The 57,671-nt window shown below is 41.9% G+C and carries 44 protein-coding genes and 1 pseudogene (1 of these 45 only partly in view); 29 read left to right on the plus strand and 16 right to left on the minus strand.

The window, feature by feature from the left end; genetic code table 11:
- The 24 genes and pseudogenes from ACEQ81_RS05485 to ACEQ81_RS05600 all read left to right on the plus strand — a co-directional run.
- Positions 1-685 (plus strand): annotated as a pseudogene (locus ACEQ81_RS05485) (hypothetical protein); the annotation flags it as partial.
- 97 nt (positions 686-782) lie between these two features.
- Complete coding sequence (locus tag ACEQ81_RS05490) at positions 783-1,190, plus strand: hypothetical protein (RefSeq protein WP_411029841.1); 408 nt, start codon at positions 783-785, stop codon at positions 1,188-1,190.
- Between the two features lie 96 nt (positions 1,191-1,286).
- Entirely contained in the window at positions 1,287-2,624 is a 1,338-nt protein-coding gene (locus ACEQ81_RS05495; protein WP_411029842.1) for a hypothetical protein, read from the plus strand.
- Positions 2,625-2,658: 34 nt separating this feature from the next.
- Complete coding sequence (locus ACEQ81_RS05500) at positions 2,659-4,023, plus strand: hypothetical protein (protein ID WP_411029843.1); 1,365 nt, start codon at positions 2,659-2,661, stop codon at positions 4,021-4,023.
- A gap of 30 nt (positions 4,024-4,053) precedes the next feature.
- A complete protein-coding gene (locus tag ACEQ81_RS05505; RefSeq protein WP_411029844.1) occupies positions 4,054-5,430 on the plus strand; it encodes a hypothetical protein in 1,377 nt (458 codons plus the stop codon).
- Positions 5,411-11,302 carry a beta strand repeat-containing protein gene (locus tag ACEQ81_RS05510; protein ID WP_411029845.1) on the plus strand — a complete coding sequence of 1,964 codons (5,892 nt, stop codon included), beginning with the start codon at positions 5,411-5,413 and terminating at the stop codon, positions 11,300-11,302. Before ACEQ81_RS05505 ends, ACEQ81_RS05510 begins: the two co-directional genes overlap by 20 nt.
- Before the next feature lie 116 nt (positions 11,303-11,418).
- Positions 11,419-11,586 carry a hypothetical protein gene (locus ACEQ81_RS05515; RefSeq protein ID WP_411029846.1) on the plus strand — a complete coding sequence of 56 codons (168 nt, stop codon included), beginning with the start codon at positions 11,419-11,421 and terminating at the stop codon, positions 11,584-11,586.
- 46 nt (positions 11,587-11,632) lie between these two features.
- The gene (locus tag ACEQ81_RS05520; protein ID WP_411029847.1) at positions 11,633-15,433 is read left to right on the plus strand and encodes a beta strand repeat-containing protein; all 3,801 of its coding nucleotides are present in this window, start codon (positions 11,633-11,635) and stop codon (positions 15,431-15,433) included.
- Positions 15,434-15,540: 107 nt separating this feature from the next.
- Positions 15,541-16,845, plus strand: a complete 1,305-nt coding sequence (locus ACEQ81_RS05525) for a BspA family leucine-rich repeat surface protein (protein ID WP_411029848.1) — start codon at positions 15,541-15,543, stop codon at positions 16,843-16,845.
- Positions 16,846-17,217: 372 nt separating this feature from the next.
- The gene (locus ACEQ81_RS05530) at positions 17,218-18,471 is read left to right on the plus strand and encodes a gliding motility-associated C-terminal domain-containing protein (RefSeq protein WP_411029849.1); all 1,254 of its coding nucleotides are present in this window, start codon (positions 17,218-17,220) and stop codon (positions 18,469-18,471) included.
- 16 nt (positions 18,472-18,487) lie between these two features.
- Positions 18,488-19,408 carry a type IX secretion system membrane protein PorP/SprF gene (locus ACEQ81_RS05535; RefSeq protein ID WP_411029850.1) on the plus strand — a complete coding sequence of 307 codons (921 nt, stop codon included), beginning with the start codon at positions 18,488-18,490 and terminating at the stop codon, positions 19,406-19,408.
- An 18-nt stretch (positions 19,409-19,426) separates the two neighbouring features.
- Positions 19,427-21,343, plus strand: a complete 1,917-nt coding sequence (locus ACEQ81_RS05540; RefSeq protein WP_411029851.1) for an OmpA family protein — start codon at positions 19,427-19,429, stop codon at positions 21,341-21,343.
- A 206-nt stretch (positions 21,344-21,549) separates the two neighbouring features.
- Positions 21,550-21,765, plus strand: coding sequence for a hypothetical protein (locus tag ACEQ81_RS05545; protein ID WP_411029852.1), 216 nt, complete (start codon positions 21,550-21,552; stop codon positions 21,763-21,765).
- Between the two features lie 757 nt (positions 21,766-22,522).
- The gene (locus ACEQ81_RS05550; protein WP_411029853.1) at positions 22,523-23,422 is read left to right on the plus strand and encodes a hypothetical protein; all 900 of its coding nucleotides are present in this window, start codon (positions 22,523-22,525) and stop codon (positions 23,420-23,422) included.
- A 261-nt stretch (positions 23,423-23,683) separates the two neighbouring features.
- Positions 23,684-28,471, plus strand: a complete 4,788-nt coding sequence (locus ACEQ81_RS05555; RefSeq protein ID WP_411029854.1) for a hypothetical protein — start codon at positions 23,684-23,686, stop codon at positions 28,469-28,471.
- A 164-nt stretch (positions 28,472-28,635) separates the two neighbouring features.
- Positions 28,636-29,040, plus strand: coding sequence for a lipocalin family protein (locus ACEQ81_RS05560; protein ID WP_411029855.1), 405 nt, complete (start codon positions 28,636-28,638; stop codon positions 29,038-29,040).
- Positions 29,041-29,130: 90 nt separating this feature from the next.
- Positions 29,131-31,218, plus strand: coding sequence for a fibronectin type III domain-containing protein (locus ACEQ81_RS05565; RefSeq protein WP_411029856.1), 2,088 nt, complete (start codon positions 29,131-29,133; stop codon positions 31,216-31,218).
- A 3-nt stretch (positions 31,219-31,221) separates the two neighbouring features.
- Entirely contained in the window at positions 31,222-34,560 is a 3,339-nt protein-coding gene (locus ACEQ81_RS05570; RefSeq protein ID WP_411029857.1) for a T9SS type A sorting domain-containing protein, read from the plus strand.
- On the plus strand, positions 34,557-35,939 hold the full coding sequence (locus tag ACEQ81_RS05575; protein ID WP_411029858.1) for a PKD domain-containing protein: 1,383 nt from the start codon (positions 34,557-34,559) through the stop codon (positions 35,937-35,939). The genes ACEQ81_RS05570 and ACEQ81_RS05575 overlap by 4 nt, the downstream gene beginning before the upstream one ends.
- Positions 35,940-36,313: 374 nt before the next feature.
- Positions 36,314-39,307: an RES domain-containing protein gene (locus ACEQ81_RS05580; protein ID WP_411029859.1), complete on the plus strand. Its 2,994-nt coding sequence runs from the start codon at positions 36,314-36,316 to the stop codon at positions 39,305-39,307.
- A 2-nt stretch (positions 39,308-39,309) separates the two neighbouring features.
- Positions 39,310-39,804 (plus strand): hypothetical protein, encoded by a 495-nt coding sequence (locus tag ACEQ81_RS05585; protein ID WP_411029860.1) that lies wholly within the window; start codon positions 39,310-39,312, stop codon positions 39,802-39,804.
- A gap of 188 nt (positions 39,805-39,992) precedes the next feature.
- On the plus strand, positions 39,993-40,196 hold the full coding sequence (locus ACEQ81_RS05590; RefSeq protein WP_411029861.1) for a hypothetical protein: 204 nt from the start codon (positions 39,993-39,995) through the stop codon (positions 40,194-40,196).
- A 75-nt stretch (positions 40,197-40,271) separates the two neighbouring features.
- Complete coding sequence (locus tag ACEQ81_RS05595; RefSeq protein ID WP_411029862.1) at positions 40,272-40,613, plus strand: hypothetical protein; 342 nt, start codon at positions 40,272-40,274, stop codon at positions 40,611-40,613.
- Between the two features lie 291 nt (positions 40,614-40,904).
- Positions 40,905-42,674 (plus strand): hypothetical protein, encoded by a 1,770-nt coding sequence (locus ACEQ81_RS05600; protein ID WP_411029863.1) that lies wholly within the window; start codon positions 40,905-40,907, stop codon positions 42,672-42,674.
- A gap of 13 nt (positions 42,675-42,687) precedes the next feature.
- Here the strand turns inward: ACEQ81_RS05600 and ACEQ81_RS05605 are convergent, their stop codons facing one another.
- The 5 genes from ACEQ81_RS05605 to aqpZ form a co-directional block, all read right to left on the minus strand.
- Positions 42,688-43,362 (minus strand): DUF2461 domain-containing protein, encoded by a 675-nt coding sequence (locus ACEQ81_RS05605; protein WP_411029864.1) that lies wholly within the window; start codon positions 43,360-43,362, stop codon positions 42,688-42,690.
- Positions 43,363-43,372: 10 nt separating this feature from the next.
- On the minus strand, positions 43,373-43,741 hold the full coding sequence (locus ACEQ81_RS05610; protein WP_411029865.1) for a DoxX family protein: 369 nt from the start codon (positions 43,739-43,741) through the stop codon (positions 43,373-43,375).
- A gap of 52 nt (positions 43,742-43,793) precedes the next feature.
- Entirely contained in the window at positions 43,794-44,165 is a 372-nt protein-coding gene (locus ACEQ81_RS05615) for a VOC family protein (protein ID WP_411029866.1), read from the minus strand.
- Positions 44,166-44,245: 80 nt separating this feature from the next.
- Entirely contained in the window at positions 44,246-45,058 is an 813-nt protein-coding gene (locus ACEQ81_RS05620; protein ID WP_411029867.1) for a sigma-70 family RNA polymerase sigma factor, read from the minus strand.
- 126 nt (positions 45,059-45,184) lie between these two features.
- Positions 45,185-45,871 carry an aquaporin Z gene (gene aqpZ, locus ACEQ81_RS05625; protein ID WP_411029868.1) on the minus strand — a complete coding sequence of 229 codons (687 nt, stop codon included), beginning with the start codon at positions 45,869-45,871 and terminating at the stop codon, positions 45,185-45,187.
- Positions 45,872-46,133: 262 nt separating this feature from the next.
- On the opposite strand from aqpZ, the gene ACEQ81_RS05630 reads away from it, so the two are divergent.
- Positions 46,134-47,522: a hypothetical protein gene (locus ACEQ81_RS05630; protein ID WP_411029869.1), complete on the plus strand. Its 1,389-nt coding sequence runs from the start codon at positions 46,134-46,136 to the stop codon at positions 47,520-47,522.
- A gap of 7 nt (positions 47,523-47,529) precedes the next feature.
- Positions 47,530-47,895, plus strand: coding sequence for a helix-turn-helix domain-containing protein (locus tag ACEQ81_RS05635; RefSeq protein WP_411029870.1), 366 nt, complete (start codon positions 47,530-47,532; stop codon positions 47,893-47,895).
- A gap of 15 nt (positions 47,896-47,910) precedes the next feature.
- Here ACEQ81_RS05635 and ACEQ81_RS05640 read toward each other — a convergent pair whose 3' ends face one another.
- Positions 47,911-48,507 (minus strand): hypothetical protein, encoded by a 597-nt coding sequence (locus tag ACEQ81_RS05640; RefSeq protein WP_411029871.1) that lies wholly within the window; start codon positions 48,505-48,507, stop codon positions 47,911-47,913.
- Between the two features lie 132 nt (positions 48,508-48,639).
- Here ACEQ81_RS05640 and ACEQ81_RS05645 point away from each other — a divergent pair, with 132 nt between their 5' ends.
- Together ACEQ81_RS05645 and ACEQ81_RS05650 are read left to right on the plus strand one after the other, a co-directional pair.
- A complete protein-coding gene (locus tag ACEQ81_RS05645) occupies positions 48,640-49,197 on the plus strand; it encodes a hypothetical protein (RefSeq protein WP_411029872.1) in 558 nt (185 codons plus the stop codon).
- 253 nt (positions 49,198-49,450) lie between these two features.
- Positions 49,451-50,059, plus strand: coding sequence for a hypothetical protein (locus ACEQ81_RS05650; protein ID WP_411029873.1), 609 nt, complete (start codon positions 49,451-49,453; stop codon positions 50,057-50,059).
- 75 nt (positions 50,060-50,134) lie between these two features.
- Here ACEQ81_RS05650 and ACEQ81_RS05655 read toward each other — a convergent pair whose 3' ends face one another.
- The 5 genes from ACEQ81_RS05655 to ACEQ81_RS05675 all read right to left on the minus strand — a co-directional run bounded on the left by ACEQ81_RS05655 (position 50,135) and on the right by ACEQ81_RS05675 (position 53,660).
- Positions 50,135-50,524 (minus strand): hypothetical protein, encoded by a 390-nt coding sequence (locus ACEQ81_RS05655; protein ID WP_411029874.1) that lies wholly within the window; start codon positions 50,522-50,524, stop codon positions 50,135-50,137.
- Positions 50,525-50,757: 233 nt separating this feature from the next.
- Positions 50,758-51,243: a GDYXXLXY domain-containing protein gene (locus ACEQ81_RS05660; protein WP_411029875.1), complete on the minus strand. Its 486-nt coding sequence runs from the start codon at positions 51,241-51,243 to the stop codon at positions 50,758-50,760.
- Positions 51,230-52,300: a DUF4401 domain-containing protein gene (locus ACEQ81_RS05665; RefSeq protein ID WP_411029876.1), complete on the minus strand. Its 1,071-nt coding sequence runs from the start codon at positions 52,298-52,300 to the stop codon at positions 51,230-51,232. The genes ACEQ81_RS05660 and ACEQ81_RS05665 overlap by 14 nt, the downstream gene beginning before the upstream one ends.
- On the minus strand, positions 52,293-53,291 hold the full coding sequence (locus ACEQ81_RS05670) for a DUF2157 domain-containing protein (protein WP_411029877.1): 999 nt from the start codon (positions 53,289-53,291) through the stop codon (positions 52,293-52,295). The genes ACEQ81_RS05665 and ACEQ81_RS05670 overlap by 8 nt, the downstream gene beginning before the upstream one ends.
- Positions 53,292-53,444: 153 nt before the next feature.
- Positions 53,445-53,660, minus strand: a complete 216-nt coding sequence (locus ACEQ81_RS05675; RefSeq protein ID WP_411029878.1) for a hypothetical protein — start codon at positions 53,658-53,660, stop codon at positions 53,445-53,447.
- A gap of 209 nt (positions 53,661-53,869) precedes the next feature.
- On the opposite strand from ACEQ81_RS05675, the gene ACEQ81_RS05680 reads away from it, so the two are divergent.
- The gene (locus ACEQ81_RS05680) at positions 53,870-54,829 is read left to right on the plus strand and encodes a helix-turn-helix transcriptional regulator (RefSeq protein ID WP_411029879.1); all 960 of its coding nucleotides are present in this window, start codon (positions 53,870-53,872) and stop codon (positions 54,827-54,829) included.
- Between the two features lie 35 nt (positions 54,830-54,864).
- Here the strand turns inward: ACEQ81_RS05680 and ACEQ81_RS05685 are convergent, their stop codons facing one another.
- The 5 genes from ACEQ81_RS05685 to ACEQ81_RS05705 all read right to left on the minus strand — a co-directional run.
- Positions 54,865-55,470 (minus strand): alpha-ketoglutarate-dependent dioxygenase AlkB family protein, encoded by a 606-nt coding sequence (locus ACEQ81_RS05685; RefSeq protein WP_411029880.1) that lies wholly within the window; start codon positions 55,468-55,470, stop codon positions 54,865-54,867.
- On the minus strand, positions 55,457-55,720 hold the full coding sequence (locus tag ACEQ81_RS05690) for an Ada metal-binding domain-containing protein (protein ID WP_411029881.1): 264 nt from the start codon (positions 55,718-55,720) through the stop codon (positions 55,457-55,459). Before ACEQ81_RS05690 ends, ACEQ81_RS05685 begins: the two co-directional genes overlap by 14 nt.
- The gene (locus ACEQ81_RS05695; RefSeq protein WP_411029882.1) at positions 55,704-56,417 is read right to left on the minus strand and encodes a 2OG-Fe(II) oxygenase; all 714 of its coding nucleotides are present in this window, start codon (positions 56,415-56,417) and stop codon (positions 55,704-55,706) included. The genes ACEQ81_RS05690 and ACEQ81_RS05695 overlap by 17 nt, the downstream gene beginning before the upstream one ends.
- A 27-nt stretch (positions 56,418-56,444) precedes the next feature.
- Complete coding sequence (locus ACEQ81_RS05700) at positions 56,445-57,290, minus strand: bifunctional helix-turn-helix domain-containing protein/methylated-DNA--[protein]-cysteine S-methyltransferase (protein WP_411029883.1); 846 nt, start codon at positions 57,288-57,290, stop codon at positions 56,445-56,447.
- A gap of 119 nt (positions 57,291-57,409) precedes the next feature.
- On the minus strand, positions 57,410-57,671 hold the 3' portion of the coding sequence (locus ACEQ81_RS05705; RefSeq protein WP_411029884.1) for a DUF7009 family protein. Its footprint extends 104 nt past the window's final position; 262 of the gene's 366 nt are visible here — the last part of the coding sequence; the start codon falls outside the window, past its right edge — the gene reads right to left on this strand; it ends in the stop codon at positions 57,410-57,412.

A 57,671-nucleotide genomic window follows, 5' to 3' on the forward strand; every position in this document is an offset into this window, starting at 1 on the left:
CCTGACGGAGGACGGCACGGATTTGATCCTTACCGACAGCGACGGCAATACGGTGACCCTGGCATTGGCCGATCTTGCGGGCACAGCGGCGGACACCAATACCACAAATACAAGCCTTACCGAAGATGGAACCAACCTTATCCTTACAGATAGTGATAGTAACACGGTAACCTTGCCTTTAGCAGATATAGCCGCTGTAAACGAACCATGGTTCGGTATGGATGATGATGCAGGTGCTACCCTTAATACCGAAGACATATACACCATGGGTAAAGTGGCAATTGGTCGTGCAACCATGTACGGGACACCTGCAGCAGAACGATTGGCAGTGGACGGAACTATACGTACAGCCGGTAGTTCATATGCGGATTATGTGTTTGAGGATTATTTGGATGGCTTTTCCACGATAAAAGATGATTACAAATTTAAAAGCTTGGATGAGGTAGAAACCTTTATCAGGGCCAATAAACATTTACCGGGAGTAACCTCCATTAAGGATTTGCCAAGAACAGAGGATGGTGATTACTCCTTCAATATTACCGAACTATCTATCCAAAGTCTTGAAAAAATAGAGGAACTCTACTTGCATACCATTGAACAACAAAAACTGATCAAGGAGCAAAAGGAAGATATACAAATGCTTAAAACACGCTTGGCAGAACTTGAAAGACTGGTGAGAAAATAAGTAAGTACCTATTAAAGAGTGGTTTTTGGAACCCACGGCAGCTTAGAAGTTGTACGGTCGTAAAGATCACTCTTCAATAGACCCTAATAAAATACCCATGCAAAGCATAAGTACAACAACATTTTTGATCGCAACGGCCCATATAGGCTTCACCAGAACAGGGATGGAAGTTGTAACCCCTTCTTACGTTTTTGAACACAACGTAGTAAGGAAAAAAATAATCAATAGGGACTATACCCAAAGGTCCTTGGATGTAGGCCAGTTTATAAGCACCTACAACTACTTACCTAGTGTAACCGGCATTGACGAACTCCAAATAATTGCTACTGGTTACACCACGAACAGAACCGACTTTTCCATGGAGACCTTGGAAAGGGTAGAAGAAAACTACCTATACACTATTGCGAAAGAACGCAATAATGAAGATCTCCACTCGGAAAACAATGAATTAAAGACCAGAATGGCAAATATAGAGGCTCTTCTAAACACAGTGTTAAAAGAGTAACAGTATTTACGGACATGGCTTTTAGTATACAAGCTTGTTCTACCCGAGCAGGAGGATACAGGTACACTAAAAATTATGATAACCAAAAGAAGCGTAATGAAAAAGGTTTTGATTACATCGGTCATACTAATGTTGGGGATGGCCACATATGCACAAACAGGGGTAGGAACAGTTACTCCAGATCCGGATGCCGCTTTGGAGGTGGCAGCGGCCGATAAAGGCTTATTATTGCCTCGCGTAGCGCTTACAGCTACGGTTAATACTGCCCCTTTGAGTGCCCATGTTGCGGGCATGGCGGTATACAATACCGCCACAGTGGCAGATGTTACACCAGGCTACTATTATAATGATGGTGGCCAATGGGTACGTCTTGCCAGCGGTACTGCTGAGACCGTAACCACCTTTACGGCGCAGGCAGACCCAAATAATTACCAATATACAAGTGAAAATGGCACACAGACCACTATTAGCCCAGATTTGAGGCAAATAGGGGATAGTCATATCACCAAAGATGCAGGCCCCGGAAGTAACGGTACATCGGCCGGTGCGGGGACGCGTAACTATTTAATAGGCGAAAACGTTGGGTCATCATTAACCTCGGGAGCCGCCAATGTCTTTATGGGAGCACAAGCGGGCCAAGATGTTACTTCAGGAAACTCAAATGTGTTCTTAGGGGCCCAATCCGGATTTCAAGCTACCATTGGCGATCAAAATACTTATGTAGGTACTTCCGCCGGATCGTTAAATACATCAGGAGAGGAAAATACATTTTTGGGTTACGGAGCGGGTCAAGTGATCACAGGTTCTGATAATAATGTTTTGGTAGGACATTCCGCAGGTTTACGTGCAGGAAATAGAAATGTATTTCTTGGCGCTGGTACGGGGACATTTGCCACGGGTTCGGGTAATATAATAATAGGTGAAAAAGCCAATTTCTCGTCTACAACGGTCAACAATAGCCTTAATATTGGGAATCTTATCTATGGAAACGGACTGGATGGCCCGGAGTTGGGTCTCCCAGCAGTAATAAGTACAGGAAACATAGGTATAGGTATAGAAACTCCCACCGAAAAATTACACGTAGACGGTAATATATTGGCCACTGGGACCATTACCCCAGACTACGTTTTTGAGTCTTTCTACAATGGGGTATCCAATAGTAACCCCAATTACAAAATGCTATCACTAAAGGAAATAGAGGCCTTTACCAAGGTCCATAAGCATTTACCCGGTATCCCTTCGGCTTCGGAAGTGGCCAAAAAAGGCGGTATTGTACTAAACAGGGCCTCGGAGCTTCAGCTAGAAAAAATTGAAGAACTCTATCTCCATACCATAGCACAGCAAAAACAAATTTCGGAAAAAGATAAAATGATCAAGGAGTTACAGGGTCGCCTAGCACGGTTAGAATCCGTAGTGGAAACATTGATCCGATAACAAACTCTTATAAATAAGAATAGAGTACAAGAAAATGAAAAAACTGATTTACAATACATTGTTTTTATTGGGATATGGACTTGCGCATGCCCAAACAGGGATAGGTACAACAACACCAAACCCCGACGCGGCCTTGGAAATAGAAGCGGTAGACAAAGGCTTGCTATTACCACGTGTGGCACTTATAAACACTACCAATGCAGCGCCATTATCGGCACATGTGGCGGGGATGTGCGTTTACAATACAACAAATTCCGTGGTTTTAGATCCCGGATACTACTTTAATGATGGTACCCAATGGGTAAGCTTAGTTTCTAAAGGAGACCTTCAAAGCTTACCAACAGAAACCAATACCACACTAAGTTTTAACGATACAACTGGAGAGTTAATATACACCAACGAAGTTGGAAACAATGCACCAATGTCTATCGCAGCTGCAGAACCCTGGTTTGGCACAGACGATAATACAGGAGCAACCAGCAACACAGAAAATATCTATACGCTTGGTAAAGTAGGAATAGGAGATACAAACCCCATTGCAAAGTTATCGCTAGGCAGTGACGCAAACACAGACAAGATTCATCTTTTTAGAAGCGCCAACGGACAAAGTGCATATGGGCTAGGAATAGGTAGTTACCAGTTACAAATCTATACACCTAATACTGCGAGCGATCGCATAGCATTTGGACTTAGACAAGCTGACGGATCCTTTTTGGAAAGGATGAGGTTAAGAAGTAATGGCAGGTTGGGAATAGGCGATACCAATCCTATTGCAAGATTATCGTTAGGCGCTTCAGTAAGTACAGATAAACTCCATGTTTTCCCACGGTATGGATTCGGGATTAGTAGTTACCAACTGGAAATGTATACGGACGATGGACCTTCTGATCATATCTCCTTTGGTTATAGAGCATCTAACGGAACCTTTGTAGAAAAAATGCGTTTAAACACAGTTACTGGCGGCAGTTTAGGGATAGGCACCACAACTCCCACCGAAAAATTACACGTAAGCGGCAACATAAAAGCAACAGGAAATCTACAATCGGGTACCGCCACTTACCCCGACTATGTGTTTGAAAACTATTTGGAAGGAGAAAGCACCCTTAACAAGGACTACACTTTTAAATCCTTGGATCAGGTAGAGCGGTTTATCAAAACCAATAAACATCTGCCCGGGGTTACCTGCATAAGCGAACTCGAAAAAACCGAGAGCGGTTACAATATCAATATGACGGCACTGTCCGTACAGACCTTGGAAAAGGTAGAGGAACTCTATCTGCATACCATAGCACAGCAAAAACAAATTTCGGCAAAAGATAAAATGATCCAGGAATTACAGGGGCGACTCTCACGGTTAGAGTCTGTTGTGGAAACGTTGGTCTATAACGAAAACAAATAAATAAGAATAACAAGAATAGCGTACAAAAGAATGAAAAAACTGGTTTACAATACATTGTTTTTATTGGGATATGGACTTACACATGCCCAAATAGGGATAGGCACTACAACCCCAAATCCGGATGCGGCCTTGGAAATAGCGGCAGTGGACAAAGGCTTGCTATTGCCGCGTGTGGCACTCACAGGTACTAATAACGCTTCGCCCCTGTCCGCCCATGTAGAAGGGATGGTTGTCTACAACACCACAAATTCCTCGAATCTAGATCCCGGATACTATTTTAATGATGGTAGCAAATGGGTAAAGTTGGCCATAGATTCCGGAAATAGGGTAATCAGCAACCTTATAGATAACGGCAATGGTACGGTAACCTATACCGATGGGACCGGAACGCAAAATGTGGTGACCATCACAGCCCTTTCAGAAAATGTTTTCATCCAAGACGGAACCGTGGATATCAACGGGGACGGCATGCCCAATAACAATGTAACGCTACAGAATTTCATAGATAGCATCGGCACAGTGGTAAAGGCCCAAGAGACCAATACCACACTAACGTTCAACGATGCAACGGGAGAGTTGATATACACCAATGAAAAAGGGGATAATGCACCGGTGTCTATCGCAGCTGCGGAACCTTGGTTTGGTACAGATGATAATTTAGGGGCAACCAGTAACACAGAAAACATCTATACACTTGGTAACGTGGCCATAGGGGAAACAAAGCCCCTTGCTACGGCAACCTTATCATTAGGGTCTGGCACATCTTGGAGCAATTTGGATAAGATTCACCTTTGGAATAATGGCGTGAATGCATTTGGATTGGGTACGTCCCATGGTCAAATGAACATATACACGGGCGATTGGGCGCACGACCGTATCGCATTTGGATATAGGGATCCGTCGGGTAATTTTCATGAAAGCATGCGTTTAAAAACGGTTACGGGACAGTTAGGTATAGGAGTAGGTGACCCCAAAGAAAAACTGGAAGTAGCAGGCAACATCAAAGCATCGGGCAACTTACAGTCAGGTACCAAGGTCTATCCGGATTATGTGTTTGAAAACTATTTGGAAGGAGAAAGCACCCTTAACAAGGACTACACCTTTAAATCCTTGGATCAGGTAGAACGGTTTATCAAAACTAACAAACATCTGCCCGGCGTAACCGGTATAAGCCAACTCCAAAAAACAGAGAACGGCTATAACATTAACATGACGGCACTATCCGTACAGACCTTGGAAAAAGTAGAGGAACTCTATCTGCATACCATTGAACAACAAAAATTACACCAACAAAAAGATACGCTGATCAAGGAATTGCAAGACCGCCTTTCCCAATTAGAATTAGCCATGGCTTCCTTAAAACTTAATCACCAAAATAATGGAAAAGATGAAAAAACTAATCTTTAGCATAGCATTTTTATTTACGGCGTGCCTATTGCACGCACAAGTAGGGATCGGCACCATAATGCCCGATGGATCTACCCAGTTGGATGTGGTTTCCACGGACCGGGGAATACTTATCCCTAGAGTGGAACTTCAAAGTGCAACGGACGCCACTACCATAAACAATGGCAACAAGCTTAGCCTTTTGGTGTTCAATACCAATACCATGGCCACGGACCTGGCAGCAGGTTATTGCTATTGGGACGGTGCCAAATGGCAACGCCTTACCAATGCCGACGACCTTGCCGCATTGGAGACCCTCACTTCTCTGGTAGACAATGGCGATGGTACGCTTACCTATACCGATGAGGCCGGTACGGCCAATGTGGTACCGGTATCCGCCCTTGCGGGCAATGTAGCGGTAACCGATGGCACGGTAGATATAGATAATGACGGTACACCGGACAATGGCGTAAACCTACAGGATGTCATTGACAACCTCAACAATATAGTACAGGGCAATGAGAGCCTTACCACCTTGGGGATGAACGCGGACGGTATTAATCTGGACTACCGGGACGAGGAGGGCAATACCTCACAGATAGACCTATCCACGGTTATAGCCGCTTCTGCGGATATCACCACCGATGCTTGGGTAGACGGCGCGGGCCTTGTAGAACTGGGCACATTAAGCGATGGTGTAACGGCAAGGCCGGTAGGCACCGAGTTTGTAGCCTTGGACAATGGTAATGTAGGGATTGGGACTACTACACCTATTGAACCATTGACTATTTCTGATAATGATGCAGCAGTTAATAATACATTAATAAGACTGTCTAACAATTTAACTTCAATTAATACAGGAGTTTCTATTAAGGCTCAAACTAATGCAGTAGATACAGATGGAGGGTTGCTTAGCTTTATAAATAGTGGACATCAAGGATATGCCGAGTTATCTTATACCTCCCAAGGAACCGCTGGAGATGAGTTATTTTTTAAGCTTCAAGCTACAGGAGTTAGGTTTGGGGGATTATTATTACCTAAATATGTAGGTGCCAACTTCGATGAAACCAATCCCAACTACGTATTATCCACAAACGGTGCCACGGGAGACATCACCAAAACGAGTATTGCAGATTTGGCGGCAGCATCACAAACCAACACCACCTTGGCGTTGGACAACCCAACCGGTGTGCTCACCTATACCAATGAGGATAACGATAACCCAACTGTAAACCTAGCAGCCATAGAACCTTGGTTTGGCACAGATAACAATGCTGGGGCAACTGAGAATACAGAGGATATTTATACACTAGGTAATGTAGGGATTGGTACGGAAACTCCTGCTGTGCCTCTAGACATAGGTGTACAAGGTGATGATTTTCCTGTAGTTCGTTTGACACGAACTGGTGGAATTACAAGAACTGATGGATCGTGGCAATTTAATATTGGATCTGATGGTAGATTTGTACTGGATGATGTTACTAACGGAAGAAGTGTCTTTGGTTTTGATCAAGGAGTCGCAACGAATACATTATACGTTAATTCCAATAGTAATGTTGCAATAGGAATACTTTCTGGAAACGCAACTGAAAAACTAGATGTAAACGGTAAAGTCCGTGTACGTAATTTAACAGAGACAGATTTACCAACAGATGTTATTGTTACCGCAGATGCTACAACCGGTGTACTTAAAGAAGGCGGTACAGTAGCCGATTTGGTAAACAATGCAGAAACCAACACCACCTTGGCGTTGGACAACCCAACAGGGGTATTAACCTACACCAATGAAGACAACGACAACCCAACGGTAGACCTTACCGCCATAGAACCATGGTTTGGTACCGATAACAATGCCGGGGCAACTTTAAACACCGAGGATATTTATACCACAGGGTTTGTAGGGATTGGAGATCCTACTCCAGATTCACAATTAAGTGTAAGTGATGGTGGCACTCAAGGTGTAACAATAGGTCATTTACCAAGAGTGGAGGCACTTGCTTTTAATAGAGATGTTCTAACAGGTCAAATTTTTGATACTTCCAGACCATCATTTCAAATTTCGAATAATGCAAATCTTGGTCCCAATAAACTTGTATATGAAGTTTATAATAATACTACTAATGTAAGAACATTAGGTTTGGTAATTGATCAAGATAGTAATATTGGAATAAATCAAGTAAATCCATCTGCTCGTTTAGACGTATCAGGAGGCGATGTACAGTTTGAAAGCTACCCAAATACCCGTGACGATAGCGGCGCAACAGCCGTAAACAATGTACTGTATACCGATGCTACGGGTAACATCCTTTCGGCACCATTAACAGCAGTAAGCGCACCACAAACCAACACCACCTTGGCGTTGGACAACCCAACAGGGGTACTCACCTATACCAATGAGGATAACGATAACCCAACTGTAAACCTAGCAGCTATAGAACCTTGGTTTGGTACAGATGATAATGCAGGAGCTACAGATAATACGGAAGATATTTATACACTAGGTAATGTGGGTATTGGTAGGACTGCAACACCTACTATTGACTTAGCAATAGAAGACCTTTCTGGAGGTTCAGCTGTTGTTGATGTAGTATCTAACTTAGTTTCTGGTTTTACTTCTGAGGCATATAGAAATAGTCCTAATACGCATATTTTATTTAGAGGTTTTGCGGCAAGAGGAACCAAAGCAGCTCCGTTAGCATTAAATGCAGGGGATGATATGTTATATCTTGATGTAGAAGGGCATAACGGAACAACCTTTAGTGGTTTATCTACTGGTAGAATTGGATTTGAAGCTGCAGAAAACTTCACACCAACTGCTAATGGATTAGACATTTTCTTTATTACCACAGGTTTAGGTACAACAGCTGCGACTGAAAAAATGCGTATCGCCGCCGATGGTCAACTCACCTTTAATACCTATACAGGTACCAATTGGGACGAAGCCAATCCTAACTATGTACTCTCAACAAATGGTACAACTGGTGAGGTTACCAAAACCAGTATTGCAGATTTAGCGGCAGCGTCTCAAACCAACACCACCCTGGCGTTGGACAACCCAACCGGTGTGCTCACCTATACCAATGAGGATAACGATAACCCAACTGTAAACCTAGCAGCTATAGAACCTTGGTTTGGTACAGATGATAATGCAGGAGCTACAGACAACACCGAGGATATTTATACACTAGGTAATGTAGGGATTGGAACAAGTACTATTTTTAATCAAACTAGATTTCAATCTGATGCACCTAACACTGGTTTTGCTGCGCTTTTTAGAACAGACAATGTTGGTAGAGGTTTTGCCTTAACAGATCAATTTACATCTGAAGCACTTCAATTTAATCAACTTCCAGGGTATTCATCAATACAGGCTTTAAATGACTTAGTTAGTGCTACTACTGGTAATAGTTTAGTACTTCAATCGGCAGGAGGCAATGTCGGTATCGGCACCACCACCCCTAACGAAAAATTGGAAGTAAACGGTAAAGTTCGTGTAAGCGACCTTACAGGCGCAGACTTAGCAACCGATGTTATAGTAACCGCAGATGCCACCACAGGCGAGCTTAAAGAGGCAGGCACCATAGCAACACTTATAGCCGCTTCGGCAGATGCCACTACCGATGCATGGGTAGATGCGGCAGGACGTGTAGAACTAGGCACCCAAAGCGATGGTACAACAGCAAGACCTAATGGTACGCAGTTTGTAGCCTTGGATAATGGCGATGTCGGTATCGGCATCACAGCACCAACAGCTAAAACGCATATATCTGGAATTGCTACTCCAACAACAACTAAATTAAGAGTTGATGGATACTTTACAGGTAGTAATGTAGAAAAAACAGTAGTATTTGCCCAAGATTTGGATAATGGCGGGGAAGAAGATCAACTATTAAGATTAGAGAACAGTACATCGGCAGGAGGTACTCCAACAGGTTATTTAATGAAAGCCTTTGGAGATAACCAAAGTGTGGGTACTGCTTCAGATCTGGATGAGATTTTTGCTATAAGAACAAGCGGCGAAGTACGTGTTAACACAGACCAATTGGTAGTGCAACCAGCAGGTAATGTCGGCATCGGCACCACGACCCCCAACGAAAAATTAGATGTAAACGGTAAAGTCCGTGTACGTAATTTAACAGAGACAGATTTACCAACAGATGTTATTGTTACCGCAGATGCTACAACCGGTGTACTTAAAGAGGCAGGCACTATTGCTAGTGTTGCAGCAGCCGCTGCCGATGGCGATGCCTGGGGTGTAACTGGCGAAGACCTAACAAGTGCTATTACAAGAACAGGCGATGTAACCCTAAATGGTGGTGATTTAACATTAAGCAAAGGCAATAATGTATTCCTTAATATGATACGCCCGGGCGCTGGAAACGACTTTAGGTTTAATTCAGAAGGCGGTTTTTTCTATTTAGAGGTAGGAACAGATGATACAAATTTCCCAACAAGAATTCTTAGAACTTTTGGATCGGGGCAATTACAATTTTCGCAATACACCGGCACCAACTTCGATGAAACCAACCCCAACTACGTATTATCCACAAACGGTACCACGGGAGACATCACCAAAACCAGTATCGCAGATATAGCAGCTGCCTCCGCAGACGGCGACGCCTGGGCTGTAACGGGAGAAGACCAAACGAGTAATATAGGCAGAACAGGTAATGTAGGTATTGGTGGAGCCGCAACCACTGCTGCCAAACTAGATGTTAGTAACTCGGGCACCGAAGATATATTAAACTTACGTGATAATGGTACCGAGGTAATGACGGTGCTTGATGGTGGTGATGTGGGCATAGGTACCATAGCACCTACAGCTAAGACGCATATTGTTGATAATGTGCCGTCGTCTACCGCATTATTGGTGGAGGGCTATACGGGGAATAGTAATGCCTCAGTACTGGTAGACCTTAAGCAGAATATACAGGCTGGTGGAGAGAATGATATGGTATTACGTTTGGAAGACACCAATCCAGCTGGCATAGTTCCTACAGGCTACCTAATGAAAGCCTTTGGCGATAACCAAAATGTGGGTACTGCTACAGATTTGGATGAGATTTTTGCTATCAGAACAAGTGGCGAGGTACGTGTTAATACAGACCATTTGGTGGTACAACCAGCAGGTAATGTAGGCATAGGTACTGCTGCACCAACAGCAAAAACACATATATCAGGAAGTACAACGCCATTAACTACTAAATTAAGAGTCGATGGATACTTTTCAGGCAGTACCATAGAAAAAACAGTGGTATTTGCCCAAGATTTGGATAATGGCGGGGAAGAAGACCAACTATTAAGATTAGAGAACAGTACGTCGGCAGGAGGCACCCCAACAGGCTATTTAATGAAAGCCTTTGGCGATAACCATAGTGTGGGTACTGCTACAGATTTGGATGAGATTTTTGCTATCAGAACAAGTGGCGAGGTACGTGTTAATACAGACCATTTGGTGGTACAACCAGCAGGTAATGTCGGTATCGGTACTACTGCACCAACAGAAAGGCTAGACGTATCAGGCAACATCAGAGCCACAGGTAACTTACAAAGTGGCACCACTACCTACCCAGATTATGTGTTTGAAGAATACTTAAAGGGCGAAAATACCCTTAACAAAACCTACACCTTTAAAACCTTGCCGGAAGTAGAGGCCTTTATAAAGGTAAATAAGCACTTACCGGGGGTAACAGGTATAGAGCAGTTAGAAAAAACAGAGAACGGCTATACCGTAAATATGACGGCTTTATCCATGCAAACCTTGGAAAAAGTAGAAGAACTCTACCTACACACCATTGCACAAGAAAAAAAGCTGGAAGCATTACAACAAGAAAACAATACCCTTAAAGCACGCTTGGCAAAAATAGAAGCGGCCTTGGGGTTAGATAAGTAATAAGTAAGCAGAAAGTATGAAGTGGAAAGAGAAAAGTATAAAGAGGAAAGTGAGTAGTAAGAGAGTATTGACTTTAAACTTTTTTCACTTTCAACTAGAGAATAAAAAAGATAAAAATGGTACGGTCACAGCAAATAAACTGGCAACAACGAGTCACAAGGAAAGAGCCAAACATGGTACCGGCAGGTAGTTTTAAGGAAAAACATATCGCTCAGGTACGGAGCTTTAATGCTGAAACTGAGTGCAACGAAAGGGAGTTGGTAGCGAAAGGGAAAGAAAAGTAGCAAAAACGCAAGTGTAAGGACTTTAAGCCAAGAAATGAAACCAAAAATGATGAAAAAACTAATCTTTAGCATAGCATTTTTATTTACAGCGTGCCTGGTACACGCACAAGTAGGGATCGGCACCATAATGCCCGATGGATCTACCCAGTTGGATGTGGTTTCCACGGACCGGGGAATACTTATCCCTAGAGTGGAACTTCAAAGTGCAACGGACGCCACTACCATAAACAATGGCAACAAGCTTAGCCTTTTGGTGTTCAATACCAATACCATGGCCACGGACCTGGCAGCAGGTTATTGCTATTGGGACGGTGCCAAATGGCAACGCCTTACCAATGCCGACGACCTTGCCGCATTGGAGACCCTCACTTCTCTGGTAGACAATGGCGATGGTACGCTTACCTATACCGATGAGGCCGGTACGGCCAATGTGGTACCGGTATCCGCCCTTGCGGGCAATGTAGCGGTAACCGATGGTACGGTGGATATAGATAATGACGGTACACCGGACAATGGCGTAAACCTGCAGGATGTCATTGACAACCTCAACAATATAGTACAGGGCAATGAGAGCCTTACCACCTTGGGGATGAACGCGGACGGTATTAATCTGGACTACCGGGACGAGGAGGGCAATACCTCACAGATAGACCTATCCACGGTAATAGCCGCTTCTGCGGATATCACCACCGATGCATGGGTAGACGGCGCGGGCCTTGTAGAACTGGGCACATTAAGCGATGGTGTAACGGCAAGGCCGGTAGGTACCGAGTTTGTAGCCTTGGACAATGGTAATGTAGGGATTGGTACCGCAACACCAACACAAATCTTAGAAGTTACAGATGAAGCCCTTATAGATGGTATGCGTGTGGGCGTGGGAGGTGTTAATAGTCCAAATGATAATGTTGCCGTAGGGCAAAATGCACTTACGAATAATACCGGTGTAGAAAATGTTGGTGTGGGTAATAACGCACTTGCAAGTACTACCACAGGTGTTTTTAATGTAGCAGTTGGTAGTGGCGCACTAGAAAATAATACCACGGGTCTCTATAATGTAGCTGTGGGCCGTGGCGCATTAGCTTCTAATACAATAGCAGTAAGTAACGTAGCGGTTGGTATGGATGCATTATCCAATAACATGGATGGAGTAAACAATATTGCTATTGGAGAATCTGCTTTATATAGTAACACCGGAGGACATGGAAATATTGCTATAGGGAGATTAGCATTGCAAAACGTAATTACCGGTTCTAATAATATTGCACTAGGTAATATGAGTGTAGGCGGTATAGTACCCAATAACCGTAACGGTAATGTATTTATAGGGCATCGCGATTTTGTTAGTACTCCTGTAACCGAGGATAATACCATGTTTTTTTCATTAGATCATATAGAGCGCATGCGCATAGATGACGCGGGTAATCTAGGCATTGGCACCACAACTCCCAACGAAAGATTGGAAGTAAACGGTAAAGTACGTATCAGCGATCTTACAGGTGCAGACCTCGCAACAGATGTTATCGTAACCGCAGATGCCACCACAGGCGAGCTTAAAGAGGCAGGTACCGTAGCAAGTATAGGAGCTGCTACCGAACCTTGGTTTGGTACAGATGATAATGCAGGAGCCACAGACAACACCGAGGATATCTATACGCTGGGTAGCGTTGGGATTGGTACGTCAACCCCGCTCTCTGGAGCTAGATTAACAATTGAAAACTTGACAGGCGGAGCATTTATAGAAACAACTGCCAATGCTTCCAACGGAATTAATATTAACTCATACAGAAACCATGCTTTTACACATGCTACGTTTAGGGGAAGAGCCGGTAGAGGTACTCAAGCTGCCCCATTAGCGATCAATGCAGGTGATGACCTATTGTATCTAGATGCACAAGGGCATAATGGTACGGCCATGAGTGGTCTTGCAGCAAGTATCACCTATGAAGCTGCTGAAAATTTTACACCAGCAGCAAACGGTTCAAATATACTATTTACTACAACCAATTTAGGTGCAACAAACGGCACAGAGAAAATGAGAATTTCTGCTGATGGCAACGTCGGCATCGGCACCACCACCCCTAATGAAAAATTAGAAGTCAACGGTAAAGTACGTATCAGCGACCTTACAGGGGCAGACCTGGCCACCGATGTTATTGTAACGGCAGATGCCACCACTGGCGAGCTTAAAGAAGGTGGTTTAGTATCAGATTTAGTAACTGCTGCAGAAACCAACACCACCCTGGCGTTGGACAACCCAACAGGCGTACTCACCTATACCAATGAGGATAACGATAACCCAACCATAAACCTAGCAGCAATAGAACCTTGGTTTGGTACCGATGATAATGCAGGAGCTACAGATAATACGGAAGATATTTATACACTAGGTAATGTGGGGATTGGTACGGCAACACCAACGGAAAGATTAGATGTAGCAGGTAATATTAAAATTGGTCCAAATAATTTACGCTTGCAAAACCAAAATCTCTGGTCGAACGATGCGCTTAATAATTCACATACTCCAGCAGAACAAAAGATATTGTTATATCAAACAGCTCCTAATAGTTGGGCTGGGATAGGGAATGACAACGGTGGTAGAATCGTATTAGAGTCTCGTTGGTTAAATGGTGGGTTCGTTGTCAAAACTGGTACAGCGGGTGATGTAAGAATGTATATTAATCCATTAGGTAATATTGGTCTGGGCACCACAGCCCCCAACGAAAAATTGGAGGTAAACGGTAAAGTACGCGTTAGCGACCTCACCGGAGCAGACCTCGCAACCGATGTTATTGTAACCGCAGATGCCACCACAGGCGAGCTTAAAGAAGCGGGTACTTTGGCAGCGGTTATAGCCGCTTCGGCAGATGCTACCACCGATGCATGGGTAGATGCAGCAGGACGTGTAGAACTAGGGACCCAAAGTGATGGTTCAACAGCAAGACCGGCAGGCACCGAGTTTGTGGCCTTGGATAATGGCGATGTAGGCATAGGTACCACAGCACCAACAGCTAAGACGCATATTGTTGATAATGTGCCGTCGTCTACCGCATTATTGGTGGAGGGCTATACGGGGAATAGTAATGCCTCAGTACTGGTAGACCTTAAGCAGAATATACAGGCTGGAGGAGAGAATGATATGGTATTACGTTTGGAAGACACCAATCCAGCTGGTATAGTTCCTACAGGCTACCTAATGAAAGCCTTTGGCGATAACCAAAGTGTGGGTGCTGCTACAGATTTAGATGAGATTTTTGCTATCAGAACAAACGGCGAGGTACGTGTTAATACAGACCATTTGGTGGTACAACCAGCAGGTAATGTCGGTATCGGTACGGCAACGCCTAGCCAACGTTTAGACGTTTCTGGTGGCGATGTTCAGTTTGAAGATTATCCTAATACCAGAGACGATAGTGGTGCCACAGCGGTAAACAATGTGCTATATACAGATGCCACAGGTAATATTTTATCGGCACCCATAGCAGCGGTTAGCACAACCTATACAGCGGGCAACCTTATAGACATTACAGGAACTGTTATTAGCAAGGTAAACAATATACAAGTAGTAACGGTAGCACCTACAGTTACTATAGATGCCGCCAGTGTACCAGAAGGTATTTATAGGTACGATATGGCAGCACAAAACAATATAACTATCAACAATTTTATAAACCCGGTAGATGGAGGGGTGTATAATTTCCACTTTTTAAATGCAACGGCAGGTACGGTAACATTCCCGGCATCTTTTGTAAGAGAAGATGGTACGGCACTGGGCACCATGAATATTGCCACAGCAGAAATTCTAACATTCTATCATTACCAAGGAACCAATTACTCCTTGGAGCAATAATGTATAAACTAAAAACGATGAAACATCCATAACTAAAACTTGATACCCAAAGAAATGATTAAATGGATGTCGCATATGACAATTGAAAAAACAATAAATAATAACAGATGAAAAATTTTGTAACGCTTATCCTGCTCCTGCTTATAGCCCCCTTAGGGCTACAGGCTCAAATGGGTATGAGCTTACAAAACTCGAAGAATACTCCGTTTATTAGCACTTGGAACACCGCTAATCTTTTTGGTGCAGGTCCTACTAACGAAATAATCTTACCCTTAAAAGGGACTGGCGATTATGCCTTTACGGTAGATTGGGGCGATGGCAATACTAGTTTTGTTACCAATGCCAATATGCTCACGGCAGCCACACATACCTATGCCGCTGCGGGTATATATACCCTTACCATTACGGGTAAAATTAATGGCTGGCAGTTTACAGACCCATTAAACCCTGTAACAACAGGGCAACTTAAGATTATAGACGTTAGCCAATGGGGTTGCTTACAAGGTGCAGGAGAGGGAGCCTTTTGGGCTTGCAGTAATTTAGATGTAAGTGCTACCGATAGCTTAAATGTAGAAGGTATTACAAGTTTCCGTTCTCAATTTTTGGGATGTTCAAGTTTAACGAGTTTAAATGTTACTGACTGGGATGTAAGTCAGGGCACAGATTTCGCAAATCAATTCTTGGGGACAAGTTTAACCACTTTAGATGTAAGCAACTGGGATGTAAGCCAAGGGACTATTTTTGGTTCTCAATTCGGGAATTGTTCAAATTTAACCACTCTAGATGTAAGCAACTGGGATGTAAGCCAAGGGGATTATTTTGGTTGGCAATTCTGGGGTTGCTCTTCTTTGGTCAGCTTGGATGTCAGTAACTGGGATGTAAGTCAAGGCGTAGTTTTTGCCTCCCAATTTCAAGATTGTACAAGTCTAACCACCTTAGATGTAAGCAACTGGAATGTAGGTCAGGGGACATTTTTTAAAGAACAATTCGCTAGTTGCGTAAGCTTAACCACTTTAGATGTAAGCAACTGGGATGTAGGGCAAGGAACCAATTTTCAACAACAATTTACCAATTGTATAGGGCTTACCACGCTAGATGTAAGCAACTGGGATGTTGGTCAGGGAACTAATTTCCGAGCGCAATTTCAGGGTTGTACAGGGTTAACAAATCTAGATGTAAGCAACTGGGATGTAAGCCAGGCAACATCTATGACAAGTTTTATGCTGGGTGCCGCCACCACAACCATCCTATACGATCAAACCCTCATAAACTGGGAGGCGTTAACGCTTCAACCCGGTGTTAGCGTGCATTTTGGTAGCTCCCTATACACGGCAGGCGGCGCAGCAGATACAGCAAGAACAAATATAATAACCCTGGATAGCTGGACCATTACGGATGGTGGTAGTATCTAATAATATGAAATAAAAAACAACATGCTAAAAACAAGTTTGGTAAAAAAATAGAAAAAGCCTTGAGGTTAGATGGGTAGTGGGTAAGCAGAAAGTATGAAGTAGAAAGAGGAAAGTATGAAGAGGAAAGTATGAAGTATGAAGTGGAAAGTATGAGGTATGAAGTGGAAAGAGTAGAGTAGAAAGTGAAAAGAGGCGGAGAGGACTTTAAACTTTCCACTAACAACTTTAAGCTAAGAACTGGAAACTAAAAAGAGAAAAGCGAAAAGAAGAGAGTATAAAGAAGAAAAAGTAGAGCAGAAGAGTAGCGACTTTAAACTTCAAACATATAATCGGAATACAAATAAATGATCAATGAAAACAAAAATTAGACAAATGAAAACAAAGGCAAAACAAGGCACGGCCCTATACATTTTGGTGCTGTTGGCCATCCCGTTTTCTTTACGGGCACAGACTGTAAATACTGGCGACGTAATAATCTCCGAAGGCACGGTGGTTAGCATAGTCCCAGAATTCGACAACACGGCCACAGGTACCTTCATAAATCATGGGGATGTATATGCCTATAATAATTGGAACAACGATGGCAGTGTAGATCATACCCTGGATAGCGGAATAACCCGCTTTGTGGGTAACGATGCCCAACTTATTTCGGGGGCCAACTATAATTTCCTCTATGATGTACTGTTCAACAATGCATCCGCACAACCCGCATTTATGCTTACGGGCGGTTTTAGCATTGCAAATGAAAGTAGCTTCGAAAACGGTATTGTGGACAACGATAATTTTGGAGGCGAATTTATTTTTGAGCAGAATTCGGACCAGGTCTTAACCACCAATGACAGTCATGTAGACGGTCCGGTGGTTAAGATGGGAGATAACTCTTTTGAATTTCCGATAGGCGATGCCGGTTTCCACAGATGGGCGGCCATCTCTGCACCCGATACCTCGGCAGACCAGTTTGTGGGTAAATATTTCTTTGAAGATACCAATACCAACTATCCGGTGGCCAACGTAGGCCCTAATCTAGAGCTTATAGATAATGCCGAGCATTGGACCATAGAGCGCACCACGGGAAATAGCGATGTACTCGTTACACTTTCTTGGGATAACGACACTACTCCCGCGGCAATAACACAACTGCCGGCAGAGGGTATAACCATTGCCCGTTGGGATGAGGCCCAAAACCTCTGGATAGACGAAGGCGCAGTAGTAGATGCTACCGCACAAACGGTAACCACGGCAGTAGATGCCTACGGGGTATTTACTTTGGCCCGTGCCAAGACCGATGCCTTGCCTTGTGCACTTACGGTATTTAACCTTATTACCCCCGATGGCGATGGTATAAACGATTTTCTTGATATAAGACAGGCCATAGATGATGTTAGCTGTGCCAACAATGTAAATGTAAAAATATTCAACAGATGGGGTGTAAAGGTTTTTGAGCAAGATGATTATGACGAAAGCGCCAATACCTTCAAAGGCTTTTCCGATGCCAGGGCAACCATAGACAACAGCAACAGACTGCCAACAGGCACCTATTTCTACATACTCACTTTCGATTATCAAGGAACTACCGATGTTCGCGCCTATAAGAAAGCGGGCTATCTATACATAAATGGCAACTAACAAATACAACATAGACATGAAATTTAAACACTGTATAACACTAGCAATACTGTCCATAGTAAGTCTTGCGACCACCTATGGACAACAAGACTCGCAGTACACACAATATATGTATAACACAGAGACCATTAACCCGGCATATGCCGGTAACAGGGGCATGTTTAGCTTATATTCCTTGTACCGGGCTCAATGGGTAGGTTTAGAGGGCGCCCCAAGAACCGTAAATATATCCATGAATACCCCTGTAGGGTTTGGGGGCGTAGGATTGGGATTGTCCTTTTACCAAGACGAGATAGGTCCATCAAAAGAGAACAACTTAACGGCAGATTTCTCTTATACCATACAAACATCCGAGGATTCAAGATTGTCTTTTGGTATCAAAGGAGGGTTTAATTTGCTCGATGTCAACTTTTCCGACCTTGTTTTTAATCCCTTAGATCCCAATGCCGTTAATATAGACAACAGGTTCTCCCCGGTAGTAGGGGCGGGGGTGTACTTTCACTCTAGCGACAAATGGTACGTAGGTCTGTCTACGCCCAACTTTATAAACACGGAACATTACGAGGATGTAACCACGTCTACCGCTACGGAGAAGGCCCATTTTTATCTAATGGCCGGTTACGTTTTTAATTTAAGCGATTCCATAAAATTTAAACCCGCAGCATTGGCCAAGGCCGTTGTGGGCGCACCGTTGGCAGTAGATGCCACGGCAAGTTTTATGTTCAACAATGTCTTTACCCTGGGTGCCGCTTATAGATGGGATGCCGCGGTAAGTGCGTTGGTGGGCTTTCAGCTATCGGATAATCTGATGATAGGTTATGCCTACGATTATGATACTACGGAATTAGGGAACTATAATTCTGGTTCGCACGAAATCTTTTTACGTTTTGACCTGATCAATAAAGTCAGAAGAGCGGTCAACCCAAGATTCTTTTAACCAAATCACCATAAAGTTATGAATAACATAATAAGAACAACGCTGATCATCGCCATGCAGTTTGCCGTAATAGGCAGCGCAATGGCCCAGAACGCTAAAATGAACAGAGCGGACAAGAAGTACGATAGACTGGCCTTTATTTATGCGGCCGATGTCTATGAAGACGTGGCCAAATCCGGGTTTAAATCCGAAGAACTATTTAAAAAGCTGGGAAACACCCACTACTTTAATGCTAACTATGATGCCGCTGCCAAATGGTATGGAGAGTTGTTCGCTTTTAATCCATCCATAAAAGAGGCGGTCTACTACCTAAGGTATGCACAATCCTTAAAGGCCGTTGGAAAGGCAGACGAGTCAAAAAAATGGTTCAACACCTATATACAAAAGGCCGGCCTTCCAGACGGGGCCTATAAAAGCTCTAAGGATTATTTGGATATTATTGCCGAAAATTCGGGGCGATATGTAATGAAGACCATGGACATTAATACGGAGGGCATAGATTTTGGATCGGCCTTCGTAGGAGATAAAGTGGTCTTTGCATCCACAAAAGACACAGGATCCGTTGTTAAAAGACGTAGTTCCTGGGACGGACTGTCCTTCCTAGATCTTTATGAAGCAAGGATGAACGAGGATGGTAGCCTAGATCGCGCAACCAAACTTAAGGGAGATGTTAACACAAAGTTTCATGAGTCCAGTGCCGTGTTTACAAGAGACGGTAATACCGTATATTTTACAAGGAACAATACCTCGCCACGAAACAAACGCGGAAAGGATGAAATTCAGCACCTTAAGATATACAGGGCACATTTAATAGCGGGCAGATGGACCGATGTGGAAGACCTTTCTATCAATGGCGACAACTATTCCACCGCCCACCCCGCCTTAGGGACCAGGGAAAATGAACTCTACTTCGTGTCCGATAGGCCCGGGTCATTGGGCCAGACAGATATTTTTAAAGTACCCATAAGCTCTTCGGGTTCTCTAGGTAAGGTCGTTAACCTTGGGGCTGGAATAAATACACGGGGGCGCGAATCGTTTCCATATATCACAGAAGAAAACGAATTGTATTTCTCTTCCGATGGACATTATGGTCTGGGCGGTTACGATGTTTTCTATACCCAGTTGGGAGGCGATGGAAGCCTTATAAATGTGGGAAAACCCATAAACTCGGATGCGGACGATGTAGCCTTTGTGATAAAGAACAAGAAAGGTTATGTAAGTTCCAATAGACAGGGAGGCCTTGGGCGAGACGATATCTACAGCTTTGTAGAGACCAAGGATATTAAAGACCTCCTAAAAGGCAAACTCAATGGTATAGTTATCGACAAGAACACCAAGGTCCCTCTTGGCAATGCCCTGGTTATAGTATTGGATGAGGACAACAAAGAATTGGCCCGCGTAAACACCAATTCCAAAGGATATTACAGTACAGTGGCCGATATAAACAGAGCCTATGTGCTAAAGGTTACAAAGCAAGGTTATGGGGGAGAAGACGCCTATTCCGCAAAGGGGCTTAAGGATCGCGAGCACAACTTTGAACTTACCAAAGAAATTACTGAAGTAAGGCCCGGAGATGATATAGCCAATTTGCTGAACATTGTTATTTATTTCGATTTGGATAAATCCTACATCCGGCCCGATGCCAAGGTAGAGTTAGAAAAACTTGTGGCGGCCATGGATAGAAATAAAGGCCTAAAAGTAGATGTAAGATCACATACCGATAGTAGGGCGAATGATAGTTATAACCTATCCCTATCCGACAGAAGGGCACGGGCCACCTTAGAGTATTTAACCTCTAGGGGAATATCTAGAAACAGGCTTACCGCAAGAGGCTATGGAGAGTCACAATTGGTAAACAGATGCAGTAATGGGGTGTCTTGTACAGAAACGCAACATCAACAGAACAGACGTAGTGAATTTATTATAAAACAATAAAAAGAAGATGCTTTTTTCATAAGCGCCAAACCTCCTTTGGTCTTTCAGAAATGTGATTCCGATTAGATTAATGGTATTGGAAGGCCAGGGAGGTTTAAAGTAAACATATAATGAAGTTAACATTCCAGGTAGAATTGCCCCTATGATGTTCTATGGAACCAAACGAAATTGGATGAACGCGAATAGGATAAACATGAAATTTAGTTATGGGCGATTTTTTTGATTGGCTAGATGGCTTTACGGATATAGAGCTATTGTATGTGCAATGTGCGATACTCTTTTTAGGAATTATTGCAATGATTTTGATGTGGATTAGGGATCGGAAGTGGGAGAACAAAACCTTTAAAAAATATAAAGAACCAAAAAAAGAAGAAGATGCGCCAAAAATGGATAAGAAAACAATTTATGACAGGGCAGGGTAGCCTTGGAACAAAAATATTATAACCCCAAAGTGAATACAAGATAATGAAGCAATAAAGAATAAAGAGCGGCAGCGGAAAAATAAAGGTTTGTAAGCAACTTTATTTCTCTGGTAATTTTAGGTGGGGTTTTAATTACGCAATGTAGATACGCTGACCGCTCTTTTTTAATACGAACCCAAATGAAAAAACAATAAAACAAGTCAACAAAAAGAGGGAAGGCGGAAAGTAGAGCTTATAGGGGGCTCTATTTCTATCCGTAATTACGTGGGATAATGATTACTTCTAATAGATACGCCACCCTCCTTTTAAAAAGAATGATAACCAGGCAAAATTTAGATTTTTAGTTAAAGAGGGAAGGCGGAAAATTAGGGCTTATAGGGGGCTTTATTTCTATTGTAATTTTTCGGGATGAGTATTACACCAAATAGATACGCCACCCTCTCTTCTAAAAAAGAAACCATCAAAATTTAAGAATTTTTAGTTAAAGAGGGAATGCGGACAAGTAGAGCTTATAGGGGGCTCTGTTTCTTAAGTAATCTGGAAAATTCCATTTACTGTTCCTAGATACGCTTCCCTCTCTTCTAACGAGAAAAGCAATAAAAGTAACATCAAAAAAAAGGCCGGCGGGTATATAGACCGTCTTTGGTTTTGTTTCTAAGGTAGTTTTAGGTGGGGTTTTAATTACGCAACTTAGATACGCCGGCCTATTTTTCAACTTTATACACTATTTAATTTAATACTTAAACAATTATTGAAAATGAGAGTTATCAAATTAATTTCATCAATCGCGTTGATAAGCGCATTAATTTCATGTAATTCCGATGATGATTCGGAACCACAGGTAGATTTATCAAATGTTAGTACAGCCGTAGTTTTGGATTATGCTAAATTTTATTCCGACTATAGTTGGTATAATGCCAGTTATTATTCTTCGGAAGAGTTCTTTTCCCATTTGGGCAGGAACCACGTAATACACGGTAAAGGATTCGGCAGTACCGATGAGGTAAAGGTGTATTTGGTGAATGAACAAAAAACGGATAGCATAGAAATTCCTGCAACGGTTGTAGCAGATTCTTTAAGCTTTACCATACCAAATGATTATTTAGGCTCGGGCCCTGATGAACGACTTAAAAAAGCCTACGTAGGCATTAAAACCAAAAGTGCTTACCAATACATAATAAACGATTCAACTAGGACAATCCTTCAAAAAAAACCATTTCATAAGGCAGAACAACCCAATTTAAAGCTAAGGATTTTTAATACACAACCTTATATCAATAAAGTTACTTTGTCTCCGACTTCAGTTCCCTCTGCTTGTGCAAATGGAACAGATTTAACTTTTGAGGGAGATTTTTTAGGACTTAAAGAACGGTTTTATTGGACACCAGAAAGCTCCAAACTTGTTATTTTAAATTCAAACGATGAAGTATATGGCGAATATCCGTCTGGCTTAAGCCAGATGTCTTGCAATGGATTTCTTCTTAGTTGGGACCCGGATACTTTTGAGTATGGTGGACTTTTGGCATATCATCGAAACAATATGGGAAGCATTCAGCTCTCCAATTTACCGGTTGGCAACTATTCCGCAAAGATTGTTTTTCAGTTTGAAGATGGGGAAACAAGGGAAACCAATACAATCGGTTTCACCAAGGAGTAAACCTATTCATTTTTGAAGAGGGCAGGCGCACAGAGCTCTTACTAGAGGACTCTATTCTATAGTAGTTAAGTGGGGTTTAATTACGCAATCTAGATATGCCGCCCTCTTCTTTCTTAATAACACAATCTCATTTCTTTAAAAAAATCAAACCAAAAAAAGCATTTTAAAAGTGACTTTTTTGAAAAATAAGTGTCCTATAAGATACAGACTGTAATCATAATCCTACACCAAATATTTGTTACTTAACCTACCAACTTGCCTATGAGGTTAATTTTTACACTGGTTCTAATAGCGAACGGTTTTTTGTGTTTTTCAAACAGTCCTTCGATCAAACTTTGGGATAGTACTTATGTGGTGGATAATGGCACATCGCATAAGCATCGTCCGGAATTTAGCTGGGAAAATATTGAGCGCTGGTATCCAGTTTCCGATACCATTACAAAAGACCGGTCTATTGCAGCTGAAAGTTTCCGTGCCATAGAACAAAACAATACCTGGGTAAATTCCTTCACCCATGAAGATATACAAGTACTTCCGGTTGGCGTAAGGCTAACCCGTGGAAATCTGGAATACGCCATAGGTATTACCAAGGCGACCATCAATAAGGATTTCACCGAGCTTACCGTTTTTGCTAGGGTGCGCTTGCCCCAGACCAATAAAAATGGCTACCCCATAGAACTATTTTTTGGAGCCAACAACGTTAAATTATCCCATCAGGGAGGTATTGTGGGTGATGCCAATTTGGTACTACTGGGCGATGTATACATTCCCTTCAATGCTGGTAAATGGATGCTGACGTTGAAAGGAGGATTCAACTATAAGTCGGGCAATACCCGAAACAAAACCTATGTAACCATTAATTGTGATGGGGTACAAGAATTGGGAATAGAAGGTCTAGTAGAATTTTCGAGGGATTTGTTGTTGCCAGTAGAGTCGAATGGAGAGGTTAGGGAAACAAAAACCACTGTATCGAGGACCATAACAACGGACTTTGGTAAACAAAAGATTAAAATTCCACATAGGGTCAGGGGTGCGTTTAGTGCGGTAGCTTCCGATTGGAACGATATTTTAGTAGAAATTGACCTAAAGCCTTTTGTGTTGGCAAGAAAACGCAACAATGAAAATTATGACGGTAATTTTCAGTTCGATGTCAATCAGGCCATACTAGATTTTAGCGATTTAAGAAACGATTCCGGTGTCAACAAAGCATTTCCTGAGTATTATAGGGAACAGGGGTTGCTTTTGCCAAATCCGGAGGCTTGGCGTGGGGTCTATGTAAAAACTTTGGAAGTTGGTCTACCCAAAGAATTTAAAACTTCAAAAACAGCTACGGCCAATGAACGGGTGTTTTTTGGAGCCCATCATCTGATTGTGGATAACTATGGTGTTTCCGGAACTTTTTATGCAGATAACCTAATTCCCTTAGAGGAAGGAATAACCAACGATAGTAAAGCTTGGGCATACTCCGTTGATCACATAGAGGTGTCCCTTGCAGCCAACAACCTAATAGGTGCCGGTTTCGACGGACGTATTGTACTCCCGGTATCGAAACAGGAGAATTCTGACGATGATACCAAAAAGCTGGGACTCCGTTATCTAGGGCTCATTTCCGAAGAGGAATACTTGCTTAATGTTAGCACGGATTCTGTCATTGATTTTAACCTCTGGAAAGCCAAGGGACAGCTATTGCCCAACAGCGCCATAGAACTGGCAGTGAGGGACGGACAGTTTAGGCCCAAGGCAATTTTGCACGGACGTTTGGCGATCAGTGCCAATCAGGTAAACAGTTTGGAGAACGAAGATGATGAGGTTGAAACAACACAGGGTGATGCAAATAGCAAGCCAGAAAAAAAGCTTGTTGAGTTCAAAGGGATAGTCTTTCAGAACCTGGTCTTGCAAACAGAATCCCCAGTGTTTGCCGTTGATTATATGGGGTATCATGATGAAGTTAAGCTGGCAGGTTTTCCTGTATCTATCTCCAAGATCGGGATTACGGCCAACGAAACCAACGCCAACCTATATTTTGATTTGAATATCAATATGATGGAAGGCTCTCAAGGGTTTGGAGCATCAACAAAAATTGGAATAATTGGTAGTTTCAAAGAAGAAGACCATCTGCAAAAATGGAAGTTCCAGAAGCTCGAATTAGCAGGAATAGCCGTAAAAGCGGACATAGGGCCGGTGAAGTTTTATGGTAATATAAATATACTGGAGAATGATCCAAGATATGGAAAGGGTTTCGAAGGAATTGTTGATGTATCCTTGCTAAAAAAAGGTGCTCCATTAGGTAGTGCAAAAGCGGTATTTGCAAAAAAAGATGATCAACGGTTATGGTTCGTAGATTTTCTTGTTGCAACACCTGCCCCAATTCCTTTGGTTCCCCCATTGTCCATTTCAGCTATTGGGGGTGGAGTCTCCTATAAAATGAAAATGTCCTCTTTTCAAAACCCTGAGGCTTCAGGGTTTAATGAAATAAATTCTGATGGTACAAGTAACTCCATGACCGGTATCGATTATGTTTTTGATAAGAGTGTTGGGCTAAGCTTTAAAGCTGTTACTCTTTTAAACATTCCTGCTTCCAAAGCATTTCAGGGTAAAGCTTCTTTTGGTATGGAATTTAACTCTAATGGAGGGTTGAATAGTATGGAATTATATGGTTACGCCGAATTAATGGCAAAATTAGAAGGAAAACTTTCTGTAAGCTTAAACCTTACAGAGTTAATGCGAGAAGCTTTTGGAGTGCATATTGCCAAAAAGAATGAAGACATTGGAGTCAAGATCTTTGAAAAAGAGTTTTCTGTTGACTTAGGTGGCATTAAAGGAGATTTATTTATTTCATATGATTTTCAGAATAGTACACTTCACGGAGAGTCTAATATTTATATCAATGTTGCTAAAGGCATAATTGAAGGTCGAGGGAATAAAAGTAGGGCTGGGTGGTTGTCTTTCCATTTTGGTCCAGATAAATGGTATATCTATGCTGGTACACCAGAAGATCGCTTGGGTCTACGAATAGGGGTAGGCCCTATAAGCGTGGAATCAGGAGGATATTTTATGATCGGTTCCGTGTTGCCAGATTCGCCCCCGCCCCCGCCCATAGTAGCAGAAATCTTAGGGGTAGATGCCGATGTATTGGATTATATGCGCGATGAGAACGCTTTGGAAAGCGGTAGCGGTTTTGCCTTCGGGGCGGATATTGCCATAGATACGGGCGATTTACGGTTTTTAATTTTCTATGCCCGTTTCCAAGCCGGGGCAGGTTTTGATATTATGCTTCGCGATTATGGCGAGGCACAATGCTCCAATACTGGAAAACAGGTGGGGATAAACGGCTGGTATGCCAACGGACAGGCATATGCCTATTTACAAGGAGAATTGGGTATACGAATAAAACTGTTTTTCATAAAAAAGAAGATTCCCATTATCAAAGGAGGGGCCGCCGTGCTATTGCAGGCCAAAGCCCCTAATCCTATCTGGATGCGCGGGTATGCCGGAGGACATTTTAACCTTTTGGGCGGCCTTATCAAAGGGAGGTTCCGGTTTAAGATTACCATAGGGAAGGAATGCGAATTTGAAAACGCCTCGCCCTTGGGTGGACTTAAGATCATTACCGATCTATCTCCTGACAATGGTGTAAAGGATGTTGATGTATTTACAATTCCACAGGCCACTTTTAGTATGAAGGTAAACGTGCCCATTACAATACCCGAAGACGATGGCGATAAGACCTACAAGATCGTTTTACAGAAGTTTCGTGTAATGCATAAAGGTCGGGAGATTCCAGGAGCCCTTAAATGGTCAAACTTTAAGGATAGGGCAAATTTTATATCTACCGATATATTGCCTCCCGGAGAAGAGTTGAAAGTTGAGGTCGAAGTCAGTTTTATGGAACAGATCAATGGGGTCTTCCGCCCCATAATGGTCAATGGAACGCCCGCAAAAGAATTTGAAGAACGCTCCTTTATTACTGGGGGCGCCCCACAGGTGATCCCCTTACATAATATTACTTACGCATATCCGGTGTTGGAGCAGAAGTACTTTTTTGAAGATGAATATGATAAAGGATATGTGCAATTAACACGTGGACAAGATTATTTGTTCGATGATGAACAGTGGGAGAGTTTTCTGGTCTTTTCCAAGGAAGGGGAAACAGAAGATATGGAACTGAATTTTAACTACGACAAGGCGAACAACATCATATCCTATAACCTGCCCAATGTATCACAATCCGCTAAGTATCATCTGGCCATAGCTAGTAGCTCTAAAACAAATACATCGGTTTCTACAGGTGGAGAATACCGATATCGGGACGCAAATATTGGGGACGGTTCCGGAGAGAACAGTGCCTCTATCCATACCAATGAGGCGGAGAGCCTATCCCAGGATGGTCAGATCATTCGCTTGGCTTACAATTTTGGTACCTCGGAATACAAGTCGTTTAAGCGGAAGGTGAATTCAATGGACATTCAAGATCACAGCTGGGGTAAAATTTATTCCGATGTTATTTATTTAACCAATAAGGTAAAGAATCACGAACCTTTTGATATTCCTGAGCTTCTAGGTACACCCCATACCGCTGATGAGCCTTTGGTAAGTGTTGAGGCAACTTTGGAAGACCGTTATTTTAAGGACGATATTAATCCATCGCTCTATGCACGGTATCCTCTGGCAAATACATATCGATTTAAAAATAGGGATGATAAAGTTTTGGGTGCCCCGCCAAAATATGCCTTGCCCATTCTTTCAAAATACCTGACAAGTCTGGAATATGAGGTCAATGAAAATTGGGTGAAGACCACCCTCCCTTTCCGTTACAATTTAGGATTGGCCTACAAACACGATTGGGTGGATATGCAATCGCAATTGGTAAACGATTATGTGGACGGACATATTCCTTCCAACAGCAGTGTCCTAAGAATGCTCGATAAGGAATATCGCTTTATGCGCTATGGATATTACAATATCAAATTAACCTACATGCTTCCAGGAGAAATACCTGGGACCAGTGCAGTTCACAAGTTTAAAAACCCCATCAACTTTAGAAATTAATGATAAAGAACAACCGCAGGGCATTGCTCTAAATTTTAATCCGAATGTCTAACAATAAATTAAAAACAACCTATGAAAGAATAAACAACACAAACACAAACACCGAATAATCTTAAAGTAAAAAGTAAAATTTTAAAACAAAACAAATGAAAATAATTAATACAATGATTTTAGGTACAGTATCGGCCTTATGTACACTTTTTATTTCCTGTAAAAGTGATGACGATGGCTCAGATTTGGATCCGATAATAGGGAAGTGGCAAGTGGAGCAAGAATTTTCCAATGGGGTTTCTGAAAATATTCCAGCTTGTGAAAAAGAGGGCTATTGGGAGTTCAGCGCAGATGGAAAGTATAAAGGAATGGATATACGTCAGGGGTCGACAGGCACCTGTGGTAGCGACCCTTTTTCAGGAGATTGGAGAAACGCGGGGAATAATATTTATATAATTATTAGCGATTTTGATCCGTCTGAACAAATTGAGGAAGAACGGAATATCACATTTTCAAATGGGAAAATGACAATTACCTATGATAATAATTTTACTAGTGTTTATGTAAAGGTCAACTAATTGATTTAAAGGGAAAGTCGGGTTTTGTTGCTCGACTTTCCTATTATCACAAAAGACCAAAATCCCCAAATCGGTTCAACCACCTACTGTATGAAATATTTCAATACATCGGTAATCACCTGCTTACTATGCTGGGTGTTTCTCTTACCTCATTTAGGGGTATCACAAGCGATCCAAGACAGTATGCCATCGGTACGCATGCAGACGCGTGTACAAAAAGACTGCATCTTATTACGTTGGGGAGTTGATGGGCCTTTGGCATGGCACAAAAGCAATAAAGGTGGTTTTGTATTGGAGAAATATGTGTTGTCCGTAGATGGTAATCGTTTGCACAACCCGCAAAAAGTTTGGGAGAGAACAATCAAAGCAGACCCACTTGAAACTTGGCAAGATATTGTAGAAAAAGACAATTACGCTGCTATTATCGCACAAGCTATTTATGGTGAAAGTTTTTTGGTAGAAGGGAGTCAAGGAGAATTGGCAGATATCGTTAACCTATCCCAAGAGATAGAACAACGTTTTTCCTTTGCCCTGTTCGCAGCCGATATGAGTTTTAAAGCTGCCCAAAAAGCAGGCTGGGGTTATGTAGATGCCGATGTAAAATCTAATGAGCGTTATATCTACAAAGTAAGATCGGCCCTACCACCAGAACAGCTAACAATTAAAAGTACCGCGGCCCTGGCCGGATTGTCCGATTATGAATCTTTGCCAGCGCCAATTGACCTACAAGGCATTTTTGGAGATAAAAGTGTGATCGTTACCTGGGAGTATGAGCTCTTTAAAACCATATACACCTCATACAACCTAGAGCGCTCCGAGGACGGCAAAACCTTTGTTTCCCTTAGCCAAGAACCCTTGGTTAACTTAAACGACAAACCGGAAGCCCCAGCCAAACGCATGTTCTATGTAGATTCCCTGGCACAGAACAACAAGGTTTATCACTATCGGGTTAACGGCATTTCTCCTTTTGGGGAGCAGGGACCTTTTTCTGAAATCATTTCTGGAAAGGGGCAACCCGTTTTACCATTTACACCAAGGATTTCAGACTTCGAATTCACCGAAAAGCCCAATGAAGCGGTAATCAAATGGGAATTTCCTAAAGAAGGTGAAGCTATAACGGAAAAGTTTCAATTGAATCGTGCGGAAAAGGATTCGGGGCCTTTTACCGTGGTTGTGGACGATATTCCTGTAAACCAAAGGGAACTCAGGTATTCGAATCTATATCCGGCTAACTATTTCACTATTACGGCCGTTGGCAAAACTCCGGGTCAGAAGAAAACTTCATTTACAACTCTTATCCAACCTATAGATTCTATTCCCCCGTCCAAACCCTTGGCACTGACAGGCGCCATAGACACCTTAGGGATAGTAAGAATCAAATGGGAGAATAATAAAGAACAGGATATGTTGGGATATCGTGTTTTTAGGGCGTTCAATGCAAAAGAAGAACCGTCTCAACTTACCATTTCGCCCATTGAAAGCAACAAGTTTTTGGATACGGTTGAAATTAAAAGCCTTAACTCAAAGGTTTACTACCAAGTAGTGGCAGTGGACAAACGCTTTAACCATTCACAAATGTCCAAAGTGTTGGTGTTGGAAAAACCCGATGTAATTCCACCTACCGCACCCATATTTTCAAATTATAAAGTAGAAAAGGGCATGGTAAAGCTTAGTTGGGTGGGCTCTTCCGAACTAGAGGCCACGCATATCCTCTCTAGAAAAAACATTACCGATGATACGGAATGGGAAGAAGTTTATAAGGTGTTGGATACGGTGCAACGGTTTACGGATACCAACGTGGAAGCCAATAAAACCTATCGCTATAGCATACAGGCAATAGACAAAAGCGGTCTGCAATCTCTGCCTTCTACACCGCTTACCATTAAAGTAACCGATTTGAGTCCGCCAGACCTTATTAAGGAAGTCAATTTCAATGTAGATCGAGAAAACAATTATATAGAATTGTTCTGGCGTGTCGAAACTGATCGGATAGCGGAATATACCTTATACAAACAAACAGGGGAAGACCCTCCTTCTACTTGGCGTATTCTTCCGAAAGATAGTAAACGGGTGGTTGACTACAAGGTTACCCCCAATGACACCTATAAATATCACCTACGCGCCACGTTGGTAGATGGAAAATACTCAAAAGTCAAATCGGTAGCCATAAAATTTTAGACCATGAAGAGATTGATTATTGTTTCGTTGCTAATGTTTGGTTCCTCAATTTTAATCGGACAAGTAAATACCGGGGTAGCAAACTATAAAATAAAAATAAATGGTGCTACCCCAGGGGGCTGCTGTGGTTGTTGCGGTGGTTTGCGAGAGGTTTCGCTAAACATGCAATTGGGGCCAAAAGTCACGCTACAACATGAGATGAACGATACGGCTATAGAACATAGCCATTGGAATTTTGAATATACTTTCGGAAAAACAAATAAGGTGATGTCGGTCTATGTCAATACCAAAAATGGAAGTAATGACGGACCATGGAATAACAGAACTCAAGATGTAAACTTGTCGACTTGTATAAATACTGCCTTTACGGGACCCTTTGGGCGCAACCAGACGAAATTTCAGGTTATTGTACACCCAGAGATAGAACTCGTGGAGAATCAACTTTTTTTTAGTGATGATACACCTTTCCAGATAAACCTCGTTAGTCAGATTGAATCTTCGGAGATCAATTGGCAGTACACCACAGATCTATTGGATAATACTTCTTGGAAGGATTTACCCACTCCGTTCATTAACCAAACCAGCCTCAGTATCTATGGGCATGAATTTTTGGACGATGGTGATCATGGGCAGACGGTTTATTTTAGAAATGATTCTGGCTGTTCATTAAGTTATGACGAAATAACCGACACTAGTTTTGGTGCCATTCCTGTTGAGGTTGACCCTTATTCCAATGTTATCAAGGCCCTTTACCTAAAACCAGCCCCCCATATCCTTTCTGCCATACCCAACAATGTTAAATGTTACGACTCCAATAATGGAGAGGTAAAGATCAATTTTGATCGTGCTTTGCTTCCGGGAGAAACACTGAATATTCTAATAGAAGATTTGGATGATCAAATTGGTACGGCAAATGGCAATCCCATCTACGAAACGGTAAAGCGCGTTGAAAATATAGAAAATTTGGCAGCGGATAATTCATTTGTCTTTAACGAGGCAATCGGAAAGAGTCTGCCTACAGGTAATTTTCGGGTAACCCTAAGTGGATCTTATAATGGAGAGTCTACATATACGGATGGTCCTGACCATACTACAAGTTTTGTAATCAACAAGCCAACACCCATAACTTTTACAGCCAACAAACAAAACGATGTATGGTGTAATGGAGGTAACGATGGGCAAATACTGATTTCGGCCAGTGGTGGCGGGGCCGGCATCTATGAGTACCAAGTAAACAATGGGGATTGGAAACCTTTTACCAATGGAAACACCCATAATTTAAGTGGTTTGCCTCCTGCATCCTATGGAATAAAAGTACGTGACACCAATGGTTGTGTGGCCCGCGAGATTGCCTATGATACCAACGGAGATATAGTTGCGCTAGGTAACGAGATAGAACAGGAATTGACCATAGACCAGCCGGCCAACCCGGTAAATGTGGACTTTGTATTTTCTAGTCCGCCAACGGCCTTTGGCTTTTCGGATGGGTCTATTAGGGCACAGATTACAGATGGAACACCATTTCCGGACGGTACTTATACCTACGAATGGAAGAATGAAAATGGAATTGTCCAAACTACTATTGCCGAAGAATTGATTCCCGGGAACAACGGCTGGTTTCTTACCCTGCAAAATGTTCCGGCAGGTGTCTATGCCTTAACGGTTTATGATGCCAATTACAATGCAGCTGTCGATAAAGGTGGATGTACCGTATTTGAGAAAACCTTTATGCTAGAACAACCAGAACCCTTACAAGTAATCTTAAATACTCATCGCGAAATTTCATGTAACCAGAACAATATTTATGGTGACGAAACCGATACCACACCTTTGGACGGGCTAAGAGACGAATCCCAAGATGGCGCTATTATGGCGACCGTGACCGGAGGGGTTCCCTTTACCTCAGGGCAGCCCTACATATATCGTTGGAAAAAACAGTTGCCCAATGGAAGCTGGCAATTACTAAATGGCCAAACCAGCGAGATTGCCGTTCAATTGTCCGAAGGTACTTATGGTTTTAATGTAGAGGATGCCAACGGCATTGTCTTGGGCATGTACACCGGTAATGTTTTGATACAGGAGGTAGATGAGGTTTTTGATCTTATAGCTCCCGATCCTTTACAGGTAACCATGGAATCCCAACCCGTAAGTTGTGGTTCTGGTATAGATGGTGCTGCCAGGGCCATGGTAACAGGTGGTATTCCTCCCTACAACTATTCATGGTCTAATGGGCTTAGTGGTAATATGGATGAGATTACGGGTTTACAGACCGGAAATTATCTGGTCTTTATAACTGATAGCAACGGATGTCAGGTTCAGGGAAATATAACTGTGGACCAACCTAACGGCATGGAAGTTGTTACCGCAACAGTAACAGATCCTACATGTTTTCAGGGTGATGATGGCAGTATTGTACTTGATTTGGCCGGCGGAACCCCTCCTTATATTTTTAGCTGGGACACCGGTGCAACATCGCAAAACGTATCAGCACTTTCAGCTGGCGATTACACCCTAACCGTTACCGATGCCCAAGGATGTAGCCTCGTGGCCAAATATACCTTGGAAAACCCCGATGAGCTGGTTGTGGACCTAGGTGGTAACCGTTCTCTCTGCTCAGGACAATCACATATGCTGGATGCCACCATAGACGATATTAATGCAAACTATCAATGGACATCGACCAACGGATTTACATCTTTGGACCCCCAAATTACGGTGTCCGAAGCCGGGACCTATCACGTGGAAGTAATCTCGTCCCGAGGTTGTACCACGACGGCAGAGGTTACCATAAATACTTTGGATATACCAATAGATTCTGAGTTCTTACTTACCTCCCAAGCTTATGTGGGGGAAGAGGTGGTACTTATTAATGTTAGCGATCCCTTGGGAAGCACTACCCAGTGGAATGTTCCGCAAGATGTGGAGATCATTCATCAGTCGGAGATTGGCATAACCCTGCGTTTTCCTGAAGTAGGCACTTATGAAATTGGACTGCGTTCCACACAGGGCGATTGTTATGCGGAACAAAAAAAGAACATTGTTGTTGAGGAATCTAGTAGGCTTGCAGATCCCGGAGACACTCAAACGCCATTTATAGAAGCATTCAGAATAGCCCCGAACCCCAATAGCGGGCAGTTTGAGGTCTATGTGAAGTTGGCGGAAGAAAGCCCTATTTCCCTACGGATTTTTGATATAAACGGAGGAACCGTTCTAGGACAATTCCAAGGCCATAACGCTAGGGAATATACGGCTCCCTTTAATCTATTGATTGCATCGGCCACCTACTTTATTGTGTTGGAAACCGCTAAGGGTACCCAAGTTAAACGAATGATCGTACAATGATAAAGAATAAAACATCCCATACTTGGAAAATAGAGGCCCTGCTGATTGTTTTAATACTGCTCGGAGCATGCTATGAGGAATCGTTCATCGAAATAAAACCAGGATTCGAAACTGTTTTTGTAAATGATGACGAATCCGTTCCCGTGCAACTTGGGATATCCAACAACACGGAAGGGGCAGATACATTCCGTTGGACCTTTGAAGGTGCCCAACCCCCAAGTTCTACCGATGAGAATCCAGGGACTTTGGTGTATAGCAGACCTGGGACATATTCCATTACCTTGGAAGCAAGTAATGTAGACGGACAGCGCGAAACTGTTGAAAAGGCCATAACCGTTTATGATGCCATTGCCATTGATTTCAGCACGGAAATTTTGGAAAGTAATTACCCTCCTGTGGAAGTTGCACTTACCAATAATACCAATGGACAAGGTTTAAGTTATCAATGGTCCTTTGAAGGGGGCACGCCCGCCTCATCAACAAACGGGGAGCCGGTCAATGTGGTTTTTGAAACCCCGGGCAATCATGCCATATCCCTGACTGTTTCCAATGGTTTTGAGTCTTTTACCGACACTAAAACCATATCCGTAGCTGCAGATATTTTGGTCGATTTTGATATGGAGGTTGCATTTTTTGATGATGATTATCAAGCGCCTGTAAGTGTTGACCTAATAAATAATTCGATAAGTGCCACTGGTTACGAATGGACTTTTGAAGGAGGCATACCCGCCACTTCAACAGAGGAAAGTCCTACGGTAACCTTCAACGACCCCGGAATTCATACCATAAAATTAAAGGTCGGAAACGGAAAACGCACTTCGGAGATGGTGAAGACCTTGGAAGTACTTCCAAATACAAACCTAAGGACCTTTACGGATGTTGCCCTGGGAATAAATACGGCGCATAATAACAATGTAAAAGGGGCCTTTTTTTCAACTACGCTGCGACAAGTGTTTACGGCCGATGAGGTGGATGCCACTATTGGACAAGAAATCGATGTCGTGTTCTTTGGATTGAACGACAACTTTAGCTTCAATAAGTTTATATCCCCTAATAAAGCGCAGACCAGCGGCTTTGCTCAGATTCCCAATGCCGGCACTACAAAATTTATAAACTCCCAGGAGCTCTGCGGTTGCGGCTTTACTTTTTCCGAAGCACAGTTTGATGCTATGATAGACGATACCCCCTTACAATCACTTGTTATTATGGAAACACCGGGAGGTCTGCAGCAGTACAACAACACCCTGATACCTCGAATAGTTCTTTTTGAAACTCAGGATGGAAGAAAAGGGGCCATAAAAATAAAGGAATATGTTTTCGATGGTGCCAACTCACATATTGTTTGTGATGTCAAGGTGCAGAAAGCAGGAAGTTGGTAGTAGAAAATTAGCGAAGATATTTAAACAATAGACAAATACAAATGATAAGGAAAGGTTTTGTTCACCGTTTTTTGAGAAGATTTCAAAATATACGCATTGGGAAATCCAATGTTCAATGCCCGATCTGTAGAACTAACTTCTTTCTACCAACTATCAACTGTTCCTGGTCTTCAAATAGTCTACGGTTAATGAAATTTCTAGTACTTGGCTCACTGTTTTTTACCATAACCGCCACAGCCCAAGTGTTCCCTGTACAGGTAAGCCATAATCTGGTGCCGCCCTACAGCAGCAAGATCGGGGACTATGCCACGGGCCTCGGCACCAAGTTACAGCTCAGGCTCCTGCTCACCGATATCGGGGAGAGCAACCGGCAGGTGGGCCTACGGCTCAACATCAACGGCAACGGCATCAACGTGCGCTCGGCCCAGGTGGTGGTGGGCGCCCCCGCCATCTTCCTCAACGGGGGTGTGCTGCAACAGTTTACCAATGTGGAACTGGCGCCCTATTTTGAGCTGGCCAACCTTGTGGGGATAGGGCCTCGGGAATATGCCCGCCCCCTGCCCGACGGGGTGTACCGGATCTGCTGGGAGGTGTACGACCATTTCACGGGCAGGCCCATATCGCGCAACAGCTGTACTACGGCCTACCTGCTGCTCAACGATCCCCCGTTGCCCAATATCCCGGTACGGGGAGAACGGGTAGCGGACCGGGGCATCCCCAACATCATCTTCCAATGGACGCCCCGCCATGTGAACGCCATCAACGTCTCCTACGAGTTCGAGCTGCGCGAACTGTGGGACGATGGGATGGATCCTCAAGCGGCCTTTCTGGCCTCGCCCAACTACCATAGCGAGACCACCTTCGCCACCACGCTGCACTATGCCATCGGCAGGCCCGTACTATATCCCGGGCGTACCTATGGTTGGCGGGTAAGGGTGGTATCCACCACGGGGCTTGCGGAGAACGCCGTCTTCAAGAACAACGGCCATAGCGAGATCTACCACTTTACCATGGCGCGCGACTGTGACCCGCCCCTTTTTCCGCTCTCGGAGGCCCGGGGCCCCAAGAGCGTAAAGATCACCTGGCAGGACTCCCCCGATCACGGTGCCTACCACCTGCAGTACCGTAGGACAGGTGTGGAGGGCGCCCATTGGTTCGAGGTACATACAAAGAACGACCGGGCCACCCTTCAGGGCCTTTCCCCGGGGGCGGAATACGAGTTCCGAATAGGGGGCAGTTGCGACCCGCCCACGGAGCTGGCACCTGCGTACACCTATGGATCCATAACCCGTTTTACCATGCCCACCGAAGAAGGGGCCGCGGGCTACAACTGCGGCTTTGTGCCCAGGGTGGAGATCACCGATACGGAGCCACTGGACCATATAGGCGTCAACGAGGTCTTTACCGCCGGGGACTTCCCGGTAACGGTAAAGGAGGTGACCATGGACAATGGCAGGTTCACCGGCTGGGGCTACATTATAGTACCCTACCTGGCCGACACCCGCCTGAGGGTAAGCTTTAAGAACATCCGCATAAACACCGAGGGGCAGCTGATCGCAGGGAAGGTAACCACCGACTATGACCCCCAATGGGAAAACGTGGAGAGTGTGGAGGGGTTTGTACAGGATATCGCCAGCTTTTTGGAGGCCCTTGCCGGGATTTTCAAGGAAAGGGAGGAAAAACTTAAAGAATTGGGGGAGGTTCCCCCGAGCGATTACCAGAAATATGCCCCGGCGATCATAGCGGACCTCAATGCCTTATCCAACCGACTTAACGGTAACCAAAGCCTGCTGATCGGTTCTCCCTACGCCACCGAGGAACAGAAAAAGGAGTTGGAAGACCTGAAACTCTCCCAATATTATGTCGATAATAAAATTGACATAGCGAAGGAACGCAAGAACCAAAAGACGATAGAAACAAGGATACTGGCCATTGGGGAGGAAATAGAAAGGGCGGAGGACGAGGGCTTTACTGCAAATGCACTCGAGATTCTTAGGAAAGACCCCTTCTATGAAAGTACCCTTGAAAAGCTGAGGGCCCTTAACGCCTACCTTAAGGAGACCGCCCAATTATGCAAAGAGGAAGGTTGGGGCAGTTACAAGGATCAGGGGGTGGTGCCCCATTGCTTGTGGAAAAACGCGGGGATAGATCGGTTCTTTTACTATTCCGCGGCGGACATCCCCTATATGTCCGGACTGATGGACGGTATCTATTCCCAGGTGGAAGGGGTGGTATTGTTGCCCAAAATGCTCTATGATCTGGCCAACGGGGCCGGGGAGGTCGTTTTCGCCTATACGGCCGATCTATTGGCCTGTCACCCACAATTGCTGCGGTTGAACCAGAAGCGATTGGGGATGTTGTTGACAAGGTTGGAGGAGGAAGATAAAGGGGAAGGCCCATGGTCCTGGGCAAAGGAACAATGGGACCGGTTGGAGGTCTACAAGGCGGAAAGCTATGCGGAGCGTTGTGAAGGGGCGGAACAGCTTCGCGGGGAACTGGACGGTCTGTTGGAGTACCTGTCCGAAAGGGAGAACATAAAAGAACTCTTCCAATCCCTGGAAAAGAAGGTAAAGGAGTATTTGGGCACTTTGGTGGGAACGGACAACACGGCCAGATATCTGCATGGCAAAATGGTTATCTTTGTGGGGAGCAGCATGGTACCCGTTGCGGGGCAGCTCTCCAAGGTGGCCCGGGTAAAGCAGGTTCTGCAAGCCATACAGAAGTTCACCAAGGGACAGTGGGACGAGTTCCTGAGAAAACTGGACCAACGGTTGGTAAGGGGTATCAATAACGCGGGGGTTAGATTTATTGCTAAGTCTGGAGTTGAGTTAAAAACGTTCTTAAATGGTATAACTGACTTACCTGCTGGCGTTACTTATAAAGGGAAAATGTACCGCTCAATTGGTAATCAATACAACAATCCATTAGAAATCCATCTAGGAGCTGTAAGTTCTAATTACAGATATAGCAGACCAGGTGAAGGAGGTTTGTACTTGAGCAAAACCCGATCAGGAAATGTTACCGAAATCTCACACTATGGAGATATTTCAACTTATAAAACTTATGAATACTCAAATGTTCAAATAGACAATATGCTTGACTTAACAGATGATGTCGTCAGACAACAACTTGGAGTTGATTTTGATTTGCTGACGAGGTCGCAAAGTACGGGTGATGATTTTGTTGATGCTACTTTCAATTACGGATTAACTCATGAGATAGGAACGTGGGCGGTTAATAAAAGTTATAAAGGAATCATAGTCCCTGGGGCAAGAGGAAGTAAAAATTATGTCAATATAGTAATTTTCAAACAAAGTGATGTAGATGCTTCATTGATTAGCATTACTCCAAATATCATAAATAATTAATGGTGTTCAAATCAGAAATAGAAAAATACAAGGATTACCCAGAAGGGTCAGGTGGTAAAATGATGTATGATAAATATTTTATGACTACAAAAGATTTTTTCTCCAAGTATTATTTTGAAGCGGATTTAAAAGATTGGGACCGTTGGATGAATAATACAATCAACAAAGCTTGGAATAAAAATCATAGAGCAGAGTTTTTACAATCTTGGGGAGAGCGAATGAAGTATTTTGACTTTTTAGAAATGGAAAGATTTTATAAAGAAGAAAATTTATCCAAGTTTGATGAAGATGTTAAGAAATTTGTCAGTTTCTTGGCTGGTGACGGCTTTTTTTATAAAAACAAAATTACTCTTGAAAGTTGGATAACTTCTAAAAACTTTACAAACCCAATTAAAAATCATGAACAAGACATAAGAATAAGTCAGGCATTAAGTCTGAAGGGTGGAATGAATTATATTAGAATACAATTAGCAAATCTTCACTGGTGGAGACAATAGTATATTTACAGATAAACCCCACCTTGTAACAGTCAGAGTAAGAAAATACAAAGCGTAATGAGTAGAAAATATAAATTTCGTAACTGAGCAACAAGTTCTAATCTATCTGTTACCACCAGTTACTCAAGATAGCTATCGGGACTAACCGTAGCGGGGGGAATGCAGATGAACTAATAGAAAAATTAGCATTGCCAACAGAGCCAACGAGAATTGCAATTGTTGAAGTGCCTAAGAGTACCGGTCTGAGAAAATCAATAGCTGGTTCGCAGGAGTGGCCTAATGGACTTAAACAAATTGGCGGAGCAATTCAGTTTGAAATAAGAAATATTGATTTAAGAACTAAAGAGAATTGGTTTAGACCTATGGGTGATTTATCTGATTATTTACAATAAATATTAGACATGAGCAAACAAATGGTAACGTTACACGATAAAGACTCTTTCATGATAGGTGGTAGAGTCATATGTATGAAAAAAAAAATAAGACAATATTATGAATTTGAAAACTGCTTTATTGTTAGACTTGATGAAAGTGATGGAAACCCTAATCAGGACAAAGTATTAATAGCCCATTGCTATGCAGATAAAGATTATTCTGTAAAATGGGTATTCCCGTTTGATAACGTGGTTGGAATTACTCCCATCATTCCTGAACTAAAAAAGGAAGTCGATTTTATTACTCCTGAACATTACAGGAAGTATATTGAGAAATACAAAGGTAAAGAATTGCTTGAGGTTTATGCAGGTAGCTTTCGTTACGTAATAGATGCCAATACTGGGGAAATATATGATAAAATGGAAAGTCGTTAGTTACTTAGCAAAAATCAGTTTATTATTCCATTAGCGCAAGCGTCCCGCTCGTGACAACAAGAGTAAGAAGAAATGAAAGAGAGAGTAGAAAATATAAATTTCATAACAAACCAATAGAATTATATAAACAAAACACAGATTAACTATCCCAAGTTTAGGTTAGGACTAATCTAAGAATACTTTTTATCCCACCTAAAAGCATCCCTTTTTTTTAATACTCCCCTTAGGCCATTGCCGACATTCTTTCTTAAGCAATCGGGAAAGAAAAGAACGTTGTAGTGTAATTAAGTAATGGATAAAAGTGTACGATCCGTATGGCCAAGATATGACGGCCTTAAAGTGTTTTTTGTAATCGTTTTGGGGAGTATGTTAACAGCGGAGGCGCAAAACTTGGATGCAGAGGCCATTACCAAGGCTACTGCCCTTAAAGTCAGTGGCGGAGTCTCTGCCAATACCATATTTTATAATGCCAACACCCGAAATGCCAGAGAGCCGTTCACTTACTTTTTACAGGGAAACCTAAACCTGAGCTGGCTCACCTTTAGTATGCCCTTGAGTTATAGCTTTTCTAACCAAGGAACTAATTTGGGCTATGACCTTCCCTTTAATTTTAATCGCTTAAGTCTACATCCCAAATATAAATGGGTACAGGCCCATGTTGGGGATGTGGCCATGACTTTTTCGCCCTATACCTTAAGTGGTCATCAGTTTACGGGTGGTGGGCTAGAACTTACCCCCAAAGGACCTTTTAAGATCAGTGCCATGGCGGGGCGCCTGCTTAAGGCAACGGAAAACAATGGAAACCCGCAAACCTTGCCCGCCTTTAAACGTATGGGTTATGGATTGCAAATGGCCTATAAGAAAAACAATTACAATATTGGTCTTATCGGTTTTTATGCCAAGGATAAGGCAAATTCCATTGACCAAGTGCCGGATGATAAGAACATTGCTCCAAAAGAAAATTTGGTGCTCAGCATTGGTGGTGAGGCCACGTTTGCAAAAAACTATAGGTTACGCATGGAATATGCTTCTACGGCCATTGCGCAGGATACAAGGGCAGAATCTCAAGAAGGGTCGGGTCATGGATTAGCGGGATTGTTCTTTAGCGGTAAAGCCTCCACGGAGTATTATGATGCCATCAATACCGGTATAGACCTTAGCTTTTCGGAAATGCAATTGGGCTTGGGTTATGAGCGTATAGATCCAGGCTACGAGACACTGGGCGCCTATTTTTTTAACAACGATTTTGAAAATATAACCCTTAATGCCTCCCGGCCTTTTTTTAACAACAAACTCAATCTTTCCTTTAATGTGGGCTACCAAAGCGATAATCTAGACCATCAAAAATCACAGGACACCAATAGATTTGTGGGGTCTTTTAACGCAAGTTTGCAGGCCAGTGAGCGTATTACCATTACCGGAGGCTATTCTAACTTTTCTACCTTTACCAACCAAAGTCTAAATCAATTTGATGATATAAACGATAGCGACCTTACCGATGAGGATTTGGAAGCTTTGGATTTTAAACAGCTGGCGCAGAATGCCAACATCAACCTAAACTGGTTGTTGACGCAAGGCAAGAAAACTACCCAGAATATAAATCTAAACTATGCCCTGGCCTCGTCTGCCAACGAACAGGGCGGTGTTATTAGAATAGGACAGGCCAATAACTTCCATAACACCAACGCGGTTTATACTATTGGGCTTCCAAAGCGAAACCTAAACATTTCCTCTTCCCTGAACTATACGTACAGTGATGTGGGCAGGGACGATAGCACTGCTTGGGGAACCACGGTGGAGGTAGGTAAAAAGTTCTTTGAGAATAAATTGAACACTTCGCTTGGAATGGCCTACAATACCAGCAAAAATCTTACCGTAAAAACGGATGTCGTCAATTTTAGATACAATGCATCATTGACCGTGGCAAAAAAGCACAATTTTAACCTTAATGTGGTACAACTGTATAGAAACACAGCGGACCAGGCTACCTTAAATGAATTTACCCTGACTTTTGGATACGGATATACCTTTGATTTAGGGAAAGCTGCAGGGAGAAATTAGTACAGCAATTTCCCTAATCAAAACCGGCAAGAGCTTCTTCAAAAAACCGGTTTAAGGGCATCGCTTTTTTGTAATTGGCCACTAACTCCGCAATCAATTGCTCGTGGGTTAAATATCCGGGTTTCAGCTTAAAATACCAGTAAAAATTCTTGTTGGCGATCAGTGGCTGCTCGTTCACCAATTCCTTAAAAGGAGATGTTAGCCGTTTGTTTTTATCGCCTTGGACTTCCCCAAATATCTTGGTAAAGGATTTATCGCTGATCAAGGAGTTAAACTCGGCCAAATGTTCATAAATATGGGTGCGAACGGCTTGCAACTGCTCTTTTTCCAACATATGGGCACCAGAATATACCCGGATATCCTTATGGTTGGCCTGCACATAAAACCCGGGCTTGGTCTTGTTCTTCTTACCATTGGGCATAACCATCCCCGCCATATGTATCTTGTAGGGTGTCTTATCTGCACTGAACCTAATATCCCTATTAATTCGCATTATGGAATACTTGTCCGATAGATCGGTACCAGGATACAACTCTTGCAATTCTTGCGAAAGAGCAATTATAAAGTCCTTAAACGGTTTTTTTACGGATTTTTCGTAACGCTTGCGGTTTTCATCGAACCACGCTTTGCTATTATTCTTTTCCAGAGCTTCAAAAAACCTGGAAAAATCGTTGTCAAAATAGGCCATAGCTTAGCTTTTAGGGTGTTGTAGTTAAACGTAACTTCTTGTTATAAAGGTAAGAAGTAATCACTAAAAGTAGCGCGATCAACGCAGGTGCAAAGCCCCCGTCCCCAGCATTTATATGTGCGCTGGCGGCCAATATAAATACGTAGAAAAAACCTTTATAGGCAAGGTCCTTAAGAAAGTCACTTTTGTTGGTCAGGATTGCCAGCACCCCAAGTATTTTGGCGAGTGCCAAAGGATAAATAAGGTAGGCGGGGAATCCTAGACTGTTGAATATCTGGGTTGCCGTAGGGGTCTGTGTTAGGTAAAACATGGCCGAACCCAACATCATTAAGCTAAGGAGGCCCGTGGTAATCCAATATATAATTTTGTTTTTTTTCATGATTTTGTTTTTAGAATGAAGGGAGGTGCATAACACCTCCCAATGTTAAAAATTAAGAGGCAGAATGAAAGCCCACCAGATTCCCTTCGCTATCCATAGCCAAGGCAATGTTACCGAAGTCGCCAATATTCATTTTGGGCATTACTATTTGCCCGCCATTTTCTGATACCCTGGTTAGAACGGCATCTAAACGACCGTTGACATCAAAATAGATAGTAGTACCATCCATGCCCGGTTTTTGTTGAGGGTTGGACCCTATAGAACCACTTACACCACCCTCCTGAGGGTTAGAGAAGAAAGCATTTTCAAATCCGTCCGGACTGGGCATACGCATCATTTCTATTTCCAGTACAGCACTGTAGAATTTAATGGCCCTGTCAAAATCCTTTGATGGTAGATTAAACCAGTTGATCACATTTTTCATTTTACTGTTTTTAATTGTTTACCCTATTTAGACCGATAAACAATACAAAACGGACGAAAAATGATATAAAAATTTGATTTTCAGGTAGTTACTTTAATCTTTTCTTGTTGTTCCCGTGCCCAGTCGGGCGAGTTTTCCAAGAGGTAGTTGTGTAGGTCCGCACCTTCGGCCTGTAGTGGATCAATACTTTTTGATAACTGCAATCTAAGACTTAACAGCTCGTCATAATTTTTGTTACGGGCCTCTTTGATCATTTTGATCTTATTGATTTCTATCTGGGTGTCTTGCTCCGGATTAAAGCGGTTGTTGAGCCCTGTACACTGATGACAAATACCTTCTTTGTTGATAAGGGCGCATCGTTTCTCAAAAATACGGTTCATATCCTTTCTAGAATCGGCTATGGCATGCTTAATTTTGCCTTCCGAAAGCCCAGTGATCAACATTATTTCACTGATCTTAAAATTATAGACCTCTTTAAGCAAAAGACAAATTTGATGCGTCAGTAACAAGGTTTTGCTAACACAGCTAAGACAGTAGCTTATATGCTCGCGTATTACATATTTACCGTGTTCGGAAGTTTTGGAAACCTCAAATTTTTTCTGGAGCAACTGTTTGTTCTGAACGTGGGCATCTTTTACCAATTCCATCCAGTCCTCGCCCCACCGTTGTCTTGCCCTTAAACTGTCTTTTGCCAAATTGGTGGCAATGGCAAAGGTCCATGTTTTGAACGAAGAATTTCCCTTAAACGATTTAATGCTCTTAAATGCTTTTATATAGGTTTCTTGGACAATATCCTCTGTCTCTTGCCGATGGGTTACCAATCGGTATACAAATGATTTTAACTCGTCTTGGAACGATATAAATTCTTGCTGATACTGTGCTGTGTTTTTCATAAGACCCTACTCATAATTTAATGGCATAACCTAACCGTCCATGAAATTACGATTATAAATGTAGAAAATAATCGTTCATTTTGGGTAAGCAATTTCTAAAGAATTCTGAGAATGGACCTCTTTTTTCTATTCTTTTTCGGGGGATATCATTTTATAGACCCAGCCAGCCAATAGCGCACCTAAGATTGGGGCAACCCAAAAAAGCCATAACTGCCCTATGGCCCAATCTCCTGCAAATAATGCCTGGCTAGTACTACGTGCCGGATTTACCGAGGTATTGGTAACTGGTATACTGATGAGGTGTATAAGAGTCAATCCAAGGCCTATGGCCAAACCTGCAAAACCCTTGGGTGCTTTGGAATGTGTTGCGCCAAGAATGATGATCAAGAACATAAAAGTCATTACCACTTCCGTAACTAACGCAGCAACCATACTATACCCGTCCGGGGAATGCGCTCCATATCCGTTTGCGGCGAAGCCTCCTATTTCAAAACCTTCTTTTCCCGAGGCAATGAGATATAGTATGCCGGCACCGGCAATAGCTCCCAATACTTGGGCAAGTATATACGGAAACAATTCTTTTTTGTCAAATCTACCACCCATCCAAAGGCCTAAGGATACGGCCGGATTTAAATGACAGCCAGAAATATGGCCTATGGCATAGGCCATGGTAAGTACGGTAAGGCCAAAGGCCAAGGCCACTCCTACAAATCCAATGCCAAGTTCTGGGTAGGCCGCTGCCAGTACAGCGCTACCGCATCCGCCCAATACAAGCCAAAAGGTTCCGATAAATTCTGCAATTGATTTCTTCATAATGTTTGGTTTTTAGTTATTATTAAAGCTGCTGACTTTAATCCTGGGTGGGGAGGTATAAAAGCAGTAACGGGCCAAGACAAACACATCCTCACCCAAATACTAATATAGGTAAATATGTTAAATAATAGGATTTGGCTTAAAAAACCCTTTGTTAACTTACCAGAAAACAAAGCCACTGCCGGAATAATTTTAAATATTTTATAAAACTCTACTGGGATTTTTATAATTTTATAGTGTTATTCCCTATAAAACCCCTATAATGACAAGCTCAGTAGATTTACTGTCCCAAATACCCGACGTTATTGAAACCGCAAATTTTGAACACTATATCTCATCTATTGGTTATACCCATAAACCAGATTTGGATATAGGTGTTTTTAGGTGTTACCTTTTAAAACAAGACGAAAATTTACGAGATGTAATTTTCCTTGCCAAATTGGAAGGTGAAGAACGTTATTACAGTTTGGTGAAAAAGGATCAGGGAAATATTTTAAACTTCATTAAAAGAAGAATAGAGGATGGGGATAAGTTGATTAGCTTCAACCCTTCGAAAGACAATTTGATAGAGGCGAGTAATACGCTTGTGAATTTTCTTAAAGATGGTAATCCGCCTTTTAAATCGTCTTTGGAGAGCTACGGCAGTGGGGATTTGGATGATTTACTTAAAAATGCATTTTCTAGGTTTTACAAACTATACCCAATAGTTGATTTTGAGGTTATGGGTCATTATGGTATAGTTCCCGAAACTACCCAAAATATGGTGTTCCATAATTGCGCCTTTAATGCTAAACCTACTTTGAATTCTGTACTCGAGGAGCATGGCGTGCCAAATGTGGCTTTTCCTGTTGTGGACGAAAAAGGAAATCAGATCGGAATACATTTCTTGGATAATACGGACGATGCCGGTTTTAATGCCGATTTTACGGATTTATCGGGCTTATGGCTTACCAATGCCACTAAATTAAGTTATCATGAGAAAACACACTTTACCATGGTAAGCAAGCCTATTGAAGCCTATGCGCATTATCAATTCTTTCAAAAAAATAATGAAAGTATGGATAACCGAAGGTATTTCTGTCCTTTGTCTTTAAATGAAAACGCAATGCATCGCATAAGCAAACTATTGGAAAGTGAAAATAGCATACTTCATTTGGCCTGTAATGTTTCACATACGGATTTTCTGCGTGAAATACGACTGTTGATTTACCTAATGGCACAAAAGGACTACGGTATTCAACTTAACTATACCAATGAAACGGAGCTTGCCTTGCGCATTGGCCTGAAGGATGACCATGCCAAACTTTACGCGCAGTTCTTAAAGCGGATTTTAAAGTTCAACAGAGCAAGGGTGGAAGAGCTTACCATGAAATTGGGTAGGGAAGCAAATAACTTTGTAAAGACAGATATCATTAAGATAAATGAAAATAGGGCGAAAGGATTGATTAAAATTTTGGTGCCTTTAAACCATAAAACGCTCAATGCGTTTATTGGGATGTTGACGAAGAGTTTTCCTATAGGGTACACTGTTCACTTGGAAAAACCGCGATTTCTTAAATGGAGCAAACAGCAGCAGGCCGAAACGTGGCAAACGGAAAATGAAGATAACACCATAGATAAAGAGTCGGCTTTTATTACCATAATAAAATAACAATAAGATGTCCAAAAAAGAGAACAATTCCCATTTTCATTTAGTTGGGAAAAGAATATTTCATATCCGAAAAGAGATGAAACTGTCCCAAGAACAGTTTTCTCGGAAGGCGAACCTTAACAAAGGGGTTTTGCACCGAATTGAACATGGTACAGGGGGTACCATAGATAATTTTCTTAAGATTATGGTGTTCCTTCAGGAGAATCAGTACAATATAAAATGGCTCATTTATCAAAATAATGATTCGGAATTTATGACCGATGATGACCTTAGATTATATACTTTTCCCACAGGTGAGATTAAATCAAAAGCCAAGGAAATACTCAAAAATTCCCAATCACTGATAGATACGCTTAAAACAGTAGGGTTTTAGATTTTTTCAATATTGTTAGGGAGCCGCTCTAATGATTAAGGCTATAGTTGCTGCGAAGATCAATACCGCGATGCCCAACAAGATAGTGTCGCTTAATCCGGCCTTGTGCAAGTCTTCCGCGGTCAATGCAAATATCCAACTAAAAATAATTAGCTCCACAGTTGTTACAGTGCTACTAAACCTCATTTTTTTGGTCCGGGTGCCCTTGTTTGGTGTTCTTGCATTGGAAGATGTGGGTCTTTTTAGGGTAACCGCTTTCCCCAGTAAAAAACGATCAATAAGATAACTAAGGGCAATTTTGTCTTCGGCATTATCATTGGCATCGTACTGCTCCGAGTTTCTGTTTACGCGGGTTTTGGCCAAAAGATAACCCTGCGATGTCTGTTCTATCAATGTTTCGTAAATGCAGAAGCCAGTAGGACTTCTATGAAAAAAAAGCGTATTGTTTTCAACGAACGCAAACCATTTGTCCTCCATTTGTCTGGGCCTTATGCCTAAAATCAGTTGCTCATATTCGCTATTGGATATTTTTTTATTTAAGAGAAAGGAGGAAGTTTCCTTTGGCATAGGCAGATTTTTCCAATCTCCCCTTTGGACAATTGCATCGCTCATAAGGTATATAACATATCAGTTTTTGAATATAATTATATATAACATATAAATTTAAAAATTAAATTTAATATAATGTGTATTTATTTGTTTTATTACTAGTTTTGCCGCTCAAACACTAAAATTTAAATTAGAATGAAAAATGTTTTATTATTTACAACAGTGATCCTTTTTGCGTTGACAAGTGTTAGTGCCCAGGTTAAATTGGGTTTTGGATTGGGATATGCCTCACCCACGGGTGATGCGAAGGATTTTTTGGATGGTGGTATTTCCGGACATGCAGAACTAGGTTATGGCGTTACCGAGGACCTTGATGTTTCCTTGCTGTATCAGGGAGATTTTTTGGTAGGAGCTGAGTTGGATGGCGCTGGTGTTGGAAACCTTACTTTAAGTAGTTTTATGGCCAATACACGTTACTTTTTTACAAAATCCGGGTTTAGACCGTATGGGAGTCTGGGATTTGGTTTAACTAATGTTGGCGCAGTGGAACTAGAGGGGAGTGGGCTTTCCATTGAAGTTTTGGAAAGTACATCTAATTTCTCTTTCCGACCTGCGCTTGGCTTCAAATATGGGGTGCTAAATGTAAATGCCGCCTACTTAAGCGCCGGTAAAATTGGTGAGGGAGCCGCAGAACAGTCAATAGGTGATTTTACCTTCAACATTGGTCTTTTATTTACTATAGGAGGAGCTTAGTTTTTATTGCCGAGAGTTTAGTTTAGTAGTTAAAGCGGGAAAGTGCTAAAGCGTTCCCGCTTTTTTGTTTTGGAGTTTTGTCTATGATTTAAACTTTGGCAGCCAAAATTCGAAATAATTTTATGATAATATTTATATATTAAACGGAAAAGGTTAATCCAAAGTTATAAATAATATAAAAAAAATGTAATTATAGATAGGGTGCAAGGTGTTTGTGATAGTTTCGTTCCTTAAACAATAAAATATATTTGGAATGAAAAAATTAGTACTATTTGCAGCCTTGGTTTTCTTAGGGTCGGTTGCTACTTACGGACAGTTTAAAGTAGGTTTTGGGCTTGGATATATTACGCCTACGACCGAGATCAATGATGTTCTGGACAGCGGTATTTCGGGGCAATTGGAGTTGGGCTATGGCGTTACAGACAATCTGGATGTTTCCCTGTTGTTAATGCTTCACAGGTTAAGGGGCGGGGATGTCCTAAGTCCGTTCAGCAGTTTCGCTGAAATTGAAGATCTGTATGATCTATCTTACCTAGACGGTGATATGGCAAGTGCTATGATCCAAGGGCGGTATTACTTAACGAAATCGAAATCCAAATTTAAGTTTTATGTGGGGTTGGGGCTAGGTGTTACCCAAATTTTGTCCCTTGGGTATAAGTCTGGCAACACCTACATACCGCTTACCTATACGGCAACAAACTTTTCGTTTCGTCCCATGGTAGGGTTTACCTATGGAGTTCTTAATGTAAACCTTGCTTATTTGCATGCCGGAGCCATTGGCCCTAGCAGAATGAGGCAGTCGGTAGGGGGCTTAAGTCTCAATGTTGGACTTTTATTCAACTTATGGGATAAGAAACGTTAGTCCTTTACCAATCCGTACCCATAAATTATGTTTAAAAAAGGGGTCAGTGCTACGCATGCCCCTTTTTTATGTCTATTAGTTTTGCGATCCGGTAAAGAGTTTAATGGTATCATCGGATTGGTCTTCCCCCTTGGCTGCATCTGAGTACACCTCCCTCCAGAGATTGTCCCAGGCAAGATTCCAAATAGTATCGTAAACAGTGGAAGGAATATCTTCTTTGTTTATGGTTATCCTGATATCAATATTATTTAATAATTCATTGGGTTCCATATATTTAATGCTAAGCGCATCATATATGGCATTATAGTACAATTGAAGATGATAATTTCCCATTGGGACAACAAAGTCATAACCAATTACGCCAACGCCAAATTCGGTCTCAATGATTTCTGTCTTTTTTAATTTTTCGTTAACCTCATTCAGCAGTACCTGCCTAATACCCATGCGGAGTTTTTTTATTTTCATAAGTAAAACCTGTTTCATACTAATCCTTGTCAACAGTAACTTAAATGACCAAAGCAAGGAAATTTCCTACAAAAATATGTAATTAATACATATTATTAAAATATAAACAGATAATATTAATAAAATATATAAAAATTCTGAAAAGTAAATACCTTATTTAGGACTGAATTTGGAGTTGATACTAGAACGAAGATCTTGGCAATATCTGGGCTACGGGGTTACACAACTTATTATTAATGTATCTGTTGCAAGTCCTTATTATATAGTCCGATTAAGATACTGTTCCCATCAGCATCAATCTTAACCCCCCCGAACACGGCATTCTCAAACTTGTCGGCGTCTCCTTCCTGAAAGAAATAAGATTCGGCCCCAATGTTAATACTCCACTTGTCAGAAGTGTATTCAATAGGATGCTCGTTACGGTTTAAAGGAAGATTTTCCTTTTGAATTCTTACTCTTTCGGCAACTCCCCTTGAGTCTAACTTAACAATACAGAATCCTCGTTTAGAGATACTGTCATAGGCTACCCCCTCCGAAATCTTATAGCGCAACCGCATGTAATCTCCTTGCATCAATGACCTGGGATCTACTGGGGCCAGCTCCAATAGCACAAGCTGCCCGTCTGACAATAAAGCTTCTTTCTGGAAGATGGAATTGTTGAAGAGTACCAGCAAGATTATAAGATTGCCCAAAATAACAATCCGCCTATATTTTTTCATTTCTTTTTTTATTGCTTAACACATAACATAAGATAAATACGAGCCCAGTTGAAAAAAGAATCATAGATTTCGTAAGCAGGGTAAAACCCAAATCGTAATAATACTGCGAAATAAAATAAGCCAGTGCAACAATTCCCAAAGCAAAACTGGTTTTATAATTAACCAAAAACGACAGCAGAACAAGTACCATTGCTCCCAAAATAGAAGGGGAGAAAATAGTAGTGGCCAATATTAGGGTGGTTAATGAATAAATTAGGATTTTATCTCGCAAATTTTCAATACCAAGAATTTTAATAATTCTGTAGACTAGATATATCACTATAAACAACGCCGGGATAGCGGAAACCCAAACATAATCTATGCTTATCGGTATTAGATCTCTTTTTCCAATGCATACCAGGCCCACTAGCAAGGCCACGGCCAAACCTATCCGTATGGGATCGTATAATCTGGACATTTTTTTGCCCATGGTAATGATTTTTGCCTCATTAAGTACAACATAGGTAAGCAGCACCATTACACAGGTATTGTATAGATGAATAAAATCGTATAAAAAGTTAGACATCATTAATACCAGAGTACCAACTGCAATTGTTAAGAAGGTGATAAAGGATAGTACGTAAGTTTGGGTAAGCATCAGAGTGCCTGCTCCTATTGCTATAATACTGATGGTAATCAGATCTTCATTTGTATTAAACTGTGCCATACCAAAACCTAATAGGAGAAGCCCAATGATATACATTGAAATACTTAGGGTGTCTATGATTAGTTTGTCAAATACTTTGTTCAGCCAAATAGCGGCACCTATGAAGATGGATCCAAATAGCAGAAGCCCCATATCGGAATCATAAAGCCCAGCAATGAACAGGAATCCTAAAAATGCGATAGTAGCTAAAAATCCACCGAGGACAGACATTATTTTGATTGCTAAACCAGACCTGTTTGCATCTTTTTTTACATACTCCTCCAAAATGGCTTGTTCATCACCCTTAAAACCATCTCCTTCCGATTTGGAAATGGTCTTCAAGAAGTCCTGTACCTGAGCTTCCCTATTCATTGGCCCATTTTTTTTGAATGTTTATCAATGATTTAATTACGGCGGTAACGCTTGCAATTAAGAAAAGGCAGACTACTAAAAACATTCCTGGGTCGTCCGTTACATTTATTAAGAAGGCAGACACCATAACAATTAGACTAAAAGGAATAACAGCTAAGTAAAATATCCTTTTATGTGTCAAACCGTACCTCATACCAAGTGTAAAGGCTATTGCCGTTACAAGAAACAATATCCAAAAAAAAGTTCCTTGATCATCAAAAATGCCTACGGTAATACCGATTGTTGTTATACTTACCGCGGCCAATGCCAACACATTGGAGAACCATCGTGGGAAATGTGTTCCCGGTCTTACGTTGGACCCCCATAGTCCAAGTAACAGAAAGCTTGTATTAATTACAAAGAGCAATAAAAAAATAAAACTGCCAGACCAATTGTGGGCTACCTGTTCTGCATATAGCACTACGGTGGTATTTATTAAAGTAATGTATACCAACCATAGCGGTGCAAAATTTGCAACTAACACCCATAAGGTAATAAACATGGTCCAGCCCAAGAAAAAATCATAAGCATTGGCCCCTGTTTGATAGATTTGTCCGAAAACCGCGAACAGCACACCAACCAATACGGATATTCCGGTTAGAACAATGTTTTTGATCCCCAATTTTAATTTGGAGAACAATACTATTAATGTGGTAATTACAATAAGGCCTTCGATAAGACCAATTTTGGCAAACTTGTGAAGCTCCTGCCAATTATATGCAAAAAAGAAAATTATCCCGGCAGTGCTAAAAGTAACGCCCAAAGAAATAAACAACAGCCTAAGGAACTTACCCCAAGATACCGCATTGTTGTATACTCTTTCCTTAAGAAATTTATCTACCCCGTTTTCGGACCAATTGCTATGCCTGCCAATTATATAGATGTCATCACGTTCGATATTGGTGGTAGATGGACTGATTTTATTTGGCACCTTGTTTGGCAGTTTGGACATTCCTAAAAATAGCCAATTTTCATCAGAAATTCAGATTTTAATTAAACGCAATGATCTAATTGGAAGGTATCCGACCAGTTGGCGTAACGAATTTCCCACGGCCGGCATAGACCTTTACAATTACAGAAAACAACAATATACCCAATGGCTAAATCAGAGCTCTTCACAAAGAAATCCGCTACGCTCCAAGGCCGAAACGATGGCCACGGCAGGTAATTTTTGCGCTTCTACCCTGAGGATCTTATCGCAGTCCTCTAAATCAAAATTCCACCTCCCTTTAGGGTTCACCAAATTGTTCAATAAAGGCTTAAGTTGTCTTACTTCATTATCTTGGGTAACCGATGTTTTAAATACCAATACTGTTTTCATGATTGTGCTTTTTGTTGATGTGTTGTTGTTTTCATTTGCCAAATGACCTGTCAACTTTGTGTCTAACAAAATTAAATAAGCAGGGTGACAGCCCTTTGTCAGTAGGAAAAAACAAATTGAATGTTTTTGTGTTAAACAGCCGAAAGGGGTATAGTTTTCGCATTTATTTTTCCACGAAATCTTATCTTTGAGAGATATACCATTTCTTCATGAGCACGGACACGCTAAAGCGATTCGATAGAATCATTGCCATACTTATTCAGTTACAATCCAAACGAATAGTTAGGGCGCAAGAACTAGCAGATCGCTTTGAAGTAAGTCTTCGAACTATCTATCGCGATATACGTACTTTAGAATCTTCTGGTGTGCCCATTGTAAGCGAAGCGGGTATAGGATACTCTATAATGGACGGTTACCGTCTGCCGCCTGTAATGTTTACCAGGGAAGAGGCAGGTAGTTTTGTAGCGGCCGAAAAACTGATGCAAAAATTCACGGACAAAGCATTGGGGGCTTATTACGAGTCCGCAATGTACAAGGTGAAATCTGTTTTACAGGGGAAAGAAAAAGATTGGATCAATGCTTTGGAATCCCAAGTGCGCATAAATCCGGCACAAGATCTTTTTAATGAGAGTATTTCCGATGCCTTGGAAATCCTTTTCGAGAGCATTGCTGAAAAGACACAAGTATTCCTAAAATACCAATCCCTGCGTGAAGAAGATCCCAGAGAACGTATAATTGAGCCTGTGGGCCTGTTTCATGAGAACAATTTTTGGTATGTATTGGGTTATTGCCATATTAGGGCAGACTATAGACAATTCCGAACCGATCGCATTCTAAAAATTAGTAGAACAGGTCATTCATTTTTACAAGAACACCCATCACTCGATGAACTTCGGAGCTCTTGTGAGCTTTTACCAAAAACCAAAATTAGGATATCAGTAGACCAGAAGGTGGCCCGATACCTTAGTGCGGGGAGAAATCAATACGGTTTTGTTTCAGAGAAAACTGTAAAGGATAAGATTGAGATGACATTTATGGCCCCACATATGGAACACGGTTTTGCAAGATGGTATTTAATGTTCAGCGATTATGCTACCATTTTAGAGCCGGAAACCCTTAAAGACCAAATAAAGGACATGTTAAAACGGGCAACAGCGCAGTTAACCTAAGACAGCCAATTTACATAAAGAAAATTACAGCAAATTTAAGACCCAACGAACGTTCGGAAGGTAAGACTAATTCTGGGTGTTCTAACCTTTTTGGTTTTAGGAATACTATGGAGCCAGTTTTCTTGGGTATTATCTTTCATTACCAACAAACTGCCATGTTCCAAATGTATAGCGGTGTTTTCTTTAGTTTTTTTGTGTTTAAACATCAATTTACGTTCTGCACCTAGGCTAACCGCGGCAATTGTGGTGTTATGGCCCAAAGATTTTTCGTTATCACTATGCCAAGACATCCCTTCCTTACCAGAGTGGTAGAGGTTTAGCAAGCAAGAGTTAAACGTTACCCCTGTCTTTTGCTCAACCTTTTTTTTAAGGAGCATTATTTCAGGTATCCAAGGCAACGATTGTTTTGTGGTACCCGAATAGGTATACGAAAAATGACCATCGCCGTACCACGCTACCTTACGATCTGTAACGATTCGTTTTCCATAGATTACTGCTTCATCATGGACCCAGGAAATACACTCCAACAAATTTGTAAACTGTATAGAGGCTTCGTAATTTGATAAAATACTCCCGTAGTATATAACATTACCATCATAGGGCAACCTGTTTGAAAGGGGATCGGTATTAAATAAGTCCATCTTTCCAAATTTTATAATCACCTCTCATGCAATGCCCGCAAGGCCTGTAACCAGCACTTATGGCTTCTGCTTCCGAAGTAAAGAATACACGGTTGGTTTTTTTCATTCGCTTGCCTGATCTACAATGTAAAGTACCATAAATTTTTAAGTTTTTGTTGCCTCCCAGCACTATATTTTTTTGCTTTAATAGTCTAAAAAGAACAGTGTCAGAGATATCCTTATGGTAGTATATATTAACTCTGTGCATCATGAAAAATAATCCCTAGGGTATGCCTTTCTCCTTCCAATACCTCGCTAACACCATGCTTCATACTAACCCGATAATATCCCTTTTTTCCCCTTACAGGTCTAAAATTGGTGCAAAATATAAGCATATCACCTAATTTTGGACGTAAAACAATAGCCTTGGATTGTGCACGCGGTACCTGTTCAGTAAGTACAAATTCACCACCTTGATAGTCCTTGCCCTCTTCATTTAAGAACAGAACGGCCTGCATAGGAAAATAGATTTCCCCATATAAATCCTGATGTAATGTATTGTAGCCGCCTTTTCTATATTTTAGAATAAGCGGAGTGGCCAATTTTTGCCCTTGAGCAGCACATTTTTTTAATAGCGTGGTATGCTCCGCAGGAAAAGCCTTATCAATTTTAAGTGCTTTCATCCAGAGGTTTGCTATCGGAGCTAACTTGGGATAGACCAAAGTGCGAAGGGTTTGTATAATTTCGGGTAAGGGGTATCTAAAATAACGGTATTCCCCAGACCCAAATCTATAACGTTCCATAACAACGGTTTTACGAAAAAGCCCATCCTCTGAATAGCATGCTTTGAGTGTCTCACAATCTACTTTTGATAAGAGTCTCGGAATAATAGCATACCCTTTGGAGCTTAAAGATTGGGAAACGTATTCCCAGTCCTGAAGTTTTATTTTTTCTTGCAAGCCGATCATTTTGAGATGTAGTTTAAAAGTAATTGATTATTTAGTGTGTACTTTGGCAGCTTCCCACCCTAAAATGGCTGTTTTTCGTGTGCTGCCCCAATGATACTGGCCAATATTTCCTGTAGATTGTATAACCCTGTGACAAGGTATTAGGAAAGCAATTGGATTGCTCCCTATGGCCGTACCCACAGCCCTAGAAGCTTTTGGTTTTTTGATATGCTTGGCAATATCCCCGTAGGTAGACAACTGGCCCTGGGGAATTTTAAGTAATGACTCCCATACCTTAAGTTGAAAATCGGTGCCTTTTAAATGCAATTTTATTTCTGATAGCTGAGTCCAATCATTGGCAAAAACTAGCAAGGCGTTTACCTGACTTTGATCTACCCGTTGATAAAAACTGGCCTTTGGAAAATGTTTTTTAAGCTCGTACAGTGCCTTTTCCTCATCTTCCACAAAAGCAATATGGCAAATACCTTTTGAAGTAGATGCAATAATTACGGTGCCGAAAGGACTTAAGGAATAACTGTAATTAATGGAAAGATTTTCACCGCCATTTTTATACTCTCCCGGGGTCATTCCTTCAATATTAATAAACAAATCGTGTAATCTACTAGTGCCAGAAAGCCCAGTATCCATGGCTGCATCAAACAAAGTGGCATCTTTGTCGCTTAGAATGTTCTTGGCATGTTCCACACTGATATATTGTAGAAATTTTTTAGGGCTTATACCTGCCCACTCCCTAAACAAGCGTTGAAAATGATAAGGGCTTAAATGTACTTTCTCAGCAATTTCGTCCAAATTGGGCTGTTCCTTAAAGTTATCCCCTATATAGGATATGGCGTTAGCAATACGTTCGTAGTTGTATTTTTCTTGCTCGTTCATAACTGTTAAATTAGAATTACACTACAAAAATAGTCCTGAGGGATCTCTCTTAAAACCCGATTCTTGCGGTTATGAGCGTATGTCGGTTGCAAGGTTAAGCGTTTCTAAGCCTAATAAGATTAGGAAGCCTTAGGGTTGGGATAATTATCGCTCTGATCCTCATCCCTAATGTCTAGGCATACAAAGTCCTTTTCTACCAGTAGCAATAGTTCCTTTCCATTTGCCAAGATCATTTTGTGTTGATATCCAACAATTTCGGTGTTTGCCCAAACGTTTCTCCAGGAATCCGGAAAATATAGAGTTATAGTATCATCTCCAAAATCGGCTCCCAGATTTTCAATACCTTCAAGTGCTTTAATTTTATAATGGAAGGGTTTGGTA

The organism is Spongiimicrobium sp. 3-5 (assembly GCF_046557915.1).
Taxonomy (GTDB): Bacteria; Bacteroidota; Bacteroidia; order Flavobacteriales; family Flavobacteriaceae; genus JBHEBG01.

Excerpts from the sequence above, each read along its gene's own strand:
- ACEQ81_RS05490 (WP_411029841.1), top strand. The coding sequence starts at position 783 with ATGCAAAGCATAAGTACAACAACATTTTTGATCGCAACGGCCCATATA.
- ACEQ81_RS05495 (WP_411029842.1), top strand. The coding sequence starts at position 1,287 with ATGAAAAAGGTTTTGATTACATCGGTCATACTAATGTTGGGGATGGCC.
- ACEQ81_RS05500 (WP_411029843.1), top strand. The coding sequence starts at position 2,659 with ATGAAAAAACTGATTTACAATACATTGTTTTTATTGGGATATGGACTT.
- ACEQ81_RS05505 (WP_411029844.1), top strand. The coding sequence starts at position 4,054 with ATGAAAAAACTGGTTTACAATACATTGTTTTTATTGGGATATGGACTT.
- ACEQ81_RS05510 (WP_411029845.1), top strand. The coding sequence starts at position 5,411 with ATGAAAAAACTAATCTTTAGCATAGCATTTTTATTTACGGCGTGCCTA.
- ACEQ81_RS05515 (WP_411029846.1), top strand. The coding sequence starts at position 11,419 with ATGGTACGGTCACAGCAAATAAACTGGCAACAACGAGTCACAAGGAAA.
- ACEQ81_RS05520 (WP_411029847.1), top strand. The coding sequence starts at position 11,633 with ATGATGAAAAAACTAATCTTTAGCATAGCATTTTTATTTACAGCGTGC.
- ACEQ81_RS05525 (WP_411029848.1), top strand. The coding sequence starts at position 15,541 with ATGAAAAATTTTGTAACGCTTATCCTGCTCCTGCTTATAGCCCCCTTA.
- ACEQ81_RS05530 (WP_411029849.1), top strand. The coding sequence starts at position 17,218 with ATGAAAACAAAGGCAAAACAAGGCACGGCCCTATACATTTTGGTGCTG.
- ACEQ81_RS05535 (WP_411029850.1), top strand. The coding sequence starts at position 18,488 with ATGAAATTTAAACACTGTATAACACTAGCAATACTGTCCATAGTAAGT.
- ACEQ81_RS05540 (WP_411029851.1), top strand. The coding sequence starts at position 19,427 with ATGAATAACATAATAAGAACAACGCTGATCATCGCCATGCAGTTTGCC.
- ACEQ81_RS05545 (WP_411029852.1), top strand. The coding sequence starts at position 21,550 with ATGGGCGATTTTTTTGATTGGCTAGATGGCTTTACGGATATAGAGCTA.
- ACEQ81_RS05550 (WP_411029853.1), top strand. The coding sequence starts at position 22,523 with ATGAGAGTTATCAAATTAATTTCATCAATCGCGTTGATAAGCGCATTA.
- ACEQ81_RS05555 (WP_411029854.1), top strand. The coding sequence starts at position 23,684 with ATGAGGTTAATTTTTACACTGGTTCTAATAGCGAACGGTTTTTTGTGT.
- ACEQ81_RS05560 (WP_411029855.1), top strand. The coding sequence starts at position 28,636 with ATGATTTTAGGTACAGTATCGGCCTTATGTACACTTTTTATTTCCTGT.
- ACEQ81_RS05565 (WP_411029856.1), top strand. The coding sequence starts at position 29,131 with ATGAAATATTTCAATACATCGGTAATCACCTGCTTACTATGCTGGGTG.
- ACEQ81_RS05570 (WP_411029857.1), top strand. The coding sequence starts at position 31,222 with ATGAAGAGATTGATTATTGTTTCGTTGCTAATGTTTGGTTCCTCAATT.
- ACEQ81_RS05575 (WP_411029858.1), top strand. The coding sequence starts at position 34,557 with ATGATAAAGAATAAAACATCCCATACTTGGAAAATAGAGGCCCTGCTG.
- ACEQ81_RS05595 (WP_411029862.1), top strand. The coding sequence starts at position 40,272 with ATGAAAAAAAAAATAAGACAATATTATGAATTTGAAAACTGCTTTATT.
- ACEQ81_RS05600 (WP_411029863.1), top strand. The coding sequence starts at position 40,905 with ATGGATAAAAGTGTACGATCCGTATGGCCAAGATATGACGGCCTTAAA.
- ACEQ81_RS05605 (WP_411029864.1), bottom strand. The coding sequence starts at position 43,362 with ATGGCCTATTTTGACAACGATTTTTCCAGGTTTTTTGAAGCTCTGGAA.
- ACEQ81_RS05610 (WP_411029865.1), bottom strand. The coding sequence starts at position 43,741 with ATGAAAAAAAACAAAATTATATATTGGATTACCACGGGCCTCCTTAGC.
- ACEQ81_RS05615 (WP_411029866.1), bottom strand. The coding sequence starts at position 44,165 with ATGAAAAATGTGATCAACTGGTTTAATCTACCATCAAAGGATTTTGAC.
- ACEQ81_RS05620 (WP_411029867.1), bottom strand. The coding sequence starts at position 45,058 with ATGAAAAACACAGCACAGTATCAGCAAGAATTTATATCGTTCCAAGAC.
- aqpZ (WP_411029868.1), bottom strand. The coding sequence starts at position 45,871 with ATGAAGAAATCAATTGCAGAATTTATCGGAACCTTTTGGCTTGTATTG.
- ACEQ81_RS05630 (WP_411029869.1), top strand. The coding sequence starts at position 46,134 with ATGACAAGCTCAGTAGATTTACTGTCCCAAATACCCGACGTTATTGAA.
- ACEQ81_RS05635 (WP_411029870.1), top strand. The coding sequence starts at position 47,530 with ATGTCCAAAAAAGAGAACAATTCCCATTTTCATTTAGTTGGGAAAAGA.
- ACEQ81_RS05640 (WP_411029871.1), bottom strand. The coding sequence starts at position 48,507 with ATGAGCGATGCAATTGTCCAAAGGGGAGATTGGAAAAATCTGCCTATG.
- ACEQ81_RS05645 (WP_411029872.1), top strand. The coding sequence starts at position 48,640 with ATGAAAAATGTTTTATTATTTACAACAGTGATCCTTTTTGCGTTGACA.
- ACEQ81_RS05650 (WP_411029873.1), top strand. The coding sequence starts at position 49,451 with ATGAAAAAATTAGTACTATTTGCAGCCTTGGTTTTCTTAGGGTCGGTT.
- ACEQ81_RS05655 (WP_411029874.1), bottom strand. The coding sequence starts at position 50,524 with ATGAAAATAAAAAAACTCCGCATGGGTATTAGGCAGGTACTGCTGAAT.
- ACEQ81_RS05660 (WP_411029875.1), bottom strand. The coding sequence starts at position 51,243 with ATGAAAAAATATAGGCGGATTGTTATTTTGGGCAATCTTATAATCTTG.
- ACEQ81_RS05665 (WP_411029876.1), bottom strand. The coding sequence starts at position 52,300 with ATGAATAGGGAAGCTCAGGTACAGGACTTCTTGAAGACCATTTCCAAA.
- ACEQ81_RS05670 (WP_411029877.1), bottom strand. The coding sequence starts at position 53,291 with ATGTCCAAACTGCCAAACAAGGTGCCAAATAAAATCAGTCCATCTACC.
- ACEQ81_RS05675 (WP_411029878.1), bottom strand. The coding sequence starts at position 53,660 with ATGAAAACAGTATTGGTATTTAAAACATCGGTTACCCAAGATAATGAA.
- ACEQ81_RS05680 (WP_411029879.1), top strand. The coding sequence starts at position 53,870 with ATGAGCACGGACACGCTAAAGCGATTCGATAGAATCATTGCCATACTT.
- ACEQ81_RS05685 (WP_411029880.1), bottom strand. The coding sequence starts at position 55,470 with ATGGACTTATTTAATACCGATCCCCTTTCAAACAGGTTGCCCTATGAT.
- ACEQ81_RS05690 (WP_411029881.1), bottom strand. The coding sequence starts at position 55,720 with ATGATGCACAGAGTTAATATATACTACCATAAGGATATCTCTGACACT.
- ACEQ81_RS05695 (WP_411029882.1), bottom strand. The coding sequence starts at position 56,417 with ATGATCGGCTTGCAAGAAAAAATAAAACTTCAGGACTGGGAATACGTT.
- ACEQ81_RS05700 (WP_411029883.1), bottom strand. The coding sequence starts at position 57,290 with ATGAACGAGCAAGAAAAATACAACTACGAACGTATTGCTAACGCCATA.